Raw genomic sequence first — 57,255 nt, 5'->3', positions numbered from 1 at the left:
CTCCCCGCTCCCCCAGCCCCGACCGCGACAACCCATTGTTCAACCAGTCGCTGGAAAAAGGCCTTGAAGTCCTGCGCGCCTTCAGCGGCGTCCATCGCACCCTGACGCTGGCCGAACTGGCCGCGCTGACCGGCATGAACAAGAGTTCGGCGCAGCGCACGGTCCATACGCTGGAGGCGCTGGGCTATGTCGACAAGCACCCGCAGACGCGCCGCTTCCGGCTGACGCCGCGCGTGATGGAGATCGGCTACAACTACCTGGCCGCCGACGCGCTGATCCCGGTGGCTAGCCCATACCTGTCGCAGCTCGCCGCCGCCAGCGGCGAGACCGCGAACCTGACCGAGCCGGTCGGGTTCGACATGGTCTATGTGGCGCAACTGATGACCGCCAAGCACATGCCGGTGCTGACGCCGGTGGGCATGCGCATCCCGATGTATTGCACGAGTTCGGGCCGCGCGTACCTGAGCACGCTGCCAGACGAACAGGTGATGGCGATGCTGGAGCAATCCGCGCGCGTGGCACGAACGCCGGCGACGCTCACCGATGTCGAAGCCATCTTCGAGCGCGTGGTGGCCTGCCGCCGGTTGGGTTACGCGAGCAATGAGGAAGAGCTGTTTATCGGCGACATGGGCCTGGGCGCGCCCATCGTCAACAGCCGGGGCGTGGCTGTCGGCGCGGTGCATGTGTCGCCGCCGGCGAGTCGCTGGAGCATGGCCGAGGCGCAGAAAAAACTGGCGCCGCTGGTGGTTGAATGCGCGTGGGCGATCTCGCGTTCGATCGCGCATTGAGCTACGCCGCCCGCTGCGAAAATCAAGCTCCGCGCACGTGGTAGAACACCTGAGTGTCAGCGGCTTTCGCGGACCCTTCGGGGCATCTATGCTGAATGTGCCGGGACGTCAGTGCTCGCATGGCACACCGTCCCGGTTCTCACCTCAGCCCCGATTGGAGGGCATATGAAAGCTTCTGCCTTGCTCTTTGCAGCGTCGATGGCCGCTGGCTGGTCATCGTTCGCACAGGCCGCCGGATGCCAGTACGACATGCAATGCAAAGGAGAGCGGATCTGCCAGCAAGGGCAGTGCGTTTTCCCTGACGCGGAAGAGACGCCCGAAGCGGGCGGGCCGACGCACGTTGCGCCGACCATCAAGCGCACGCCGGCTCCCCCGCCGCCACGCGGATGCTGCACGGTGGCAGGAAAGCTGAAGCTCTCGCCATCTTCGGCTTCCGACACCAGCCTGGCCGCGGGCGATGCGTGCCAGGGGCTGACCAACTCCGGCAAGCCGGTACCGGGCACGATCTGCAACTAGGCGCAGTAGCGCGTGCACGTTGCGTGCGTGTTGGGTGCGGGTGCGCACGTGCAGCCGGGCCATCCGTGGCCGGTAGCTGGCGTGCGCGCGCGAGCATGGCATGCAGCAGCACCGCGCGCTGCCCACGCACTCTGCGGCGAACGCGCACCGCTCTAGCGGACACGCTGCGGTAGCCGATTGGCTCCGCGCGTCACCGACACTGGCACCGTCCAGATCGGTCCGCGCGAACGCCGCATCGAACTCTCCCCCCGAACACCCCGGCTTGATCCGGGTGCCCTCCACTGCGCGCAGTGGCACATGACTTGCTTTGCAGACATCGGCGGCCTTCATCCCCAGCCGTTCCGACTTCCACCGTCTCAGGAGCAAGCCTGTGCATCACGACCCGTCCCCTCTCGCGAAAGGCATCAAGTCCGCGTCCGTCCTCAGCGCCATCGCGCTGTCGCTGCTCGCGCTGCCAGGCGCGGCGCACGCCGACAAGGTGCTGCGCATCGGCATGACCGCGGCCGACATCCCGCGCACGCTGGGCCAGCCCGACCAGGGCTTCGAAGGCAACCGCTTCTCCGGCATCCCGATGTACGACGGCCTGACACAGTGGGACCTGTCCAAGGGCAACGGACCCAGCCTGCTGATCCCGGGGCTGGCCACCGAATGGAAGGTCGACGCCGCCGACAAGACCAAGTGGGTGTTCAGGCTGCGCCCCGGCGTCAAGTTCCACGACGGCACCCCGTTCAACGCCGATGCCGTGGTGTGGAACGTCGGCAAGGTGCTGGACAAGACCGCGAAGCAGTTCGATCCCAGCCAGGTCGGCGTGACCGCCTCGCGCATGCCGACGCTGCGCACGGCGAAGAAGATCGATGACCTCACCGTCGAGCTGGTGACGTCCGAACCGGACTCGTTCCTGCCCTACAACCTGACCAACCTGTTCATGGCGTCGCCCACGCAGTGGGAGAAGAAGTTCGCCGCGGTGCCGGCCTCGGTCACCGACCCGGTCGAGCGCTCCAAGCAGGCGTGGGTGGCCTTTGCCGCCGACGCCGCCGGCACCGGGCCATTCAGGATGAGCCGCTTCGTGCCGCGCGAGCGCCTGGAAGTGGTGCGCAATGCGCAATACTGGGACGCGAAGCGCGTGCCGAAGATCGACAAGGTGGTGATGGTGCCAATGCCCGAGGCCAACGCCCGCACCGCCGCGCTGCTGTCAGGCCAGGTGGACTGGATCGAGGCCCCGGCGCCTGACGCGATCGCGCAGATCAAGAGCCGTGGCTTCGAGGTCTACGCCAACGCGCAGCCGCATATGTGGCCGTGGCAGCTTTCATTCACGCCGGGGTCGCCGTGGCTGGACAAGCGCGTGCGCCAGGCCGCCAACCTGTGCGTCAACCGCGCCGGCCTGAAGACCCTGCTGGGCGGCTATATGGCCGAGGCCAAGGGCATCGTCGAGGCCGGCAATCCGTGGTGGGGCAATCCGAAGTTCGATATCAAGTACGACCCCGCCGCCGCGAAGAAACTGATGCAGGAGGCCGGCTACTCCGCCGCCAAACCGGTCAAGGTCAAGGTGCAGGTCTCGGCGTCCGGCTCCGGCCAGATGCAACCGCTGCCGATGAACGAGTACGTGCAGCAGAACCTGAAGGAGTGCTTTATCGACGTCGACTTCGACGTGGTCGAATGGAACACGCTCTTCACCAACTGGCGCGTCGGCGCCAAGGATCCGAGCGCGCACGGCGCCAACGCCATCAACGTCAGCTTCGCGGCGATGGACCCGTTCTTTGCGATGGTGCGCTTTGTCAGCACCAAGACGCAGCCGCCGGTCTCGAACAACTGGGGCTACTTCGGCAACGCCGAGTTCGACAAGCTGATCGAAAACGCACGCACGGCCTTCGACGAGAAGTCGCGCGACGCGGCGCTGGCCAAACTGCATGCCCGCATCGTCGAAGAGGCGCCGTTCGTGCTGATCGCCCATGACGTCGGCCCGCGCGCGATCTCGAAGAAGGTCAAGGGCGTGGTGCAGCCGCAGAGCTGGTTTATCGATATCGCGACGATGTCGATGGATTGAGGACACGACGCTTACCGGCGCCAACCTGGTTGTTCGCACCGTCGTCCCCGCGCACGCGGGGACCCGGCGGCTTTTTAAGACGCTGGATGCCCGCCCACGTGCCCCGGAGGGGTATGCGCGGGCATGACGGTGGTCACGCATCGCCTCTCCTGGATACCGCCAGTCATGCAATACCTCTTCCGCCGCATCCTCTACGCCCTGCCGATCCTGCTCGGGGTGGCGCTGCTGTGCTTCTCGCTGGTCCATATCGCGCCGGGCGATCCGCTGGTATCGGTGCTGCCGCCCGATGCCTCCGAAGCGTTGCGCCGCCAGCTCACCGCGCTGTACGGCTTCGACAAGCCCTTCCTGGAGCAATTCGTGCACTGGCTCGGGCGCGCGCTGCAGGGCGACCTGGGCACCTCCATCGCCACCAGCCGCCCGGTGATGGCCGAGGTCGGCGCCGCCGTGGTCAATTCGCTGCGGCTGGCCACCGTGGCCACGCTGATCGGCTTCAGCTTGGGCTGCCTGTTCGGCTTTGTCGCGGGCTATCTGCGCGATTCGGTGGCGGACCGCACCGCGTCGCTGCTGTCGGTACTGGGCGTCAGCATCCCGCATTACTGGCTCGGCATGGTGCTGGTGATCGCGTTCTCGGTGCTGCTGGGCTGGCTGCCGGCCACCGGCGCCGGTCCGGGCGGATCCGGCGACTGGGCGTGGGACTGGGAGCATATCCAGTACATGCTGCTGCCGGCCGTAACCATGTCGGTGATCCCGATGGGCATCGTCGCGCGCACGGTGCGCGCGCTGGTGGCGGAGATCCTCGCCAATGAGTTCATCGTCGGCCTGCGCGCACGCGGGCTGTCCGACCTTTCCGTGTTTCGGCACGTGGTCAAGAACGTAGCGCCGACGGCGCTGTCGGTAATGGGCCTGCAGCTCGGCTACCTGCTGGGCGGCTCGATCCTGATCGAGACCGTGTTCTCGTGGCCGGGCACCGGCTTCCTGCTCAATTCCGCCATCTTCCAGCGCGACTTCCCGCTGCTGCAGGGGACCATCCTGGTGCTGGCGGTGTTCTTCGTGCTGCTCAACCTGCTGGTCGACACGCTGCAGACGCTGTTCGACCCGCGCATCCAGCGCAGCTAGCGCAAAGGAGCCGCCATGGAAATGACGCTCGACAACTCTGCCGCCAAGGTCGCGGTGCAGCGCTCGCCCGGCTACTGGACCACGGTGGGCCGGCGCCTGCTGCGCAACAAGCTGGCCATGCTGGCCGCGCTGGTGCTGCTGGCGCTGGTGCTGATGGCGCTGTTCGCGCCGGTGCTGATGCCGGCCGACCCGTATGCCTCGTCGATCCTCAAGCGACTGAAGCCGATTGGCACCGGGCACTTCCCGCTTGGCACCGACGAACTGGGACGCGACATGCTGTCGCGGCTGATGCTGGGCGCGCGGCTGTCGCTGTTCATGGGGATCACGCCGGTGCTGCTGGCCTTCGTGATCGGCAGCGCGCTGGGCATCGTCGCCGGCTACGCCGGCGGCTGGACCAACACCGTGATCATGCGCATCACCGACATCCTGTACGCGTTCCCGTCGGTGCTGCTGGCGATCGCGCTGTCCGGCACGCTGGGCGCGGGCGTGGGCAATGCGCTGCTGTCGCTGACCATCGTCTTTATCCCGCAGATCGTGCGCGTGGCGGAAAGCGTCACCACCCAGGTGCGCAACCGCGAGTTCGTCGACGCGGCGCGCGCCTCGGGCGCGTCGTCGCTGACCATCGTGCGCGTCCATGTGCTGAACAATGTGCTGGGTCCCATCTTCGTCTACGCCACCAGCCTGATCTCGGTGTCGATGATCCTGGCCTCGGGCCTGTCCTTTCTTGGCCTCGGCGTCAAGCCGCCCGAGCCAGAGTGGGGCCTGATGCTCAACACGCTGCGCACGGCGATCTACACCCAGCCGTGGGTCGCGGCGCTGCCCGGCGCGATGATCTTCCTGACTTCGGTCTCGTTCAACCTGCTGGCCGACGGCATCCGCTCGGCCATGGAAATCAAGGACTGAACCATGCCAGCCGTGATGCAAGCCCCCTCTCCCGGCCGCGATGTCGGCGGTCCAGCGCAGCCGCTGGTGATCGCGCACGAGCTGGTCAAGCACTTCCCGATCAAGTCCGGCTTGCCATGGCGGGGCGCGCGCGCGGCCGCCGTGCGCGCCGTCGACGGCGTCAGCTTCGACGTGCGCAAGGGCGAGACCCTTGGCGTGGTCGGCGAGTCCGGCTGCGGCAAGTCCACCACCGCGCGGCTGCTGATGCAACTGACCGAACAGGACAGCGGCGAGCTGATCTTCGACGCGCAGGGCGTGGGTTCCGCCCAGTTGCCGCTGAAGCAGTTCCGCAGCCAGGTGCAGATGGTGTTCCAGGACAGCTATTCGTCGCTGAACCCGCGCCTGACCATCGAGGAATCGATCGCCTTCACCCCGCGCGTGCATGGCATTCCGGCGCGCGAGGCGACCGAGCGCGCGCGCTACCTGCTGCAGCGCGTCGGGCTGGAGCCGGCGCGCTTTGCCGGGCGCTACCCGCACGAGCTGTCGGGCGGCCAGCGCCAGCGCGTCAATATCGCCCGCGCGCTCGCGCTGCGCCCGCGGCTGGTGATCCTGGACGAGGCAGTGTCGGCGCTGGACAAGTCGGTGGAGGCGCAGGTGCTGAACCTGCTGCTCGACCTGAAGGCGGAGTTCGACCTGACCTACGTCTTTATCAGCCACGACCTCAACGTGATCCGCTACCTGTGCGACCGCGTGATGGTGATGTACCTGGGCAAGGTGGTGGAGATCGGCGATACCGAGACGATCTACCGCCACCCCGCGCATCCGTACACGCGCGCGCTGCTGGATTCCATGCCGTCGATGGACCCGGATCACCGCACCGAGGTCGCGCCGCTGGCGGGCGACCCGCCCAATCCGATCAACCCGCCATCCGGCTGCAGCTTCCATCCGCGCTGCGCCATGGCGCAGGACGTGTGCGCGCGGCGCGAGCCGCAGCTGACCGACCTGGTGGCCGGTCATCCGGTTGCCTGCCTGCTGGCCACCGCGCCCTGAGGAGTCCTCATGTCCGCAACCCCGCAAAACACCGTGCCCGGCGCGCCGATGATCTCCGTGCGCGACCTGCGCGTCACCTTCTCCGGCGGCGGCAAGACCATCCGTGCCGTCAACGGCGTCTCGCTCGAGGTCGGCGCCGGCGAGGCGGTGGCGTTGATCGGCGAATCCGGCTCGGGCAAGAGCGTCACGCTGCGCGCGCTGATGCGGCTGCACCCGTCGCGCCGCACCCGCATGGAAGGCCAGATCCGCGTCGACGGCGCCGACGTGATGGCGCTGGACAAGCACGCGCTGGCGCGGCTGCGCGGCGGCACCATGGCAATGGTGTTCCAGGAGCCGCTGCTGGCGCTGGACCCGGTCTACACCGTGGGCCAGCAGATCGTTGAATGCATCCGCACCCATGACAAGGTGTCGGCGGCAGAAGCGCGTGAACGCGCGCTGAAGGCGCTGGAGGCGGTGCGCATCCCCAGCCCCGAACGGCGCCTGGCCGCCTACCCGCACGAGATGTCGGGCGGCATGCGCCAGCGCGCGATGATCGCGCTGGCGCTGTCCGCGCGGCCGAAAATCCTGCTGGCCGACGAGCCCACCACCGCGCTGGACGCCACGGTGCAGATCCAGGTGCTGATCCTGCTGCGCGAACTGCAGCGCGAGCTGGGCCTGTCCATCGTCTTCGTCACCCACGATATCGGCGCCGCGGTGGAGATCGCCGACCGCGTCGCGGTGATGTATGGCGGGCGCATCGTCGAGGAAGGCCCGATCCGCACGCTGCTGCGCGAGGCGCGCCATCCGTACACCATCGCGCTGCTGCAGAGCCGCCAGCATGGCATGGACCGCGGCCAGCGGCTGAGGACCATCGGCGGCGCCCCACCCGACCTGGCCGCGCTGCCCCCGGGCTGCAGCTTCGCGCCGCGCTGCGCGCATGCGCGGCCCGAATGCCTGGCCGCGGTGCCGCAGGCTATCACCGTCGGCACCGGCCACCGCGTCAGTTGCGTGCTGGCCGCCGAGCCGGCGGTCGCCACGGCGGCATAGCGCCCTGTCCCCTGCCTTCCCCACCAGACACCGATATTTCCAGGATCTCTCCATGACGCTTGCCACCCATCCCGCCCGCGCCTTCATGCCCTATCCCGGGGTCGCCGTGCCGCACGCGGCCAGCGGCCCGCTGCAGGGCCTGACCTTTGCCGTCAAGGACCTGTTCGATGTCGCCGGCTATCCGACCGGCGGCGGCAACCCGCATGTGCTGGCGCGCTCAGGCATTAAGGCCGCCACCGCGCCGGCGGTGCAGCGCATGCTGGACGCCGGCGCCGCCTTTGTCGGCAAGACCCATACCGACGAACTGGCCTTCTCGATGAACGGCAGCAACGCCCACTATGGCCGCCCGGTCAACGGCGCCGCGCCGGACCGCATCACGGGCGGCTCGTCGTCGGGCTCCGCCGCGGCCGTATCTAACGGGCTGTGCGATGTCGCGCTGGGCTCCGACACTGGCGGCTCGGTGCGCGCGCCCGCCAGCCACTGTGGCCTGTTCGGCATCCGGCCCACGCACGGGCGCATTACGCTGGAGCGTTGCCTGCCGCTGGCGGAGAGCCTCGATACCTGCGGTTTCTTCGCCCGCGACATCGCCACCTTCGCGCGCGTCGCCGACGTGATGTTGGGCGCCGATCGGGCACCGCTGCCGGACGCGCCGCGCTTGCTGTTTGCGACCGACCTGTTCAGCCAGCCGACGCCGCCCGCCCGAGCTGCGCTCGCGCCGGCCGTCGCGAAAATCGAAGCGGCCCTCGGCAAGGCAACGCCGGTGACGGTGGCAGACCGCGCGCTATCCGAGCTGTGGTGGGCTTTCCGCCATGTGCAGGGTTGGGAAGCCTGGCAGAGCGCAGGCGCGCTGATCGAGCAATACGGGCTGGAGCTTGGTGCCGATGTCGCGGCGCGCTTCGCCTTCTCGAAAGCCGTCACGCCGGCGCAATTCGAAGAAGCCAGCGCGGTGCGCCGCGATTTCACCGCGCACCTGGCCCGGCTACTGGGCCCGGACGGCGTGCTGGTGCTGCCGACGATGCCCGATATCGCCCCGCTGCGCGCCGAGCCGATGGAGTCATTGGAGACATACCGCAATCTTGCCGCCCATACGCTGTGCCTGACGCCGCTGACCGGCTTCCCGCAACTGAGCCTGCCGCTGGCGGGCCGCGACGGCGCACCGCTCGGCATTTCGCTGCTCGGGCCGGCAGGCAGCGACCGCAGCCTGGTCGCGCTGGCCGAGGCCATCCTGGCAAAACAGGCGTGAGGCGGGGAGAAGCCGATATGACCCGCATCCGCATCACCGCCGGCGGCTACAGCTTTGTCGCCGAGACCAACCCCGACGCGCCCAAGACGGTCGAGGCATTCCTGAAGCTGCTGCCCTACCGCGAAAAGCTGATCCACGTGCGCTGGAGCGGCGAAGGCTGCTGGATCCCGCTGGGCGAATTCCGGCTCGGCGTGGATTTCGAGAACCCCACCAGCCACCCTTCGGTCGGCGACATCCTGTTCTATCCCGGCGGCTACAGCGAGACCGAGATCATCCTGGCCTACGGCAGCTGCTGCTTCGCCAGCAAGATGGGGCAGCTTGCGGGCAACCATTTCCTGACCGTGGTCGAGGGCAAGGAACACCTGCGGGCGCTGGGGACCAGGGTGTTGTGGGAAGGAGCGCAGGATATCCTGTTCGAGCTGGCCGGCTAGCCCGCGCCCACACCGTCACATCGCCAGCGCGCGCGGTCCGTCCTCCGGCCGCCTCACCCGGAACCACGCCGCATACAGCGCCGGCAGAAACAGCAGCGTCAGCACCGTCGCAATGATCAGCCCGCCCATGATCGCCACCGCCATCGGCCCCCAGAACATCGAGCGCGACAGCGGGATCATCGCCAGCACCGCAGCCGCGGCGGTCAGGATGATGGGGCGGAAACGGCGTACCGCGGCCTCGACGATGGCGGTCCAGGCGGGCACGCCGGCGCGGATGTCCTGCTCGATCTGGTCGACCAGGATCACCGAGTTGCGGATGATCATGCCCAGCAGCGCGGTGATGCCGAGCTGCGCCACAAACCCCATCGGCGCGCGCAGCAGCAACAGCGTGGCGGCGGCGCCGATCAGCCCGAGCGGTCCGGTCAGGAACACCATGGTCGCGCGCGAGAAGCTGTGGAGCTGCAGCATCAGCAGCGTGAAGATGATGAAGATGCACAGCGGCAACTGCGCGGCGATCGAGGCGCCGGCCTTGCCGCTTTCTTCTTCGGCGCCGGCCACGGTGATGCGGTAGCCCGGCGGCAGCTCCTCGCGCAGCTTGTCGAGCTTCGGGTTGATCTGCGCGGTCACGGTCGGGCCCTGGATGCCGTCGACCACATCGGCCTGCACGGTCACGCCGAAATCGCGGTTCTCGCGCCACACCACGCCCGGCTCCGAGCGCAGCGCCACGCGCGCCACCTGCATCAGCGGCACCGTGCGGCCGCTATTGGTCGGCACCAGCATATTGTTCAGGTCCGAGATCGCATCGCGCTCGTTGCGCGGCGTGCGCATCATGATGTCGATCAGCTTGTCGCCGTCGCGGTACTGGCCCACCGGCACGCCGGTCAGCACCGTCTGCGTGACGCGCGCAATGGCGTTAGTGGTCACGCCGAGCGCGCGTGCCTTGTCCTGGTCGATCTCCAGGCGCAGCATCTTGACGTTCTCGTTCCAGTTGTCGTTGACGCCGACGGTATTGGGATTGGCGCGCATCTCGGCCTTGACCTGGTCGGCGAGCTGGCGCACGCCGGCGGCGTCGGGTCCGATCACGCGGAACTGCACCGGATAGGCCACCGGGGGCCCGTTGGGCAGCAGCTTGACACGGCCGCGCAGGTACGGGAATTCGCTGTCGAGCAGCGCGATGACACGGCGGCGCAAGGCGTCGCGCACTTCGGTGCTGACCGGCATCACGATCACCTGCGCCACGTTGCTCTGCGGGAAGATCTGGTCCAGCGGCAGGTAGAAGCGCGGCGCGCCAGTGCCGACGAAGGTGGTCAGGCTCTCGACCTCGCGGTCCTTGCGCACCAGGTTCTCGAAGCGCCTGGCCTCGGCCTCCATCTGGGCGAAGCCGGTGCCTTCGGGCATCCACATCTCCACCATCAGCTCAGGCCGGCTGGAATCCGGGAAGAACTGCTTCTCGACGAAATTGAAGGCGTAGATGCCCAGCGCAAAGGCCACCAGCGTGATCGCGATCACCAGCTTGCGCCAGGTCACGCACCAGTCCACCAGCCGGCGGAAGCGCGCGTAGAACGGCGTGTCGAACACCTCATGCGGCTCGCCCGCGCCCGCGCTGCGCGTCTTGAGCAGCAGGTAACCCAGGTAAGGCGTGAAATAGACCGCCGCCAGCCACGACAGCACCAGCGCCAGCGCGGTCACGGCAAAGATCGCGAAGGTGTATTCGCCCACGGTCGAGCGCGCCAGCCCCACCGGCAGGAAGCCGGCCGCGGTGATCAGCGTGCCGGTCAGCATCGGCATCGCGGTCGAAGTGTAGGCGAAGGTGGCGGCCTCCATCTTGGAGAAGCCCTCTTCCAGCTTGCGCACCATCATCTCGACCGCGATGATGGCGTCGTCCACCAGCAGGCCCAGCGCGACGATCAGCGCACCCAGCGAGATCTTGTGCAGGCCGATGCCGAAGATGTTCATGAACAGGAAGGTCACCGCCAGCACCAGCGGGATCGTCAGCGCCACCACCAGCCCCGGGCGCGCGTCCAGCCGCAGCGGTTTGGTGTGCAGGCCCAGCGCGACAAAACTGACCGCGAGCACGATCACCACCGCCTCGATCAGCACGTGCACGAACTCGCCCACCGAACGCTGGACCGCCTTCGGCTGGTCCTGCACCTGGTCCATCTCGATGCCCACCGGCAACTGGCCGCGCATCCGCTCGAAAGCGGCGCGCAGGTCCTTGCCGAGCTGGATGATGTCGCCGCCCTTCTGCATCGAGATGCCCAGCCCGATCACATCCTTGCCGTTGAAGCGCATGCGCGTCTGGGTCGGGTCGACATAGCCGCGGTACACATGCGCGATGTCGCCCAGGCGGATATTGGCGATGCCGTTGGGGCCGCGCAGCACCAGGTCCTCCAGGTCCTGCACGCTGGCGAACTGACCGGACAGGCGCACCTGCAGGTTGTCGCTGGGGGTGACCAGCACGCCGCTGCCGGTCAGGTTGTTCTGCTGCGAGATCTGCTCGGCGATGGCGTTGATGTCCAGTCCGAGCTGGGCGAAGCGCGCCTGGTTGAACTCGATGTAGACCTTTTCGTCCTGCAGGCCGATCAGCGATACCTTGGCCACCGCCGGCACGCGCAGCAGCTCCTGGCGCACCAGGTCGGCGTACTCGCGCAGTTCCTTGTAGTTGAAGCCGTCGGCCGACAGCGCATAGATGGTGCCGTAGACGTCGCCGAACTCGTCGTTGAAGAACGGCCCGCGCACGCCGCTGGGCAGCGTCTGCTGGATATCGCCGATCTTCTTGCGCACCGTGTACCAGATCTGCGCCGTTTCTTTCGCCGGCGAGGTGTCCTTGAGCTGGAAGATGACCGTGGTCTCGCCCGGCTTGGAGAAGCTGCGGATCTTGTCCGCATACGGCACTTCCTGCAGCTGGCGCTCGATCTTGTCGGTGACCTGCACCGCGATCTGCTCGGCGGTGGCGCCGGGCCAGAACGCCTGCACCACCATCACGCGGAAGGTAAAGGGCGGATCCTCGTCCTGCCCGAGCTGGAAGAACGCCAGCATGCCGCCGAGCAACAGCACCACCAGCAGGTAACGGGTCAGCGGCTGGTGCTCGAGTGCCCAGCGCGACAAATTGAAGCGCGAATGATCCATGCGGCCTCAACCCTGCTGCGGGGTGGCGGCCGGCGCCGACGGGGCCGACGCCGGCGCCACTGTCTGCAGCGGCCGCACCTTCTGGCCGGGGCGCAGCAGGTGGACCCCGGCGGTGACGATGGTCTGGCCCGGCGCCAGCCCCTGGCGCACCTCCACCTCGTTGCCGATGGCCTCGCCCAGCGTCACCGGCACCGGCTGCACCGTGCCGGCGGCGGTGTCGTAGACCCACACCTGGTTGCGGCCCTGGTCCTGCAGCAGCGCGGTCAGCGGCACGCGGATGGCCGGAGTGGCCCCGTTGCGCACGAAGGTCACCACCGCCGTCATGCCGAGCTTGAGGTCGGCGGGCGGGTTCGGAATGGTCACGCGGGTGGCGTAGGTGCGGGTAACGGGGTCGGCGGCGGCGGCGATCTCGCGCACGCGGCCGGGCAGCGAGCGCTGCGGCTCGGCCCAGGTATGGATGCTGACGTCGGTGATGCCGCGCAGCTGGTCGACCTGGTCTTCGGGGAGCCCGATGGCGACTTCCTTTTCGGCGGTCTGCGCCACGCGCACCACCGGCTGGCCGGGGGTGACGACCTGCCCGACCTCGGCATCGATTGCCGTGACCACACCGTCGGCGTCGGCGTTCAGCACCGCATACGCGGTCTGGTTGGACTGGCTGCGCAGGCCGGCTTCGGCCTGGCGCAGCCGCGATTCGGCGGCCTCATAAGTGGCCTTGCGCCGGTTCTGCTCGGCGGCGCTGATAAAACCCTTGGCAAACAAGTCGTTGTAGCGCTTCAAGTCGGCGGCGGCGAGATCGCGGTCTGTCCTGGCGGCCTCGTACTGGGCGCGCGAGCCGGCCTCGGCCAGCGACAGATCGGTCGGGTCCAGCCGTGCCAGCGGCTGTCCCTTGCGCACCGTCGCGCCCACGTCGACCAGCCGCGCGGCGATCTTGCCGCCGACGCGGAAGCCCAGCCGCGATTCCACGCGCGGGCGCACGTCGCCGGAAAACTCGAAAGCCGTCTTGCCGCCATGCTGGCTGAGCTGCATCAGGCGCACCGGGCGCACTTCCGGCACGGGCTCGGTCTTCTTGCCGCAGCCGGCCAGCGCCAGCACCGACACGGTGGCGAGCATGGCAAGCGCCCTGCCGGTCCGGCGCAAGATAGGAGAAACAGCAGGAGTATCTGCGGCCGCAACTTCCGGCACCTGGCAAAGCACTGGCATCGTAGGCAACAAGTCGGATGGAACTGCAGGCGAGACTGGCCATGGCCGCGAGGGCCGGCGGGCAATAAATAACTGGCCGGTCAGTAATATAGCGATCCCCCGGGGGGTGCGTCAAACGGCAGGCGACGAAACGACTGGAATGAAGCCTCAGGTGTCCGTCCGCCCGGGCGAGCTGTGGTTAAATGCGCATGCGCCGCCAGCCGGCCGCGTAGCATCCCCTGCTTTTCCCACATCTTCAGACCGAGACCGGCGTGACGCCCGATCAGTATTGCCAAGAGAAAGTCGCCCAGAGCGGCTCAAGCTTCTATTACAGTTTCCTGTTCCTGCCGGCCGAACGCCGCCGCGCCATCACCGCGCTGTACGCCTGGTGCCGCGAGGTCGATGACGTGGTCGACGACAGCCATGATCCGGGCCTGGCCCACCAGCAGCTCGACTGGTGGCGCGGCGAACTGCGCCGCCTGTTCGAAGGCGAACCGACCCACCCGGTGACCAAGGCCCTGCAGCCGCATGTGCAAAGCGCCGGCCTGCCCCACGCCGAGATGTCCGAAGTGCTGGACGGCATGGAGATGGACCTGACCCAGACCCGCTACCTCGACGAACATGGCCTGAATCGCTATTGCCATTGCGTGGCGGGCGTGGTTGGCACGCTCAGCGCGAGGCTGTTCGGCTACAGCCAGCCGCAGACGCTGCAGTTTGCCGAGAAGCTCGGGCTGTCGCTGCAGCTCGTCAATATCCTGCGCGACGTGGGCGAGGACGCCCGCCGCGGCCGCATCTACCTGCCGGTCAACACCCTGCAGCAATTCCAGGTGCCGGCCTCGGAAATCCTGAAGGGCGAGCATTCCGACCGCTTTGTCGCGCTGATGCAGTACCACGCCGGCCGCGCCCGCGCGCTGTACCGCGAGGCGCTGGCGCTGCTGCCCAAGCAGGACCGCCGCGCCCAGCGCGCCGGCCTGCTGATGGGCGCGATCTACCACGCGCTGCTCGACGAGCTCGAGGCAAGCCAGTTCCAGGTGCTGAACCAGCGCATCGCGCTGACGCCGATGCGCAAGTTGTGGATTGCGTGGAAGACGTGGGTGCGCAATAGTTAGAGCCGGCACTAGCGGCCGCAGATGGCGACACAGTCTGCATACCGCCGGCTGATGACACTATGTCCTGTCCCCGATTTCCTGATTCCTCCCAAGCCGTACCGCCATGACGCAGACCTCCGCTTCCCTCGGCGAGACCATCCTCGCCAATGCCGACCAGCTCGCCCGCTTCTCCGACATGGAGGGCGGCCTCACCTGCGCCTACCTGACCCCCGCCCACCGCGCGGCGCAGGCGCAGCTCGTGGCGTGGATGGAAGCGGCCGGCATGCAGGTGCGCATCGACGCCATCGGCAACGTGATCGGCCGCTATGCCGCGGATCCGGCCGCAAGCGACGCGCGCGTGCTGATGACCGGCTCGCACTTCGATACGGTGCGCAACGGCGGGCGCTATGACGGGCGGCTGGGCATCCTGCTGCCGATCGCGGTGGTCGCCGCGCTGAATCAGGCCGGCATCCGCCTGCCCTATCACTTCGAGGTGGTGGGTGTTGCCGAGGAGGAAGGGCTGCGCTTCAAGACCAGCTTCCTCGCCAGCAGCGTGCTGGCGGGCCGCTTCGATCCCGCGCTGCTCGAGCGCCAGGACGCGGACGGCATCACGCTGCGCGAGGCGCTGGCGGCATCCGGCCTGCCCGGGGGCGGCGAGCTGGAGGCGTTGCGCGCGGCGGCGGTCGATCCGGCTTCCCTGCTGGGCTTTGTCGAGGTGCATATCGAACAGGGCCCGGTGCTGCTGCACCACGGCCTGCCGCTGGGCGTGGTCACGCAGATCGCCGGCAGCAGCCGGTTCCAGGTCAGGGTGGAAGGGCTGGCCAGCCATGCCGGCACCACGCCGATGGGCATGCGCAAGGACGCGGCCGCAGGTGCGGCGGAGATGATCCTGCTGGTCGAGCAGCGCTGCGCGGCGGCGCCTACGCTGGTGGGCACGGTCGGCCAGTTGCAGGTGCCGGACGGGTCCAGCAACGTGATCCCGGCCGCCTGCACCTTCTCGATGGATATCCGCGCGGGCGAGGATGGCATCCGCGAGGTGGCGATCGCCGACATCGTCGCCGGCATCCACGAGATCGCCGGGCGGCGCGGCCTGAGCGTGCAGGTGGAACGCGTGCCGCCGGTCAACAACGCGCCGTGCGCGCGCTGGCTGATGGACCAGTTCGGCGCCGTGCTGAAGAAGCGCGGCCTGCAGGCTTTCGAGCTGCCGTCCGGCGCCGGCCATGACGCGATGATGATGCAGCGCATCACGGACGTGGCGATGCTGTTCGTGCGCTGCGGCAACGGCGGCATCAGCCATAACCCGCTGGAGACCCTTACGGCGGAGGATGCGCAGCTGGCGGCGGAGGTATTCGTCGATTTCCTGCGGCACTTCCAGCCGCGCGGCTGACAAGCCGGGCGGCGCTCAGCCGCCCCGGTAGATATCGCGACCGAAGTCGTACAGGTTCTTGCGCAGCTTGCGGCGCTCGTCCGGCGACAGCCGTGAGCCGCCCCGTTCTTCCCGCCGGCGTTCGGCGTCGCGCTGCTCGGCGCGATGGCGCTCGGCGCGGGCGCGGGCTTCGCGCTGGTTGTTGCCCGGGTCGCTGGCCTGGGTCGACGGAGGGCGCTTGAGCAGGTTGGCCATGCCGGCCGATTGGGCCTGCACCGACCCGCTGGACATGAGCGCCAGCACGGCGATCGCCAGCGCAAGGCATGCGCCGGCGATACCATGCTGCGGATGCCCGGGCCGGGTTCGGTTCGCTTTCATTGATAATGGCGGTCTTGGCTTCGGGAAAGGCAGTCGTCAAGGAGCATTCTGGACGACTGCCTGAAGCCGGGAACTCAGTACCCGTCCGGCGCTGGCGCCAACTGCAAGCATCGCGCCAGCGCCTGCGCAGCAGGCTGGCTGATGCGGTGGAGCATCCGGTGCAAATGCGCGGAAATCCGCGCCACCCGGTGCGCAAAAAGACGGATTGCGCAGTGTAATCGCACGATTGGTGCACACTGCCATACGCCGGGGTAAAGTATGTAACGTTTTGTTAAGCCATTTTGAGCGAAAGCGATAGTCGCTAAGATACCGCCATGGAAAATACCAGCCACAAGATTCTTGTCGTCGACGATGACCCGCGTCTGCGCGATTTGCTGCGCCGCTATCTGGGCGAACAGGGTTTCACCGTGCTGGTGGCGGAGAACGCCACCGCGATGAACAAGCTCTGGCTGCGCGAGCGTTTCGACCTGCTGGTGCTGGACCTGATGATGCCGGGCGAAGACGGCCTGTCGATCTGCCGCCGGCTGCGCGGCGCCAACGACCAGACCCCGATCATCATGCTCACCGCCAAGGGCGAGGACGTGGACCGCATCGTCGGCCTGGAGATGGGCGCCGACGACTACCTCCCGAAGCCGTTCAACCCGCGCGAGCTGATCGCGCGCATCCACGCGGTGCTGCGTCGCAAGGGCCCGGCCGAAGTGCCCGGCGCCCCGTCGGAAACGCCCGAGACCTTCGCCTTCGGCGACTTCGTGCTGAACCTGGCCACACGCACGCTGACCAAGAACGACGAGGAAATCACGCTGACCACCGGCGAATTCTCGGTGCTCAAGGTGTTTGCCCGCCATCCGCGCCAGCCGCTGTCGCGCGAGAAGCTGATGGAAATGGCGCGCGGCCGTGAATACGAAGTGTTCGACCGCAGCCTGGACGTGCAGATCTCCCGGCTGCGCAAGCTGATCGAGCCGGACCCGAGCAACCCGCGCTTCATCCAGACGGTATGGGGCCTGGGCTACGTCTTCATCCCCGATGGCGTGAAATAACCGATAACGGCCGCTGTTCCTATCGTGGCTACCGTTATCGGTAGAACCGCTACGCGGTTCTTTGGTTCGCTGTTCTGGCGAACCTTCATGCTTATCGCCCTGCTATTGGCGATTTCGCTGGGCATCTGGTTCCAGAGCTACCGGCTGTTCGAACGCGCCCCGCGCGCGCAGCAGATCGCCATGCAGGTCGTCAGCGTGGTCAAGCTCACGCGCGCCGCGCTGCTCTACTCCGACCCCGCGCGGCGCCGCTTCCTGCTGCTCGACCTGGTGCAGAACGAAGGCATCAAGGTCTATCCGCGCGAAAAAGACGACGACTTCGCCGCGCCCACCGCCAATCCCTTCCTGACCGCGCTGGTGCAGCAGGAGATCCGCAGCCGGCTCGGCGAGGACACGGTGCTGGCCACCACCGTCAATGACATCCCCGGCGTCTGGGTCAGCTTCGAGATCGAGGGCGACGACTACTGGGTGGCGATCAGCCCCGAGCGTTTCGAGCGTGTGCCCGGCATCCAGTGGCTGTGGTGGAGTATCGCCGCGCTGCTGCTGTCGATCATCGGCGCGGCCTTTATCACCGCGCGCGTCAACTACCCGCTCAAGCGGCTGGCCAACGCCGCACGCGCGATCGGCGCCGGCGGCGACCCGCCGCCGCTGCCCGAGCACGGCGCCAGCGAAGTGGCGCTGGCCAACCACAGCTTCAACCAGATGGTGCGCGACCTGCGCCAGCTCGACGACGACCGCGTAGTGATGCTGGCCGGCATCTCGCACGACCTGCGCACGCCGCTGACGCGGCTGCGGCTGGAGACCGAGATGTCGCCGATGGACACCACCACGCGCGACGCGATGATCGCCGATATCGAGCAGATGGACGCCATCATCGGCCAGTTCCTCAACTACGCGCGCCCGCCGCTGGAAACGGTGGAACCGGTCGACCTGTCCGCACTGGTCCACGATGCCGTGGGCGTCTACGCCGCGCACGACGACGTGCGCGTGCGCGTGCGCGCCAACGAGCCGGTGATGGCCGTGGCCAACCGCATGGAAGTGCAGCGCATTCTCGACAATCTGGTGGAAAACGCCCGCCGCTACGCGAAGGACGAGCAAAGTGGCATGGCCGTGGTGGAAATTTCCACGCGCGTCGACGACAAGGAAGCGGTACTGACCGTGGCCGACCATGGCAACGGCGTGCCCGACGGCCAGCTCTCGCTGCTGACGCGTCCCTTCTACCGCCTCGACAGCGCGCGCAGCGAGGCCAAGGGCGCGGGCCTGGGCATGTCCATCGTCAACCGCATCATGCAGCGCAACGGTGGCCGGCTGGTGCTGGCCAACCGCCCTGCCCCCGAGACGGGCCTGGTGGTCAGCGCCTGCTTCCGGCGCGCCTGAGCCGTTTCTATTCTGGCGTGAATGTGGCGGGTTGAATCCACGGCAATCGTCACCAACTTGCCATGAGCGGGCGCCTTACGCATGGCATACTTGCCCTTCCGCATCCGCCGCTGGCCTGGGCCGATGCCACGCAGCCCCGCTTCCGTGTGCACATCCTGCAGCATGCTTTGCCTATCGGACTCTTTGAGAATATCAATTAGCCCGGTACCGGATGATCACGCATAATCACGTTTTGTCGCGGTGCACTGCAGCAAATGCAGTACCGGTCCCACGCCGGCAATGCAGCAGCGCCGCTCTCATCGCAACCGTATCAGGAGAAGTCTATGAAGACCGTTGGTGACAAGCTCGAAGCCTTCCACGTCGTCGGTGTCAAGCCGGGTTTCAACAATCACGAAGAGAACGGCCAGTCGGCTTTCGAAGACATCACCGAAAAGTCGTTCGAAGGCAAGTGGAAGATCATCTACTTCTACCCGAAGGACTTCACCTTCGTCTGCCCGACTGAAATCGTTGCCTTCGCCAAGCTGAACGGCGACTTCGCCGACCGCGACGCGATCGTGCTGGGCGGCTCGACCGACAACGAGTTCGTCAAGCTGGCATGGCGCCGCGAACACAAGGACCTGAACAAGCTGAACCAGTGGCAATTCGCCGACGTGACCGGTTCGCTGATCGACCAGCTGGGCGTGCGTGACCACGCTGCCGGCGTTGCCCTGCGCGCGACCTTCGTCGTCGACCCGGACAATGTGATCCAGCACGTTTCGGTGAACAACCTGAACGTCGGCCGCAACCCGGACGAAGTCCTGCGTATCCTGGACGGTCTGCAAACGGACGAGCTGTGCCCGTGCAACCGTGCCGTTGGTGGCGCCACGCTGTAATTTGCAGTCGGTCGCCAGACGCCGTGGCGATCCGCGGAGGGCCCTGCGCCCTCCGCTCCAAAACCCGCTCGCGCGGGTTTTTTGAGCCCCGATCGATAGGAGAAATAAATGGAATTCCTCAGCACGATTAAGAATTGCATCCCCGATTACGCCAAGGACATCCGCCTGAACGTGGACGGCACCATCGCGCGCTCTTCGCTGGAAGGCAACGATGCGGTGGGTGTGGCGCTGGCGGCGGCGTTCGCTGCGCAGAGCAAGGTGCTGGTGGACGCCATCCGTAACGCCGAGGTGCTGTCGCCCGAGGAAACCAACGGCGCGCTGACCGCGGCGGCGCTGATGGGCATGAACAACACCTGGTACCCGTACATCGAGATGGCCGACGATCCGGACCTGGCCACCCAGCCGGCCGGCCTGCGCATGAATGCCTACGCCACGCACGGCGGCGTGGACAAGCGCCGTTTCGAGATGTACGCGCTGGCCGCCTCGATCGTGGGCAAGTGCCACTTCTGCGTGAAGTCGCACTACCAGCTGCTGAAGAACGAACAGGGCATGACCGCGCAGCAGCTGCGCGACGTGGGCCGCATCGCCGCGGTGATCGTGGCTGCCGCCAACGTGATCGCTGCGCAGTAAGCCAGCCTCCAGCGCGCCCCCGCGCCCCCCGGGGCCCATCCGCGGCCCTGTAGCACAGCAGCCGGCAGCTTCCCATCAGGAATTGCCGGCTGTTCCCATCCCGCAACCGTTGCGGCGCCGGCGCTGCACTTGCGCGGCGATCGGCCTACAATCCAAGCAGGATTCGCACTTCACGCCTGCCATGACCCTGCCTTCGCCGACTTCCCCCCGCTTCCACTACCGTCTCGCCGCGGTGCACGACTGGGGCGACATCGCCGCCGTCACGCAGCAAGCCTATGGTCAGTATGAGCTGGAGATCATGGAAGACTGCCGAGCCTCGTTCCAGCGCGGCATGCAGGCGGTGCTCGCGGCGAGCAACCCGGATATGGAATGGTGGGTGGCAGAAACCGATCACGGCATCATGGGCGCCGTGCTGTTCTGCCACCCCGGCGCCACGCTGCCGGCGCTGGACGGCAGCACTATCACGCTGACCCAGCCGGAAGCGCGGCTGCTGTCCGTCAGCCCGCAGGCGCGCGGCATGGGGCTGGGCCGCACGCTGATGCAGATCTGCATCCAGCGTGCGCGCGACATCGGCTCGTCCGCGCTGCTGGTGCGCACCATGCCGGAAATGGCGTCGGCCAACCGGCTGTGCCAGCAGATGGGCTTCACCAAGCGCACTGAAGCCGGCGCGCGCAGCGGCGCGATGGCGCGCCTGATCGACTACACGTATGCCATCACGCCGGAGAATGATCCGGCGGCTGACGCTGCGAAGTAAGTAGGCGATGTTGTGCGCTGACTCGCCCAGAGAAGGCCATCAACCGTGGTGATCGCTCCCCTCTCCCGCGCGCGGGAGAGGGGAGCCCCCCAACAGCAACTTTTCAGTCCTGCACGCCCGTCACCGACGCGCGCCACACCAGCACCGCGGCCTGCGCGACGATCCCTTCCTGGCGCCCTTCGAAGCCCAGCTTCTCGTTGGTCTTGGCCTTGACGTTGCAGCGCCCCGGCGGCAGCCCCAGGTCTTCGGCCAGGTTCGCCACCATCGCGCCGATATGCGGCGCCAGCTTGGGTGCCTGCGCGATCACGGTGGCATCGACATTGCCGATTTCAAAGCCCGCCTCGCGCACGCGGCGCGCCGCCTCGCGCAACAGCACGCGGCTGTCGGCGCCGGCGAACTGCGTGTCGGTGTCGGGGAAATGGCGGCCGATATCGCCCAGCGCGGCCGCGCCGAACAGCGCGTCGGTGACCGCGTGCAGCAGCGCATCGGCATCGGAATGGCCCAGCAGGCCGCGGTCGTGGGGAATCTCCACGCCGCCCAGGATCAGCTTGCGGCCGGGCACCAGCGCGTGGACGTCATAGCCCTGTCCTACGCGGATATCGAACGGCATCATGGGGTCATGCTCCTTTGCGCGGGCCGGGCGTCGCGCCCTTGCCATCGCTTTTAACATCATCCCCCAGCAGCACTTCGGCCAGCGCGAAGTCTTCCGGGTAAGTCACCTTGAAATTGCGCAGCGAGCCGTTGACCAGCCGCGGATGCAGCCCCAGCCGCTCGATCGCGCTGGCCTCGTCGGTCACCACCGCACCGGCCGCCATGGCGTCCTGCAGCGCCTGGCGCAGCACGCCCAGGCGGAACATCTGCGGCGTCTGCGCCTGCCACAGCCCTTCGCGCGGCACCGTGGTGCCGATGCGGGCATCGCCCTGCGCCCGTTTCAGCGTATCCGGCACCGGCACCGCCAGGATGCCGCCGATGGCCGCATCGGGATCGTCGTCACCGTCGCTTTCCACCGCGCGCACCAGTGCGTGGATCATTGCCGGGGTCAGGCCCGGGCGCGCGGCGTCGTGCACCAGCACCCAGTCGCTGTCGGTCGCGCCGAGCTGCGCCAGGTGGTGCAGCCCCGCCAGCACCGAGGCATGGCGCGTATCGCCGCCGATAAAGGCGGTATCGAAGCGCAGCCCGGCAAAGGCGGCCGCGCCGAAGCGCGATTCCAGCGGCATGTCGTCGGGCGCCAGCACCAGCGCGGTGGCGTTGATGGCGTCGCACGCGGAGAACGCCGCCAGCGCGTACCAGATCATCGGCCGGCCGGCCACGGTCTGGTACTGCTTGGGCACGGTGCCGCCGGCGCGGCTGCCGGTACCGGCACAGGGAATCAGGGCAAAGCGGCGAGCGGACACGGCATCGGCAGGAAATTGAGGAGAGCAGGATCGCAGCGGGTGCCAGCGGGGCAACCGGTGCGCATTCTATAATACGGCCCTTGTCCGTCGCCATGCCGTGCCAAGTTGCGCGGCAGATGCCTCGGGCGGCGCCCCCGCGCCTGCTGTACCAATGCCTTGCTGTACTTGCCGTACCCGGTCCGACCCCCGCCCGCAACGCCGGCGGGGTGTCGTCGTTTCGAACGCACGTAGCCGACATGCCTGACGCCACACCCGCCTTCCCCTTCGTCAACCTGCCGCTGCTCAAGCCGGGGCTGCGCCACAGCGTCGCCGGCCTGCGCGGCTCGGCCGATGCGCTGGCCCTGGCCGCCTACGCGCGGCAGCACCGCGAACGCGTGCCGATGCTGGCGGTGGTGTGCGCCAATGCCGTCGACGCCCAGCGCCTGGCCGAGGAAATCCCGTGGTTCGCGCCGGAGCTGCGCGTGCGCCTGCTGCCCGACTGGGAAACCCTGCCGTACGACAGCTTCTCGCCGCACCAGGACCTGGTGTCCGAGCGCCTGGCCACGCTGCACGACATCCAGGGCGGCCAGTGCGACGTGATGCTGGTGCCGGCCACCACCGCGCTGTACCGGCTGGGGCCGCCGTCGTTCCTCGCGGCCTACACCTTTTTCTTCAAGCAGGGCGAGCGGCTCGACGAAGCGGCGCTGAAGTCCCAGTTCACGCTGGCCGGCTACGAGCACGTCAGCGCGGTGATGCGGCCCGGCGAATACAGCGTGCGCGGCGGCCTGATCGACCTGTACCCGATGGGCTCGGCGCTGCCATACCGGATCGACCTGTTCGGCGACGAGATCGAGACCATCCGCGCGTTCGACCCGGACACGCAGCGCAGCCTGTATCCGGTCAAGGAAGTGCGGCTGCTGCCGGGGCGCGAATTCCCGCTCGACGAAGCCGCGCGTACCGCCTTTCGCGGCCGCTGGCGCGAGGTGTTCGAGGGCGACCCGACCAAGTCGCCGATCTACAAGGACATCGGCAACGGCGTGCCGTCGGCCGGCATCGAGTACTACCTGCCGCTGTTCTTCGAGCAGAGCGCGACCGTGTTCGACTACCTGCCCGCCGATACGCAGCTCGCGTTCGCCGGCAATGTCGACGAAGCCATCCGCCGCTTCTGGGCCGACACCACGCAGCGCTACAACTTCATGCGGCACGACCGCGAGCGCCCGCTGTTGCCGCCGTCGGCGCTGTTCCTGTCCGAAGAGCAGTTCTTCGTCGCGGCCAAGCCGATGGCGCGGCTGGTGCTGCAGGCCGAGGCCAACGGCGACCAGCCGCCCTTCTCCGCGATGCTGCCCGACGTCTCGGTCAACCGCCGCGCCGAAGACCCGCTGGTCAACCTGGAGTCCCTGCTGCTCGACAAGCAGAGCCGCGTGCTGATGTGTGCCGACTCCGCCGGCCGCCGCGAGACGCTGCTGCAACTCTTTGCCGAAAGCGGCCTGCGTCCGCAGCCGGTGGACGACTTTGCCGCCTTCCTGGCGGGCGAAGCGCATTTCTCGATTGCGGTGGCGCCGCTGCAGAGCGGCTTCGCGCTGCCGCAGGGGCAACTGGCATTCGTCACCGAGGCCGAGCTCTACGCCGGCACCGCGCGCCGCACCGGGCGCCGCAAGCAGGAGCAGGCCTCCGCCGTCGACTCGATGGTGCGCGACCTGGCCGAGCTGAAGATCGGCGACCCGGTTGTACACAGCGAGCACGGCATCGGCCGCTACCAGGGCCTGGTCACGCTCGACATGGGCCAGGGCGACGAAGAATTCCTGCACCTGGACTACGACAAGGGTAGCAAGCTGTACGTGCCGGTGCACCAGCTTCACGTGATCTCGCGCTACTCCGGGGCCGACCCGGACACCGCGCCGCTGCACCACCTGGGCTCGGGCCAGTGGGACAAGGCCAAGCGCAAGGCCGCGCAGCAGATCCGCGACACCGCGGCCGAACTGCTCAACCTGTACGCGCGCCGCGCCGCGCGCGAAGGCTTTGCCTTCCCGCTGTCGCCGAAGGACTACGAGACCTTTGCCGAGAGCTTCGGCTTCGAGGAAACGCCGGACCAGGCGGCCGCAATTGCCGCGGTGATCGCCGACATGACCTCGGGCAAGCCGATGGACCGGCTGGTGTGCGGCGACGTCGGCTTCGGCAAGACCGAGGTGGCGCTGCGCGCCGCCTTTGTCGCGGTGCTGGGCGGCAAGCAGGTGGCGATGCTGGCGCCGACCACGCTGCTGGCCGAGCAGCATTTCCAGACGCTGTCGGACCGCTTTGCCGAATGGCCGGTGCGCATCGTCGAGCTGTCGCGCTTCAAGACCAGGAAGGAAATCGACGCGGCCATCAAGCAGATCAACGAAGGCACCGTCGATATCGTCATCGGCACCCACAAGATCCTGTCCGACCAGGTGAAGTTCCAGCGCCTGGGGCTGGTCATCATCGACGAGGAGCACCGCTTCGGCGTGCGCCAGAAGGAAGCGCTGAAGACGCTGCGCGCCGAGGTCGACGTGCTGACGCTGACCGCCACGCCGATTCCACGCACGCTGGGCATGGCGCTGGAGGGGCTGCGCGACTTCTCGGTGATTGCCACCGCGCCGCAGAAGCGGCTGGCCATCAAGACTTTCGTGCGGCGCGAAGAAGACGGCGTGATCCGCGAGGCCATCCTGCGCGAGCTCAAGCGCGGCGGCCAGGTCTACTTCCTGCACAACGAGGTCGAGACCATCGAGAACAAGCGCGCCAGGCTGGCCGAGCTGGTGCCCGAGGCACGCATCGCGGTTGCGCACGGCCAGATGCACGAGCGCGAGCTGGAACGCGTGATGCGCGATTTCGTCTCGCGCCGCGACAACATCCTGCTGTGCACGACGATCATCGAGACCGGCATCGACGTGCCGACCGCCAACACCATCCTGATCCACCGCTCCGACAAGTTCGGCCTGGCGCAGCTGCATCAGTTACGCGGCCGCGTCGGGCGCTCGCACCACCAGGCCTATGCCTACCTGCTGGTGCATGACGTCGACGGGCTGACCAGGCAGGCGCAGCGCCGGCTGGAAGCGATCCAGCAGATGGAAGAGCTGGGCTCGGGCTTCTACCTGGCCATGCACGACCTGGAGATCCGCGGCGCGGGCGAAGTGCTGGGCGACAAGCAGTCGGGCGAGATCCACGAAATCGGCTTCCAGCTCTATACCGATATGCTCAACGCCGCGGTCAAGGCGCTGAAGGCCGGCCAGGAGCCGGACCTGATGGCGCCGCTGGCCGCCACCACCGAAATCAACCTCGGCACGCCGGCGCTGCTGCCCAACGACTACTGCGCCGACGTGCATGAACGGTTGTCGCTGTACAAGCGGCTGGCCAACTGCGAGACCGCGGAGCGCGTCGACGATATCCAGGAAGAACTGATCGACCGCTTCGGCCGCCTGCCCGCGCAAGCACAGGCGCTGGTGGAAACGCACCGGCTGCGCATTGCCGCGGCACCGCTGGGCGTGCGCAAGATCGATGCGGGCGAGGCCACCATCAGCGTGCAGTTCGTGCCCAATCCGCCGGTGGATGCAATGCGCATCATCGACCTGGTGCAGAAGAACCGCCATATCAAGCTGGCCGGCCAGGACAAGCTGCGCATCGAGGCCAAGATGCCGGACGTGGCGGTGCGCGCGCAGACAATCAAGCATACGTTGCGGCAACTGGCCTGATGGCGCCGGCCTGAGGCGGCGGGCGCATGGACTGAGCGCCCGCCCGGGTGTAGCATCAAACCCTTAACAAGTCAGCGATAGCGCCCCCATGCACGCTCAAGCCGCCGCTTCCCGCCAGCCCGCCACCGAATCCGCAGCGCGCGGCAGCGCGCTCGAATGGACCCAGCGGCTAGTCGCGTACGACACCACCAGCCGCCATTCCAACCTGGGCCTGATCGAGACCGTACGCGATCATTTCCTGGCCAGGGGATTGAAACCGCATCTGAGCTATAACACCCAGCAGGACAAGGCCAACCTGTTCGTCACCGTGCCCGCCGCCAATGGCGACACCAATGGCGGCATCGTGCTGTCGGGCCATACCGACGTGGTGCCGGTCGACGGCCAGGACTGGACCACCGACCCGTTCAAGCCGGTGATCCGCGACGGCAGGCTCTATGGCCGCGGCACCTGCGACATGAAAGGGTTTATCGGCACCAGCCTGGCGCTGCTGCCGACGATCCTGGAGGCGAAGCTGCGCGAGCCGGTGCACTATGCGCTGTCGTTCGACGAAGAGATCGGCTGCATGGGTGCGCCCTATCTGCTGGCCGAGTTGCGCAAGCGCGGCGTGACGCCCGGCGGCTGCATCGTCGGCGAGCCCACCAGCATGCGCGTGATCGTCGCGCACAAGGGCATCAATGCCTACCGCTGCTGCGTCAAGGGCCAGGCCGCGCACTCGTCGCTGACGCCGCGCGGCGTCAATGCGATCGAATACGCGGCGCGCCTGATCTGCTTCATCCGCGATATCGCCGACGAGTTCAGGGCCAACGGTCCCTACGACCAGGCCTTCGACGTGCCCTACACCACCGCGCAGACCGGCACCATCCAGGGCGGCATCGCGCTCAACACCATCCCCGCGCTGTGCGAGTTCGTGTTCGAGTTCCGCAACCTGCCGGGGGTCGATCCGGAAGCGATCTACGCGCGCATCCATGCGTACGCCAACGACGTGCTGCTGCCGAAGATGCGTGCCGAACATGCCGATGCCGACCTGACGCTGAGCAAGGTGGCTGCGGCGCCGTCGCTGGACGTGGCCGAGCAGGCTGCGATTACGCAGCTGGTGCGGGCGCTGACGGCTGATCGCGATACCAACAAGGTGGCCTATGGCACCGAGGCGGGGCTGTTCCAGCGTGCGGGAATCCCCGCCGTGGTGTGCGGGCCCGGCGATATCCAGCAGGCGCACAAGCCGGATGAGTTTGTCGCGCTGGAGCAGCTCGCGGCGTGCGAGGCGTTCCTGCATAAGGTGGTCGACAGTCTGCGCGTGGCGGCCTGCCAGGCTTGACTTTGCTTTGCTGCGTCGGCATTTCGTCGATACCAGCATCCGGAACTCGGCAACTACGAGACCCGCACCGCCAGACTGGTGGCCGACCACCTGCGCAAGCTCGGCATGGAAGTGAAGACGGGCGTGGCCAAGACCGGCGTGGTGGGGGTGCTCAAGGGCGGCAAGGCCGGCCCGGTGGTGGCGCTGCGTGCCGACATGGATGCGCTGCCGGTGAAGGAACGCGTGGACGTGCCGTTCGCGTCGAAGGCCAAGGGCCAGTACCTGGGCAAGGAAGTGGACGTGATGCACGCCTGCGGCCACGACACCCACGTGGCGATCTTGATGGCGACCGCCGAAGTGCTGGCCGGCATGAAGGACCAGCTTCCCGGCACGGTGAAGTTCATCTTCCAGCCCGCCGAAGAAAGCCCGGCCGACTTCGAGCCCAACGGCTCCAACACGTGGGGCGCCAAGCAGATGGTGTCCGAGGGTGTGCTGGACAACCCGAAGGTCGATGCCATCTTCGGCCTGCACGTGACCAGCGGCATCGAATCCGGCAAGCTCGGCTGGCGCAGCGGCGCGTCGATGGCCGCGGCCGACCAGTTCTGGATCGACGTCAAGGGCCGCCAGACGCATGGCGCGCGGCCGTGGGGCGGGATCGACCCGATCGTGGTCGCGTCGCAGATCGTGATGGGCCTGCAGACCATCCAGAGCCGCCAGGTCAATGCCATGCTGGAACCGTCGGTGATCACCGTCGGCACCATCCACGGCGGCAACCGCATGAACATCGTGCCGGAGAAGGTCGAGATGATGGGCACGGTGCGCACCTATGACGAAGGCATGAAGAAGGACATCCATGCCCGCATGAAGCGCACCACCGAGGCCATCGCCAGCAGCGCCGGCGCCGAGGCCAGCTTCCGCGTGGTCGAGCTGTACAACGCCACCATCAACCAGCCGGCGCTGACCGAGAAGATGGCGCCCACGCTGCAGCGCGTGGCCGGCGACGGCAACTGGATGATCACGCCCAAGGCGACTGCGTCGGAGGACTTCTCGTTCTACCAGGAGAAGGTGCCGGGGTTGTTCTTCAACCTCGGCGTGACGCCGAAGGGCCAGGATGTGAACAAGGCGCCTTCCAACCACTCGCCCGAGTTCTATGTGGACGAGCCGGCGCTGATCAACGGCGTGCGTGCGCTGTCCAACCTGACGGTGGACTACATGGTGATGGCGCAGCGCTGAGCGGCCCCCGGGCTGAACGGACTGACGCGGCGCGGGCGGGCGCGGCTACAATATCGGTTTTGCCGCGTTGCAGCCCCCGCCTTTCCGTCCCCCGGGAAGCGCGCCCGCCCGCGCCCAGCCCCGATCTTCTTCTGTCATGCCCCTGATTCTCCAGAGCACCGCCCCGCTTGCCGCCGCCGACCTCGACACCGCCCGCACGCTGGCCCGCGCCTCCGAACTCGTGCCGCGCAGCGACACCGTGGCCGCGGCCGGGGACTGCGCGCCGCTGACGCCGGCGCTGCGCGATACGCTGGACGACTTCTGCGGCCCGCGCGCGATCGACTGGGCGGTGGTGCCGGCCGGACGCAAGCTGTCTGACTTCCGCCTGGTGGCGATGGACATGGACTCGACGCTGATTACCATCGAGTGCATCGACGAGATCGCCGACTTCTGCGGGCTCAAGGCCGAGGTCTCGGCCATCACCGAAGCCGCCATGCGTGGCGAGATCACCGATTTCAACGAGAGCCTGCGCCGCCGCGTGGCGCTGCTCAAGGGCCTGGACGCGAGCGTGCTGGACCGCGTCTACGAAGAGCGCCTGCGCCTGTCCCCGGGCGCCGAGCGCATGCTGCAGACCGTGCAGGCGCTTGGCCTGCGCACGCTGCTGGTGTCCGGCGGCTTCGTGCATTTCACCGAACAGCTCAAGTCGAGGCTCAGGCTCGACTTCACACGTGCCAACACGCTGGAGATCGTCGACGGCAAGCTGACCGGCAATGTGGTCGGCGAGATCGTCAATGCGGACGTCAAGGCGCGCACCGTGCAGGAAGTGTGCGCGCAGATCGGCGCCACGCCGGACCAGGCCATCGTGATGGGCGACGGCTCCAACGACCTGAAGATGATGGCGGTGGCCGGGCTGTCGGTCGCGTTCCGCGCCAAGCCGGTGGTGCGGACGCAGGCCAGCGTCGCGTTTAACCATGTCGGGCTGGACGGGCTGCTGGCGCTGTTCCCGCACTGAGCCTCCCGCCCCAGGGGTCGCCTTGGAGCGACCCGGGGCGAAGCACACCAATAAGTGACAGCAGCCGCGGCTGCCGTCCGATGTGAAGAAATCCCCTGCTACCGCAACGCCGCCACCACATTCCGCTTGCACGCACAAATGCGAATCATTACCATTAATGTTTCGATTCGCTGACATTCCCCCCATGCAAGTTCTGGCCGTCTTCCTCGGCCTGGCTGCGGCGGCATGCCTGTACCTGGCTGCCCCCAACCAGGTCCTGTTGCCGCGCGGCGCCGGTGCACCGTCGGGTGTGCTGGGCTGGCTCGGCCTGGCGCTGGTGATCCTGAGCACCTGGCTGTGGAGCACCACTGACGGCTGGCCGGTGGCAATCGCCGCCACGCTGGCGACGGTGCCGTGCGCGCTGTCGCTGTGGCCGTTTGTCGGCACCTATGTCGACCGCGGGCGCCAGTCCTCGCGGAGGCAACAGGCATGAGCGCCGACCCCTCCTCGATGGGCACCAAATGGCTGGCCGGCGCGCTGCTGGGCCTGCCGCTGGCGGTGGCGCTGTGCACGCTGGCCATCCTGTGGCTGCCGGGCGGCTGGGAAACCGGCCTGGTCGCGGCCGTGGTGGCCTGCCTGCCGGTGTGGGTGGCCATCATCAGCTGCAGCCTGCTGTTCCGCTCCAGCAAGTCCGCCTGGCTGTGGCTGGGCGGCGCCAACCTGCTCTGCTTCGGCGCACTGTGGGCATTGCGCCTGACCGGCGCCGCGCCGGCCGCACTGGCGGCGCTGCACGGCCTGTCCGCCTCCTGAGAATGCCCATCATGAAAACCGCTACCCTGCGCCTGTACCAGACGCTGCACACCTGGGTCGGCCTGATGGCCGGCTGGGCCCTCTTTATCGCCTTCTTTGCCGGCGCCGTGACCGTGTTCCATCACGAGCTGCACGTATGGCAATCGCCGTCCCGGCTCAAGGGCAATGCGCCGGTCGAGGCCAAGGCCAACCCGGCCGCGGTCGACCGCTTCATGCAGAAACTGGTGACGATCCACCCGGAAGCCGCCGCCAGCGCCTACGTGATCATGCCGTCGGAGGGCGAGCCCAATATCTCGGCCTACTGGCAGGACAAGGCCGGCGAATGGCAGATGACCACCGACGCGCGCCTGGCCGGCGACGCCGCGATGCAGCGCGACACCTCGCGCGACCAGGTGATCGGCGAGCTGTCGGCGTTCCTGAACAGCCTGCACTACTCGCTCGGCATCCCGGTCGGCGGCATCTATTTCATGGGCGCGATCTCGGTGCTGTACGGGCTGGCGCTGGTATCGGGCGTGCTGCTGCACCTGCCGCGGCTGAAGAAGGACCTGTTCGCGGTGCGCCCGGGGCGCAACCTGAAGCGCTTCTGGATGGACACGCACAATGTGCTGGGCCTGTTCAGCCTGCCCTTCCACCTGGTCTTTGCCTTCACCGGCGCGCTGTTCTGCCTGTCGCTGGTGCTGATGATGGTGTTCAACACGCTGACCTTCGACGGCCGCCTGTTCGAAGCGGTGCCACGCGCCACCACCGCGGTGCCCGAGGTTGCCGCGGCCGGCCGCGCGGTGCCGACCATGCCGACCGAAACGCTGCTCAGCATCGCCCGCGCGCACGGCGGCGAGCGCTTTACGCCCGAGTCGTTCCGCTTCCAGCGCTACGGTGATGCCAACGCCGTGGTCGAAGTGCGCGGCAGCAGCACGCGGGCGCTCGGCAATATGGGCTCGGTCGGCATCCACGCCGCCAGCGGCGAGCCCAATGCGGGCCAGCTGACCGCCAACCAGACCGCCGGCGCGCGCGACGGCAACCACGGGCTCTACAGCGCGCTGTACGCGCTGCATTTCGGCACCTTCGGCGAACTGCCGGTGCGGCTGGTCTACCTGCTGGCGGGACTGGCCGGCGCGTTCCTGCTCTATTCGGGCAACCTGCTGTGGATCGAATCGCGGCGCAAGCTGCGCCAGGCCGAGCAGCCGCGCGTGCACCGCCTGCTGGCGCAGGCCACCGTCGGCGTCTGCATCGGCTGCTGCATCGGCGTGGCGCTGTGCTTCCCGGCGGCGCTGCTGTGGCCGGAGCGCGCGGTCAGCTATACGTACTTCACGGTCTTCGCGCTGGCCTGCGCCTGGGCGCTGCTGCGGGCGCCGGTGCGCGCGGCGGTCGAGCTGCTGTACGTGGCGGCGCTGGCGTCGCTGACGGTGCCGCTGTCGAATGCGATCCTGACGGGCGACCACCTGCTGCATGCGATCCCGAGCGGGCACTGGATCATTGCCGGCTTCGATATCGGCGCGATCGCGCTGGCCGTGGGCTTTGCCGCGCTGGCACGGGCTACGCAGCGCAGGGCGCGCAGCGGGCCGGCAGAGTCGGTGTGGGCGCTGCCGCGGGCGCGTGCGGTGCAGGCGAGCGCTGGGGCCAAGGGGATGCCGAGCGCGGATATGTCGTGAGCAGCGGGTTTTGAAGTACTCCCTCTCCCGCAGGCGGAAGAGGGGAGAAAACCAGCGGTGCGCGAAGCCTTTTCAGCAAACGCGGCGGTGTCCGTCTTGCGTTGCAGCCGCCACCAGTCACCCTCTGCCCTACACTACCTGAGCCCCACCACAACGAGCCCAAGCCATGGAATCCACCTTCCACCAGTTTTCCGAACTGTTCGCCCAACTCGGCCTGCCGTCCGACGAAGCCAGCATCCGCACCTTTATCGGCACGCATGCGCCGCTGCCAGACGATGTCGAGTTGGCCGAAGCGCCGTTCTGGACGCCCGCGCAGGCCACGCTGTTGCGCGATGAGCTGCTCGACGACGCCGACTGGGCCGAAGTGGTCGACCAGCTCAATCTTGCGCTGCGCCAGCCTACCTGAGCATTCCTAGGCGGCGAGCTGCGCCTCCATCGCCTGGCGCAGGTCGGCGATCAGGTCGCGCGTGTCTTCCAGGCCGATATAGAGCCGCACCAGTTCGCCGGTGTCCTGCCACCCTGCCGGCGGCCATGTGCCCGCGGGGCGCATGGTCGGGACGTGGTACGGTACCGCCAGGCTGTGCGCGCCGCCCCAGGACCAGCCGATCGCAAACAACTGCAGCGCCTCGACAAAGGCATCGACCTGCTTGCGCGAGTAGCGTGCGCGCAGGATGATCGCGAACAGCCCGCTGGCGCCGGTGAAGTCGCGCCGCCAGTTGGCATGCCCCGGGCAGTCCGGCAGCGCGGGATGCAGCACGCGCGCCACCTCCGGCCGCTGGCACAGCCACTCGGCCACCTCGCGCGCGGCACGGTCATGGGCGGCCAGGCGCACCGGCAGGCTTGGCAGCCCGCGCAGCACCAGGTGGCAGTCGTCGGCGGAGACACCCCACCCCATCAGCATGCGGGTGCGCCTCAGGCGGTCATGCAGTGCGTCGTCGTGCGTCAGCACCGCGCCCATCAGCACGTCGCTGCCGCCGGACTGGTACTTGGTGAGTGCCTGCACCGAGATATCGATGCCCTTGTCGAACGGACGGAAGTAGACGCCGCCGGACCAGGTATTGTCGATCGCGGTCAGCACCCCGCGCGCGCGCGCGGCGGCAACGATGGCTTCGCTGTCAGGCACTTCCATCGTCACCGACCCCGGCGCTTCCATCCAGATCAGGCGCGTATTGGGGCGGATCATCGCTTCCAGGCCGGCGGCGTCCATCGGGTCGTAATAGCGCACGTTGACGCCGAAATCCCGGGCCAGCCATTCGCCGTGGTCGCGATTGGGGCCGTAGACGTTGTGCGGCACCAGTACGTCGTCGCCGCTCTTGAGCAGCGCGAAGTACACCAGTGAGATCGCCGCCAGCCCCGACGGCTGCAGCAGCGTATGGCGCGCGCCTTCGATCAGCGCCAGGTGCTGGCACAGCGCCTCGCTGGTCGGCGTGGCGTGCAGGCCGTAGCGCCAGTACGTGGTGGCGCCGTCGCCCTGCGCGCGCAATTCGGCGAGGTTGCGGAACACCACGGTCGAGCCGCGATGCGTGGCAGGCGAGAACGAGGCAAAGCCGGGCGCGATATCCAGCTCGGGCTGGACCGCGACGGTTTGCAGGAAATGGGAGGATGCGGGCTTGTCGGATGGCGAATCGGACACGGCGGATTCCTTGCTGGCTGCTGCCCGGCCGCGGCGCGATGCCGTTGGACATTGCGCGGGCCGGCCAGGAATGAGGCTCGGTGAGCCTTCGAGCTTACCAGCAAATGCCGGCCGCATCACCGGCAACGATCACCGCCTGCGCCGCAGGCAGGGATTACCAGCCGGAAATTGACGACTTGGGCGGCGGCGGCGCGTAGGTGACGCCGCTGTTGGGCGTCATGTCGAACGGGGGAATCACCAGCACGCCCAGCGGGCGGATAGAGAACGGCAGCACAACGGCGGGGTTGAAGGCATCGGTCCAGGTGCCGCGCACCGCACCGCTGGCATCGATGGTGCCCTCCCAGTTGCCCGACACGCGCGTGCCGTCGTCGGACTCTTCCATCAGGAAGGCGCCATCCTCCCATTCGCCGGCCAGCAGCCGGACGCCGGCGCCGCGGCCGGTGTATTCGCCGCGCACGCTGTCGCGCTCGTCGGGCTTGGGACCCAGGCGCAGCCGTACCGGCTCGTCGCCGACCTTGCCGACATAGACCGGCAGCGCTGCATACTCAGGACGGGGCACCAACGGCTTGGGCGCGCCGGTGGACAATGCGGCGCTGCGCCGCGCTTCGCCATCGCGGATGGCCTGGTTGATGCCCAGGCCTTCCCCGCCACCGGACGCAGCCCCCACTGGGACGGTCGACAGCGCGGTGGCGGGCGCCGCCTGCGCCGCACCCGCGAGGACGAGCGCGGCGGCCAGTCCCAGGGCCGGAATCGACCCCAGGGTCTTTGTCAGCAAAGCCAGGCGCAAGGCAAACCCTCAGATCCGTTCGAAGATGGCGGCAATGCCCTGCCCGCCGCCGATGCACATCGTCACCAGTGCGTAGCGGCCCTGCACCCGTTGCAGCTCATACAGCGCTTTCACCGTGATCAGCGCGCCGGTGGCGCCGATCGGGTGACCCAGCGAGATGCCCGAGCCGTTCGGGTTGACCTTGGCCGGATCCAGCCCGAGCGCCTTGGTCACCGCGCAGGCCTGCGCGGCAAAGGCCTCGTTGGCTTCGATCACGTCCAGGTCCGACACCTGCAGGCCGGCGCGCTCCAGCGCGATCTTCGTCGCCGGCACCGGGCCGATGCCCATCGTCTTGGGATCGACGCCGGCGTGGCCGTACGACACCAGCCGAGCCATCGGCTTCAGCCCGCGGCGCTCGGCTTCGGCGCGCTCCATCATCACCACGGCGGCGGCCGCGTCGTTCAGGCCCGAGGCATTGCCAGCGGTGACGGTGCCGTTCTCCTTGACGAAGACCGGCCGGAGCTTGGTCATGTCGTCCATGGTGGCGTCATGGCGCACATGCTCGTCGGTGTCGAACGTGACGTCGCCCTTGCGGCCCTTGGTCACCACCGGGACGATCTGGTCCTTGAAGTAGCCGGCCTTGATCGCGGCGGAGGCGCGGCGGTGCGATTCCAGCGCGGCCTCGTCCTGCTGCGCGCGCGAGATGTCGTATTCCTTGGCGACATTCTCGGCGGTCACGCCCATGTGGATGCGGTGGAAGGGATCGTGCAGCGCGCCCAGCATCATGTCGACCAGGCCGGCATCGCCCATGCGGGCGCCCCAGCGCGCCGCCGGCGCCAGGTACGGCGCGCGGCTCATGCTCTCGGCGCCGCCGCCGATGGCCACGTCGGTATCGCCCAGCAGGATGGTCTGCGCGGCGCTGATGATGGCCTGCAGGCCGGAGCCGCACAGGCGGTTGACGGTCAGCGCGGGCGCATTGGTCGACACCCCGCCATTGACGGCCGCGACGCGGCCCAGGTACATGTCGCGCGGCTCGGTCTGGATCACATTGCCGAACACCACATGGCCAACGTCATCGCCCGATACCTGCGCGCGCGCCAGCGCCTCGCGCACGACCAGCGCGCCCATCTCCGTCGGTGCCACCTCCTTCAGGCTGCCGCCAAAGGTCCCGATCGCGGTACGGGCACCGCTCACCACTACGACTTCACGCGTCATGACTTGTCTCCTTGGGGGGTTATGTTGCACTGCACAGTATAGCGGGACGCTGGCAGAATCGAACGACCGTACTTTTACCTACTCACGCGCCGGTCTCAGACTTCACCCCAGAGGTCGTGGCCGTCGGCGCCGGTGATCTTCACGTCGACGAATTCGCCGGCGCGGTAGCGCTGCGAGTGGCGTTGCGCCGGCGCAATATAGACCAGGCCGTCGATCTCGGGCGCGTCCGCCGACGAACGCCCGATGCCGCCTTCCTGATTGACCTCATCCACCAGCACGCGCAGGGTCTGGCCGACCTTGCGCTGCAGCCGGCGCGCCGACACTTCCTCCGCCACTTCCATAAAGCGCGCGCGGCGCTCCTCGCGCACCTCGTCGGGCAGCGCGCCCGGCAGGTCATTGGCGGTGGCGCCCTCGACCGGCGAATAGGCGAAGCAGCCGACGCGATCCAGCTCGGCCTCGGCGATAAAGTCCAGCAGGGTCTGGAACTCGGCCTCGGTCTCCCCCGGGAAGCCCGCGATAAAGGTGCTGCGGATGGTCAGTTCCGGGCAGATCTCGCGCCAGGCGCGGATCCGGTCCATGGTCTTCTCGGCATTGGCCGGGCGCTTCATGCGCTTGAGCACGTCCGGGTGCGCGTGCTGCAGCGGCACATCAAGGTACGGCAGCACATGGCCCTGCGACATCAGCGGGATGATCTCGTCGACGTGCGGATACGGGTAGACGTAGTGCAGGCGCACCCAGGCGCCGTACTGCGCGGCCAGCTCGCCCAGCGCCGCCACCAGCTCCGTCATGCGGGTCTTGAGCGGGCGGCCGTTCCAGAAACCGGTACGGTACTTGACGTCGACACCGTAGGCGCTGGTGTCCTGCGAGATCACCAGCAGTTCCTTGACCCCGGCCTTGAACAGGTTCTCGGCTTCCAGCATGACTTCCGCCACCGGGCGCGACACCAGGTCCCCGCGCATCGACGGAATGATGCAGAACGAGCAGCGGTGGTTGCAGCCCTCGGAGATCTTCAGGTAGGCGTAATGCTTTGGCGTCAGCTTGATGCCGGCGGCGGGCACCAGGTCGGTAAAGGGATCGTGCGGCTTGGGCAGGTGCGTGTGCACCGCCTGCATCACCTCGCCCAGTGCATGGGGGCCGGTCACGGCCAGCACCTTGGGGTGCACCGACGACACGATGTCCTGCCCCGCCGCATCCTTCTTGGCGCCCAGGCAGCCGGTCACGATGACCTTGCCGTTCTCGGTCAGCGCCTCGCCGATGGCGTCCAGGCTCTCCTGCACGGCCTCGTCGATAAAGCCGCAGGTATTGACCACGACCAGGTCGGCGCCGTCATAAGTGCCGCTGATGGCGTAGCCCTCGGCGCGCAGCCGGGTGATGATCTGCTCGGAGTCGACCAGCGCCTTGGGGCAGCCAAGCGAAACGAATCCCACACGCGGACTATGGTCTTTCTGGGTCGTTGATTCTGAAGGGTTTTTCACAGTGCAATCCGAATGTGGGGCAAGCGTGCCGGGACATGGCCGCCAGATTTGAGCCAATCGCGCATTTTAACCGCTCGCCGGGATTTCCCGGCGCCTGACTACACACATGAGGACGCAGGCCGAGGCGATGCCGGGTCAGTCCCGCGCGGGGGCTGCGCCGGGCAGGCTTTCCAGCAATCGCTGGATTTCCAGCGAATCCTGCATGCGCCGGATTGCCGCATGCAGCTCGCCGGCCTGCGGCCATGTCCGTTTGAGGTAGCTGAGCCACAATTTGACGCGCCCGTGCTCATGGCAGGAGGCGATACGGGCATGCAGCTTCTTCAGGTACGCGGAAATCTGGCGCAGCACGAGCGGCCACTCCTCTGCGGACGGCGCGCTGTCCATCAGCCCGCGTATCCGCAGGGCCAGGAAGGGATCGGACACGGCGCCCCGACCTATCATCACGTCGGCACAACCGCTGACGGCCCGGCAGCGCTTCCAGTCGGCCACGGTCCAGACTTCCCCGTTGGCAATGACAGGTATGTCCACCGTAGCCGCAATGCGCGCGATCCATTCCCAGTGAGCCGGCGGCCGGTAGCCATGATCGCGCGTCCGGGCATGCACCACGAGGGACGCCGCGCCGCCTTCCGCCAGCGCGGTGGCGCAGTCGAGCGCCAGCGAGGTATCGGAGACGCCCAGCCGCATTTTTGCCGTCACCGCGATATGGGCCGGCACTGCCGCGCGCACGGCGGTAACGATCCGGTTCAGCACTTCAGGGTTCGCCAGCAGCATGGCGCCGCCGCCGTGGCGGTTGACGACTTTTGCGGGGCAGCCGAAGTTCAGGTCGATGCCATGCGGCGACAGGATTGCGGCATAGGCCGCATTGCGCGCCAGCCATTCCGGATCGCTGCCAAGCAACTGGATCACCATCGGCGTACCGCTACGCGTATAGCCGCCGTCGAGAATTTCCGGGGTATCCCGCTCGTAGACCCGCGCGGGAAGCAGCGAGCCTGTCACGCGGACAAACTCGGACACGCATCCGTCGTATCCCCCCGTGCCGGTCAGCACGTCGCGCAGGACATAGTCGGCAAGCCCCTCCATCGGGGCGAGAAGCAGCCGGCTCATATGAAAGCCTTCGCCGCAACAAGGGCCTTGGCTTCAACCTCGAGTGCCTGACGCATACGTTGGATTTTGGAGGACATTGGGATTCGCGCTGTACCGGCGAGTCCGCGCTATGAGCCGCCAATTAGAGAGCGGGTAACGCCAGATAATGGTCCACGTCACCCGTGCTTGCGTGATTCTTGCGGCACCAGCTGCCGAAAAAGCGCCATTTTACCTGCATCGGGCGTGGCCCTGCATGAGGGAAGGCAATCCGGAATTCGGCACGATCTGGAAGGTAATGCGGGCGCTGGGCATCCGACTGCATGCGAGCGCGGGCTGAACGCGCCCAGGCGGGTACAGCTTGAATTGCCGCAGGAGGCGCGGCGGGCGCGGCGGACCGGGCGGCCCGCCGCCGAAGTCCCTTACTTCTTTTCCTGCTGATTGAACGGGAACGTCCCGAACATATTCTTGGCCTGGCTCTGCATCTGCTCCTGCATCTGCACGAACAGGTTCTTGCTCTGCTCGATGTAGTTGCTCATCATGCCCTGCATCATCGGGCCCTGCATGTTCATGAACTGCGACCACATATCCGGGCTGAAGGCCTCGCCGGAGTACAGGCCCTTGGAGTTCTCGGCCAGCTTGTTCTGGATATCGATAAAGGCCTGGATGTTCTTCTCCAGATAGGTGCCCATCATGCCCTGCATGGCATGGCCGTAGAAGCGGATGATCTGCGACAGCATCGCGCTGGAGAACATCGGCACGCCGCCGGTCTCTTCTTCCAGGATGATCTGCAGCAATATGCTGCGGGTCAGTTCATCCCCGGACTTGGCGTCCACGACCTTGAACTCCTCTGAGTCCATGACGAGCTGTTTGACGTCGGCCAGGGTGATGTAGGTGCTGGTCTGGGTGTCGTAGAGCCTGCGGTTGGGATACTTCTTGATCAGTCGCTCTGCGCCTTTTTTGGTCGTGGCCATCGGTGCTCTGTCCTTGTGTCGTCTGATTGCGCGCTGCTGCACCGCATGGGGTGCAGTGCGCAAATCGGTACCGCCCGCGCCATCTGCTTATTGTCGTGCCGGCCTGATTGCGGACAGTTTGCGGCCTGTTGCGCATTTCGTGCGCTGCGGCCTGCCACCTCGCCCCCGCGAGTGCCGCATTGCACGACTATGGTGCTGGCTGCGCCGCTGCCCTGATTCTATGCCCAACAAAGCACTAAGAAAAGCGACCCGGCTTAAGGAAAACCCGGTAAATCGCCGCTATTGGCGGCGAATGTCGCGCAGGCATAAATGATTCGCGGGCCATGGCGGCCCGCGAAACAGGCGGCGGGATAAAGCGTCCGCCGCCTTGTGCGCCGCGCTGGCTGCACCGCAAAAGGCGGTGCCCGCGCGGCTGCCGACATGGCCGGCAGGTCAGCCCATGTGCAGGCCGCCGTTCAGCGAGAAGTCGGCGCCGGTCGCGAAACCGGACTCCTCCGACGACAGCCAGGCGCAGATCGAGGCGATCTCCTCCGGCTCGCCCAGGCGCTTGACCGGGATGGTGCCGACGATCTTGTCGAGCACGTCCTGGCGGATCGCCTTGACCATGTCAGTGGCGATATAGCCGGGCGACACCGTGTTGACGGTCACGCCCTTGGTCGCCACTTCCTGCGCCAGCGCCATGGTGAAGCCGTGCAGGCCGGCCTTGGCGGTGGAGTAGTTGGTCTGGCCGAACTGCCCCTTCTGCCCGTTCACCGACGAGATGTTGACGATGCGGCCCCAGCCGCGGTCTGCCATGCCATCGATCACCTGCTTGGTGACGTTGAACAGCGAGGTCAGATTGGTGTCGATCACCGCGTCCCAGTCGGCGCGGGTCATCTTGCGGAACACCACGTCGCGCGTGATGCCGGCGTTGTTGATCAGCACATCGATCTCGCCGACCTCGGCCTTGACCTTGTCGAACGCGGTCTTGGTCGAATCCCAGTCAGCGACGTTGCCTTCGGAGGCAACGAAGTCGAAGCCGAGTGCCTTCTGCTGCTCCAGCCACTTTTCGCGGCGCGGCGAGTTGGGGCCGCAGCCGGCCACCACACGAAAGCCATCCTTGGCCAGCCGCTGGCAGATGGCGGTCCCGATGCCGCCCATGCCGCCGGTCACATACGCAATGCGCTGAGTCATGTCCACTCCTTGATTGGCTCTTCGTTATCGTCGCCGGGTCCGCGCCAACCGCGCGCGGGCCCGGACAAACACCTTTAGCTGCGCTCGACTGCCAGCGCCACGCCCATGCCGCCGCCGATGCACAGCGAGGCCAGGCCCTTCTTGGCGTCGCGGCGCTTCATCTCGTGCAGCAGCGTCACCAGGATGCGGCAGCCCGACGCGCCGATCGGGTGGCCGATGGCAATCGCACCGCCGTTCACGTTGACCTTGGAGGTGTCCCAGCCCATCTGCTGGTGCACCGCCAGCGCCTGCGCGGCGAAGGCCTCGTTGATTTCCATCAGGTCCAGGTCCTGCGGCGTCCAGCCAGCACGCGACAGGGCGCGCTTGGAAGCCGGCACCGGGCCCATGCCCATCACCTTGGGATCGACGCCGGCGTTGGCGTAGCTCTTGATCGTCGCCAGCGGCGTCAGGCCCAGTTCCTTGGCCTTGGCCGCCGACATCACCACTACCGCGGCGGCGCCGTCGTTCAGGCCCGAGGCGTTGGCGGCGGTCACCGAGCCGGCCTTGTCGAAGGCGGGCTTCAGGCCGGACATGCTGTCCAGCGTGGCGCCCTGGCGCACGAACTCGTCGGTCTTGAAGGCCACCGGGTCACCCTTGCGCTGCGGGATCAGCACCGGCACGATCTCTTCGTCGAACTTGCCGGCCTTCTGCGCGGCTTCGGCCTTGTTCTGCGAGCCCACCGCGAACTCATCCTGCGCTTCGCGCGTGATGCCGTATTCCTTGGCCACGTTCTCGGCGGTGATGCCCATGTGGTACTGGTTGTACACATCCCACAGGCCGTCGACGATCATGGTGTCGACCAGCTTGGTGTCGCCCATGCGGAACCCGTCGCGCGAGCCCGGCAGCACGTGCGGCGCGGCGCTCATGTTCTCCTGGCCGCCGGCGACCACGATCTCGGCGTCGCCAGACATGATGGCGTTGGCGGCCAGCATCACGGCCTTCAGGCCTGAGCCGCACACCTTGTTGATGGTCATGGCCGGCACCATCGCCGGCAGGCCGGCCTTGATCGAAGCCTGGCGCGCCGGGTTCTGGCCCGAGCCCGCGGTCAGCACTTGCCCCATGATGACTTCGCTGACCTGCTCCGGCTGGATGCCGGCGCGCTCCAGCGCGGCCTTGATGACGATGGCGCCCAGTTCGGGGGCCGGGATCTTGGCCAGCGAGCCGCCAAATTTGCCTACCGCGGTGCGGGCCGCGGAAACGATGACTACGTCGGTCATGTCAATTCCTCTCAATGGAAAAGGGGGGGAACCTGCGCGCCGCCGGCGGCGCCATGGCGCACGCCGGCAATCACGCAGGCATCAAGCCTTGGCCTTGACGTAACGCCCAGGCGCGGGTTCGATGGCGGGATAACGCTTATTGCCGTACTCGGCGGGAGCCGCGCGTTTCGCGCCGGCATGGCCGGCCAGCCATGCGGTCCAGTCCGGCCACCAGCTGCCGTGGTGCTCGGTGGCGCCCGCCAGCCACTGCTGCGGCGACTCCGGCAACGCATCGTTGGTCCAGTGGCTGCGCTTTTTCTTGGCCGGCGGGTTGATCACGCCGGCGATATGCCCGGACGCGCCCAACACGAAGCGCAGCTTGTTGTCCAGCAGCGCGGTCGAGGCATAGGCCGCGGTCCACGGCACGATATGGTCTTCGCGCGAGCCGTAGATATAGGTCGGCACGTCGATGCTGCCCAGGTCGACGGGTGCGTCGCACACGGTCAGCTTGCCCGGCACCTTCAGTTCGTTCTGCAGGTAGGTGTGGCGCAGGTACCAGCAGTACCACGGACCCGGCAGGTTGGTGGCATCGCCGTTCCAGAACAGCAGGTCGAACGGTACCGGCGTGTTGCCCTTCAGGTAGTTGTCGACCACGTAGTTCCACACCAGGTCGTTCGGGCGCAGGAACGAGAACGTGTTGGCCAGCTCGATGCCGCGCAGCAGCGCTGCCGGTGCACCGGCAGCGCCGCCCAGCGTGGCTTCGCGCAGCTGCACATGGGGCTCGTCGACGAACACGTCGAGGATGCCGGTATCGGCAAAGTCGAGCAGAGTCGTCAGCAGCGTCAGGCTGGCCGCGGGCTTCTCGCCACGCGCGGCCAGCACGGCCAGCGCGGTGGAGATGATGGTGCCGCCGACGCAGAAGCCGAGCACGTTGATCTTGTCCTGGCCGCTGATATCACGCGCCACTTCGATGGCGCGGATGGCGGCGTGCTCGATGTAGTCGTCCCAGGTGCGCGACGCCATGCCGGCATCGGGATTGCGCCACGACACCAGGAATACCGTATGGCCCTGCTCCACCACGTGCCGCACCAGCGAGCTTTCAGGCTGCAGGTCGAGGATGTAGTACTTGTTGATGCACGGCGGCACCATCAGCAGTGGGCGCGCGTGCACCTTGTCGGTCAGCGGCTTGTACTGCAGCAGCTGGAAGTACTCGTTCTCATAGACCACCGCGCCTTCGGTCACCGCGACATTGCGGCCGACCTCGAAGGCGGTCTCGTCGGTCTGCGAGATCTTGCCGCGCGTCAGGTCTTCCAGCATGTTGCGCACGCCGGCGCGCAGCGATTCGCCGCCCGACTCGATCAGCAGCCGCTGCGCCTCGGGATTGGTGACGAGGAAGTTGGCCGGCGACATCGCATCGACCCACTGCGAGATCGCAAAGCGGATGCGCTGGCGCGTCTTGGCGTCGGCCTCGACGGCGTCGGCCAGTTCGGTCATGGCCCGCGCGTTGAGCAGGTAGAACGCCGCCGCGAAGCGGAACGGCAGGTTGTTGCGCCACGCATCGCCGGCGAAGCGCCGGTCGTGCAGCGGACCGGCGGCGTCGGGCTTGCCCTCGGCCATGGCCTGCCACAGCGCCGTGAAGTCCTTCATGTAGCGCTTCTGGATATCCGCGAGCTGCGCTGGCTCGATCTTCACGCCGGCCAGCGAATCGAGGCCGGGGATACCAAGTGCGCCAACTGCGCCTGCTGCGCCAAACGGGCCGATTGCCGCGTGGCCGTTACCTTCAGTGCCCTGCCACTGGCGGGACCATTCCAGCCATGTGGCTGGATCGAATGGCCCCGGCGTGAACTTGAACGGTTGGGACTTGCCTTCCTGGGCGGAAGCTGCCGCACCTTTGCCGGTCGCCATGATGTGATTGTCTCTCTGCCGTCACTGTATGAACCGGCTCCGGGACTTAGCCCTGGCCGGCACTTTTGCATAGGGTGATGCTATCCGGATGGACCCGGCTGTGGCCTCCCCCGAATGGGGCGGCTGCCGGCACATCGGCCCTGGAACCAGCGGAGAACGGCCACCGCACACTACGCGGCCTCGCTCTCCGCCCATCCCGATAGCGGCTCCCTTTCCTGCCGTTGCACGCATGCCCGGCATGGCAGCGCCATGCGGTATGCTTGCCGACAAGAAGCTGGGAATCGTCAGCGATTCCGAGACATTTGAAGGCATTGTTGCCTTGCAACGTACGCAATGTCAATGCGTGAATCCGCCGCGCACTTAATACGCTCGCCGACCTACCGGACGGTATGCCGCGCGCACATTTGCCAGGGCCGGAGAGCTTACGCGAGAAGGATGAAATTCTGATGTACATCGTGGCCATTGGCTGGCTCTACGTCGCGCTGATGATGGCGATCACCGAGCACAACGTGGTGGCGGGAGTTGCCACCTTCCTGATGTATGGCATGGCACCGGTGGCGCTGGTGCTTTACATCATGGGCACGCCCGGCCGGCGCCGGCGCAAGGCCGCGGTCGAGCGCGCGCAGGCGGCTGCCGAAGCAGCCGCCCGAAAAACCGTGGTTGGCACGGCCAGGGACAAGGAAGAATAAGACCGCGCGCGGATCAGTCCGCCAGCCAGACCAGGCTGGCCATGCGGCCGGTCACGCCGTCGCGGCGATAGGAATAGAAGCGTTCGGCGTCGGCCACGGTACACGCGTCGCCGCCATAGACGTCGGTGCAGCCGGCACGCGCGAGGCGCGTGCGCGCCAGCGCGTAGATATCGGCCAGATACTTGCCCGGCGCGCCGGCGCGGAACGCGGCAGCGACCGCCGCCTGTTCGTCGGGACGCGCCTGCTGCAGAAAGGCCTCGCGCACCTCGGCACCGACCTCGAACGCATCCGGGCCGATGGCCGGGCCGAGCCATGCCAGCCAGCGCATGGCGCTGCCACCGGCGGCGGCCTGCATGCGCGCCAGCGTAGCTTCGATCACGCCGTTGCACAGGCCGCGCCATCCCGCATGGGCGGCACCCACCACCGTTCCGTGCGCATCGCACAGCAGCACCGGCAGGCAGTCCGCTGTCATCACCGCGCAGACGTGTCCGGGCGCGATGGCCATGCTCGCATCGGCCCGCGGCACCGGATCGCCCGGGGCCGCGACAGGATCGGCCGTTACCACCGCACAGCCATGCACCTGTTCGAGCCAGCGCGGCATCGACGGCAGACTCGTGGCCAGCCGTTCGCGGTTGCGCGCCACGTCGGCGGGATCGTCGCCGACATGCGTGCCCAGGTTCAGCCCGCCAGGCGCGCCACCGGCAAGGCCATACGGGCCCTTGCTGACGCCGCCCCGGCGCGTGGTCGACAACGCCTGGACGCGCGCCGGCGCGGGCCAGTCGGGGACCAGCCAGGCGGGATCAGCGTTCGTCGTCATCGTCGTCACCGTCTTCTGCATCGCCGCTGTATTCCCAGTGCGCCTCGCCGCCCTCCCAGACTTCGTCCCAGGCCTCCTCTTCATCCTCGGCCTGCGCGCTTTCGAAATCGAGCGCGTCGATCAGCGCCTGCAGGTCCTCGGGCGGCTGCGCGGTCCACGACATGTGGCGCCCGGTAGCGGGATGCACCAGCCCGAGCTTGTAGGCATGCAGCGCCTGGCGCTCGTACGGCACCGGCAGCGGCACCCGGATCGCCGGGCGCTGGCCGCGCTGGGTGGCGCGGAAGTAGACCGGGTCGCCCACCAGCGGATGGCCGATGGATTCGAAATGCACGCGGATCTGGTGGGTGCGCCCGGTCTCGAGCTTGCACATCACCATCGACACGAAGCCGCGCCCGAGCGGCACCGTCGCCAGCGTGCGGAAATGCGTGCGCGAAGGCTTGCCGCTGGCCGTGTGCACGATCGCCATGCGCGTGCGCTCGCGCGGGTCGCGCCCGATCGGCGCGTCGATGGTGCCCTCGTCGTAGGTGCGGCCCCATACCAGCGCGATATAGGTACGCTTGACCGTGCGCGCCTGCAGCTGGCGCACCAGGTCGGTCTGCGCGGTCAGCGTGCGCGCCACCACCATCAGGCCGGAGGTTTCCTTGTCGAGCCGGTGCACGATGCCCGCGCGCGGCAGCGCCGCGGCGGCAGGATCGCGATGCAGCAGCCCGTTGAGCACGGTACCGCTCCAGTTGCCGGCGGCGGGATGCACCACCAGCCCGGCGGGCTTGTTGATCACCAGCAGCGTGTCGTCTTCATAGACCACGTCGAGCGGCACGTCCTCGGGCGCGAACGCGTTCGATTCCGGCGCGGCCTGCGGCTGCACCTCGATGCGGTTGCCCATCTGCACCGCGTCGCGCGGGCGGCGCACCTGCCCGTCGACGCGCACGGCGCCGCTTTCGATCCACTGCTGCAGGCGGCTGCGTGAAAACTCGCTGAAGTGACGCGCCAGCAATTTGTCGAGGCGCTCGCCATGCGAGGCGCTGTCCACCTCGAGCGACAGGATTACGGCAGGTTCGGCACCGGCCGCGGCGCTGGCAGGCGCGGCATCGGCAAGATCTTCAAAGTCCTCAGGATCGGCCATGGATGCGGCGGCGCGCACCCTTTCCGGGGGCAGTCCTCCCACGCCGTCGTCCACTGGGGCTTGGGGCTGGGGGGTTGGGCTATAATGCTTGACGCTATTTTTCTTCATCCGGGATACGATCGCCCATGCAATTGCTGAGCATGAAACGCGCTGACTGGCGCGCGACTTTAGGAGCGGTTCTGCTCGCAGGCGGCTGCGTCATGCTGTCGGCATGCGGCCTGCTTGCCGATCAGCCCGACGAGACCGCCGGCTGGTCGGCCAACAAATTATATTCGGAAGCCAAGGACGCACTGGATGGCGGCGACTACACGCGCGCCGTCAAGCTGTATGAAAAGCTCGAGGGTCGCTATCCGTTCGGCCGCTACGCGCAGCAGGCACAGATCGATACCGCCTACGCCAACTACAAGGATGGCGAAACCGCCGCCGCGCTGGCCGCCGTGGATCGCTTTATCCAGCTTCACCCGAACCATCCCAATATCGATTACGCCTACTACCTGAAGGGCCTGATCAACTTCAACGACAACCTCGGCTGGCTCGGCCGCTTCTCCGGCCAGGACCTGAGCGAGCGCGACCCCAAGGCCGCGCGCGCCGCGTACGATGCGTTCCATACGCTGATCACGCGCTACCCGGACAGCAAGTACACCCCTGACGCGACGCTGCGCATGCAGTACATCGTCAACTCGCTGGCCCAGCACGAAGTCCACGCCGCACGCTACTACTACCGGCGCGGTGCCTACCTGGCCGCGGTCAACCGGGCCCAGCAGGCGCTGAAGGACTACGACGGCGCACCGGCCAACGAGGAAGCGCTGTACATCATGATCCGTTCGTACGATGCGATGGGCATGAAGGACCTGCGCGACGACACCGCCCGCGTGATGGAGAAGAATTTCCCCAACAGCGACTTCATCAAGTACGGCGAGCGCCGCAAGGACAAGTCATGGTGGGAAGTGTTCTGAAGCCCGCCGCCTGGCGGCCATAGAAAAACGGGACGTGTCGGAAGACCGTCCCGTTTTTGTTTGCGCCGCGAATCGGCGGCAGCGAGGGGCGTCAGTCCTCCGACGCCTCTTCAGCGCCGGCCCCGGCCTCCGCGACGGCCTCATCCTTGCCCGCGCCGCGCAGCGACTCCAGGAACCGCACCACCGTCGCCGCCTCGCGCGTGCGCGTGAACGGCGGCAGGCTCTGCCAGATCTGGCGGCCGTAGGGCTTCTCCACCAGCCGCGTATCGAAAATCGCCAGTACGCCGCGATCCGATTCCGAGCGGATCAGCCGCCCCGCCCCCTGCTTCAGCGTGATCACCGCATGCGGCAACTGGTGCACGGCGAACGGGCTCAGGCCCTTCTTCTGCAGCACTTCCATGCGCGCGGCCAGCACCGGGTCATCGGGCGGCGCGAATGGCAGCTTGTCGATGATCACCAGCGACAGCGCCTCGCCGCGCACATCCACGCCCTCCCAGAAGCTCTGGCTGCCTACCAGCACCGCATTGCCCAGCTCGCGGAAGCGGTCCAGCAGTTCGGTGCGGCTGGCCTGCCCCTGCACCAGCAGCGGCAGGTTCAGGCCGCGCTCGGCAAAGGCATCGTAGAGCAGGTCCGACGCGCGCTGCACCGCGCGCAGCGTGGTGCACAGCAGGAACGTGCGCCCGCCGGCGGCCTCGATCAGCGGCAGCGCGGCCTGCACCACCGCATCGGTGAACTGCGGAGACTGCGGCGCCGGCATGTCGCGCGGCACGTACAGCAGCCCTTGCTTCGCGTAGTCGAACGGGCTGGGCAGCGTCAGCGAGCGGTCTTTGTCGAGCCCGAGCTGCGCGGCGTAGTGGGTGAAATTGCCCTTTACCGACAGCGTGGCCGACGTGAAGATCCACGCGCGCGGCTGGCCGTCGCGCTGGCGCGTGAAGATCGGCGCGATCGACAGCGGCGTGCGGTGCAGTTGCACGGTCTGGGAGAACACCTCGACCCAGCGCACCGTCTCCGGACCTGCCGGTACCGCGGGCGCCTCCTGGGCCTCGCCTTCCGCTGCTGAGGCCGCGGGTGCGGCAGCCGCTTCGCTGCGCCACGCCGCCAGCTTGTTGGCCAGCTCCAGCGCGCGGCGATGGCATTGCTGCAGCGACTCGGCGCGCTCGGCCTGGCTTTCCAGCATCTCCACGAAACCGGACAGCGCCTCGTCCAGCGCATCCAGCGTTTCGTTGAAGGGCTCGGCGATACGGCGGTCGGCCTCGATCTGGCCCAGCGCCAGGCGCGCGTTGTCCTTGCCGAAGGCCAGGCGCAGGTCGCGCGCGGCGCGTTCCAGCGGCGCGCCCAGCGCCACCCAGTCGACCGCATCGCGCGCATGCGACAGGCCCTCGGCCACGGTGTCGCGGGCGATTTCCAGCAGCTGGCTGGTCGACAGCGTCTCGCCGAAGAACAGCGTGGCGGTCTCGGGGAGCTGGTGCGCCTCGTCGAAGATCACCGTATTGGCTGCCGGCAGCAGCTCCGCCATGCCGGTGTCGCGCAGCACCACGTCGGCAAAGAACAGGTGGTGGTTGACCACCACCACGTCGGCCTGCTGCGCTTCCTTGCGCGCGCGCATCACGAAGCAGTCCTTGTAGTACGGGCATTCCGAGCCCAGGCAGTTGTCGCGCGTGGACGTGACCATCTGCCAGACCGGCGCGTTCTCCGGCACCGAGGCCAGCTCGGCCTTGTCGCCGGTCGACGTCTCCTTGATAAAGCGGCCGATATCGCGCAGCCAGGCCGCGTCCTGGCGCGACGCCAGGCGTCCGCCGGCCTGCGCGCGCTCCAGGTGGTAGTGGCAGACGTAGTTGGCGCGGCCCTTGAGCAGCGACACCGACACCGGCACGTTGAGCGCATGGCGCACCGTGGGGATATCGCGCAGGAACAACTGGTCCTGCAGGTTCTTGGTGCCGGTGGACAGGATCACCTTGCCGCCCCACAGCATCGCCGGCACCAGGTAGGCGTAGGTCTTGCCGGTGCCGGTGCCGGCCTCGACGATCACGGTGTCGCTGTCGGCGATGGCCCCGGCGACGGCCTCGGCCATCTTGTGCTGCGACGCGCGCGGGCGGTAGCCGGGAATGGCCTGCGCCAGCGTGCCGGTATCGGCAAAGATGGTGGCCAGTTCGGCGCTGCGGCTGGCGCCGGCATCCGCCGGGGCGGCGTGCGCTGGTGCGTCGGCGTTGGCGCCGTTGGCGTCGCTCAGGCTGACGTCATCTGACGGCTCAATGGAATCGGAAAGGTCGGACAAGGCTTGGGGAGTCTTTGGTGAGCCACCGGACCATGCCGGGGGCGGACGATGCCGGCAGCGCTCTGCGCTCAGGCCGGCACGTCGGGTTCTAGCTGCAGTTGCAGCAGCGTGATGGCGTCCTTCAGCTTCAGCCGGCGCTTTTTCAGCCGGCGCAGCTGCAGCTCGTCGTGGACGGCATCGTTGGCCAGCCGGTCGATCAGGAAGTCCAGGTCACGGTGCTCGATCTGCAACTCCATGATGCGCCGCTCCAGGGTGTTCAGGTTGCTGTCCATATGCGCCTCCGCTGCGTAGTCACGTGCCGGCGGCTCAGAAGCCGAACGGGCGCGGCGCCGATGCCTGGCCCTGTTGCTCCCTCGCCTTGGCGCGCCGCTCTTCCAGCTCCTTCTGGCGCTGTTCCAGCTCGCGCTGCTTGGCGTCGTAGGCCTTGACGTTTTCCTCCCGCTGGCGGGCCTGCTCGGCGCCCTTCTGTTGCGCCTCCTTCATGCGCGCGTCGAAGTCCGATTGCTTCTTCTCGTAGGCCTGCGCATTGGCGGCGCGCTGCGGCGCTTCGCCCTGGCGTTGCGCTTCGCGCAGCTGCTGCTCCTGCTGCTTCTTCTCGAACGCGTCGCGGCTGGACTGCTCGCTGGCGGCGCGCTGCGGCTGGCTGGCCTCGTACTCGGCGCGGCGCAGCGCCTGTTCGCGGTCTCGCTCGGCGGCGCGGTGCGCGCGTTCGGCCTCGCCCACTTCCAGCTCGCGCTTGCGCAGCACCTGCAGCTCCTCGCGCTGGGTTTCCTTGGCCTTGTCGATGCAGCGATTGACGAAGAACTTGCTGTAGCACTCGCGCTCGGCGGCGGCAAAGCGGTAGTTGGTCCAGGCGCGCGAATCGCCGATGGCCTTGCGTTCGGCACCGAAGTCGCGGGTGGCGCCGGCGGGCGCCGCGGCGGCCGGCGCGGCGGCGGCAGGCGCCGGGGCCTGCGCGCGCACCTCGCGTGCCGGCATCAGCGCGGCGCATGCGGCCACGGCCAGCACGGCCAGCACGGCGACGGGGCAGGCGCTGGAGAGGTAGGATTGGGGCACGTTGGCGAGTGGTGGCATGGCCGGGATGGCCGCCTCGGGGGCGGCCGGCGATGTGGCCTTGGCGGCGGCCGGACGGGGCTTGACGATCATGACCGGATTCTAGCATCCGGGCCGCCCGGCGGCCTGCCTGCAAAGGCACAGAGCGGCGCCCGCCGCACGCCCTTGCGGAACCCTCGCGCGCTTGTGGCAAAATGCCCCGCTTTCGACTGACTGCGTTTCACGCTGCGTTCTCCGATGTCCAACCTGCCCGCATCCGTCTCGCAAAAGATTGTGTCGCTCATCGCGGCCGAGCTGTCCGTCCAGCCTCGCCAGGTCGCGGCGGCCGTGGCGCTGCTCGACGAGGGTGCCACCGTCCCCTTTATCGCCCGCTACCGCAAGGAAGTGACCGGCAACCTGGACGACACGCAGCTTCGCAACCTGGAAGAGCGCCTGCTCTACCTGCGCGACATGGAAGACCGCCGCGCGGCCATCCTGGCGTCGATCCAGGAGCAAGGCAAGCTCACGCCCGAGCTGCAGGCCGCGATCGAGGCCGCCGAAACCAAGCAGGCGCTGGAAGACCTCTACCTGCCCTACAAGCCCAAGCGCCGCACCCGCGCCCAGATCGCGCGCGAATGCGGGCTGGAGCCGCTGGCGCTGGCACTGCTGGCCGATCCCACGCTCGACCCGCAAACCGAGGGCGCGAAGTACGTCAACGGCAATCCCACTGCCGAAGGCGGCGTGCCCGACGTCAAGGCCGCGCTGGACGGCGCCCGCGACATCCTGTCCGAGCAGTTTGGCGAGACCGCCGAGCTGCTGGGCAAGCTGCGCGAGCACCTGTGGACCAACGGCGTGGTGTCTTCCACCGTGATGGAAGGCAAGGAAACCGCCGAGGAAGAGAAGTTCCGCGACTACTACGCCTACAGCGAAACCATCCGCACCGTGCCCTCGCACCGCGCGCTGGCGCTGTTCCGCGGCCGCAATGCGGGCGTACTGATGGTCAAGCTGGGCCTGGGCGAGGAACAGGACGCAATGGTGCCGCATCCGTGCGAAGGCATGATCGCGCGCCATGTCGGCATCCAGCAGCTGGGCCGCCCGGCCGACAAGTGGCTGGGCGACGTGTGCCGCTGGTGCTGGCGCGTCAAGGTGCAGCCGCACCTGGAAACCGAACTGCTGACCCAGCTGCGCGAAACCGCCGAAGGCGAAGCCATCAAAGTGTTCGGCCGCAACCTGCACGAACTGCTGCTGGCCGCGCCCGCCGGTCCCAAGTCAGTGATGGGCGTCGACCCCGGCATCCGCACCGGCTGCAAGATCGCCGTGGTCGACAGCACCGGCAAGCTGCTGGACACCGCCACCATCTACCCGCACGAGCCCCGCCGCGACTGGAACGGCTCGCTCGCCACGCTGGCACGCCTGGCAAAACAGCACAACGTCGCGCTGGTATCGATCGGCAACGGCACCGCCAGCCGCGAGACCGACAAGCTGGTGCAGGACCTGATGAAGCAGATGCCCGAGCTGAAGCTGACCAAGATCGTGGTCAGCGAGGCCGGCGCCTCGGTCTACTCCGCCTCGGAGCTGGCCGCCAAGGAATTCCCGGACCTGGACGTGTCGCTGCGCGGCGCGGTGTCGATCGCGCGCCGGCTGCAGGATCCGCTGGCCGAGCTGGTCAAGATCGATCCCAAGTCGATCGGCGTGGGCCAGTACCAGCATGACGTCAACCAGCGCGAGCTGGCGCGCGCGCTCGACGCCGTGGTCGAGGATTGCGTGAACGCGGTGGGCGTGGACGTCAACACCGCCTCGGCGCCGCTGCTGGCGCGCGTGTCGGGCCTGAACTCGGTGCTGGCGCGCAATATCGTCGAGTTCCGCGATGCCAACGGCGCCTTCCCCAACCGCGCTGCGCTGAAGAAGGTGCCGCGCCTGGGCGACAAGACCTTCGAGCAGGCCGCCGGCTTCCTGCGCATCAATGACGGCGACAACCCGCTGGACCGCTCCTCGGTGCACCCGGAAGCGTATCCGGTGGTGCAGCGCATCCTGGACCACATCAAGAAGGGCCTGCGCGATGTGATGGGCAACCGCGACGCGCTGCGCGGGCTGTCGCCGGAGAAATTCACCGACGAGTCGTTCGGCCTGCCGACGGTGCGCGACATCCTGTCCGAACTGGAAAAGCCGGGCCGCGACCCGCGCCCCGAGTTCAAGACCGCGACCTTCCAGGAAGGCGTGGAAGATGTGAAGGACCTGCAGCCCGGCATGGTGCTGGAAGGCGTCGTCACCAACGTGGCGGCCTTTGGCGCCTTTGTCGATATCGGCGTGCACCAGGACGGGCTGGTTCATATCTCGGCGCTGTCGAACAAGTTCGTCAAGGACGCGCATGAGGTGGTCAAGGCCGGCCAGATCGTCAAGGTCAAGGTGATGGAGGTCGACGTCAAGCGCAACCGCATTGGCCTGTCGATGCGGCTGGACGACGAGCCGGGCCAGGCCGCGGCGCGCGCCGGCGGCGACCGTGGTGACCGCGGTGGCCAGCGCAACGGCGGTGGCAAGGGCTTCAACGGCGGCCGCCGCGAGCAGGAGCCGGCGGGCGCAATGGCCGCGGCCTTCGCCAAGCTCAAGCGCTAAGCCGCACGCAAAGGCCAGCACGCCCCGCACGGGAAACCGTGCGGGGCGTTTTCTTTGTCAGCCGCCGTGCGCGATCCGTACCGCCAATCCCTTGCCGGCGCCGTCGATGCGGTTGGCAAACGCAATCTCCAGCCCATGCAGCCGCGCCACGCGCTGCGCGATGGAAATGCCGAGCCCATGCCCCTGCTCGCGCTGCCCGCCTCCGCCACGGAAAAAGCGGTCGCCCAGCCGCGCCAGCACATCCGGCGCGACGCCGGGCCCCTGGTCGCGCACGGTGATGCCATCGGGCTGGAAATCGACCGTCACCAGCGCGCCCGGCGGGCTGTAGCGGATGGCGTTGTCGAGCAGGTTGCGCAACATCAGCGACAGCAGGCTGGCATCGCCCGCCACCGGCAGCGGCGCCTGCCCCTGCGCCGGCCATTCCAGTTCCACATCGACCTGCTTCTGCCGGGCCAGCCCCAGGCAATCTGACAGCGCCTGCTGCGCCACCGGCAGCCAGCCCACCGGCTGGCGCGACGGCAGCGTGGAAGCGTCCTCCAGCCGGCTCAGCGTCAGCAACTGCGACACCAGCCGGCTGATGCGGTCGATGCCGGACGCCACGTTGGCGCGCGCCTGCGCGCGTTCCGCGGCATCGGGCGAACGCTCGGCGATCTCCCATTGCGCCTTCAGCGCGGCCAGCGGCGTGCGCATCTCGTGCGCCGCGTCGGCGGTCAGGCGCCGCTCGTGTTCGATCGAATCCGATACGCGCGCCAGCAGCCGGTTCATCGCATGGACCAGCGGCACCAGTTCGCCGGGCACGGCCTCGAGGCTGAGGGGACGGCGGTCGTCGGGCGTGCGGCCTTCGATATCCGCCGACAGCTCCCGCACCGGCGCCAGCGCGCGCCGCATAAACCAGATCATCAAGCCGATCAGCACCGGCAGTCCCGCGGCCCACGGCACCACCTGCGCGGCGATATAGGACACGATCAGCTCGTTGCGCTCGCCGAGCTGCTGGCCGACGCAGACGCGCCAGCCGGTATCGGGATCGTCGAGGTAGTACAGCCGCCACGGCTGGCGCTCGATGGTGACGTCGGTAAAGCCCTTGACGCCTTCGGCGCGCGGCAGCTTGTCGCCGTCGGGATCGATATGCAGCGGCTTGCCGTCCGGCAGCCACGCGGCGATGGCGAGGTCGCCCAGCCCGGCATCGCCCTGGTCGCCGTCCTGTAGCGGCGGCACCCGCGTGCGCGACGGCGCCGCGCGTACATCCACCAGCGGCACCACTGAATGCATCTGCAGCGCCATGCGCACCATGTCGGTGTCATAGAGTTCGTTGATCTCGTGCCGGGCGCGCACATAGGTCATGCCGATGGTCAGCAGCCACACCACCGGCGCGGCGATCAGCACCGCCAGGATCAGCCGGCGCTGCAGCGTCATGTGCAGTCCTCCGCCGCGCCCAGCGTGTAGCCCGCGCCGCGAAAGGTGCGCACGATCTTCGGATGGATCTTGCGCCGCAGGTGGTGGATATGGACTTCCAGCGCATTGCTTTCGATGCCGCCCTGCCAGTCGTAGAGCTTGTCGCGCAGCAGGTCGCGCGTCAGCAGACGGTTCGGGTGCGCCAGCAGCAGTTCCAGCAGCATGGCTTCGCGGCTGGTCAGCTCCACCGGCTGGCCCTGCCAGTAAGCCTGGCGCGCGGCCGGGTGGAACTCCAGCGCGCCGTGCTTCCACACCGGCGACGACAGCCCCGCGGCGCGGCGCGTCACGGCGCGCAGGCGCGCGGCCAGTTCATCGAGCGCGACCGGCTTGACCAGGTAGTCGTCGGCGCCCGCGTCGAGCCCGCCGATACGGCTTTCGATCGCATCGCGCGCCGTCAGCACGATCACCGGGAAGCGGCAGCCGCGTGTGCGCCACCGCGCCAGCAGCGCCATGCCGTCCTCGCCGGGCAGGCCGAGGTCCAGCACCACGGCGTCGTAGCCGACCACGCCGAGTGCGTGGTCGGCTTCAGCGCCGGTGGCGAACCAGTCGACCGCGTAGTCGAGCAGTTGCAGGCCGCGGCGCAGGCCGTCGCCGAGCATGGGGTCGTCTTCGACGATAAGGATTCGCATGGTGTGGTAGTGCGTGCTGCCGATTGCCGGGAGGGCGGCGCCGTGCTTGCCGCGTATCACGGCATTCTGCACGTGCCGGCTTAATGTGCCATTAAGGTTGCGCGCGTATTCTCGCGCTCACTCGCCCAGGCTCGTGTTCCAGTCAACGCCGCACCTGCCCATAGCGTGGACAAAACCTCCCCACTGCCAGCCAGCACCCGCCTTTGCCGTCACACCCGCCTACCGGCCGCGCCATTCCCGCCATGCTGCGACGTCCCCATCGCCTTGCCGCCGAACCGGCGCTGGTCACGGCGCGGCCCGCCGTACCGTGGCATGCCGCGCGCCTCGGCGGCCTGCCCGCATTGACGGTGGCGCTGGTAGCGCTGACATTCGCGCTGCTGTGGTTCGGCACGCTGGGGGTGCGCCATCTGCTCGGCCCCGACGAAGGCCGCTATGCCGAGATCGCGCGCGAGATGCTGACCACCGGCGACTGGGTCACGATCCGCTACAACGGCCTGAAGTACTTCGAGAAGCCGCCCTTCCACCTGTGGATGACGGCGCTGTCGTACACGCTGTTCGGCGTCGGCGCATGGCAGGCGCGGCTGTGCGTGGCGCTCGCGGGCGCCCTCGGGCTGGGCGCGTCGATGCTGGCCGCGGCGCGCTGGTTCGGCGCGCGCGCCGGGCTGATGACCGGGCTGGTGCTGGCCTCGGCGCCGATGTGGAATGTCGCCGCGCACTTCAATACGCTCGACATGACGCTGTCCGGCATCCTGGCCTGCGTGCTGGCGAGCATGCTGCTGGCCCAGCACCCGGCCGCGACGCCGGCGGCAAGCCGCAACTGGATGCTGGCGTGCTGGGCGGCGATGGGCGTCGCGGTGCTGACCAAGGGGCTGGTGGGGCTGGTACTGCCGGGGCTGGTGCTGGTGGTCTACACCTGCGTGACGCGCGACCTCGCGCTGTGGCGCCGCCTGCATGCCCCCGCCGGCATCGCGCTGATGCTAGTGGTGGCGTTGCCGTGGTACTGGCTGGTGGCGCGGCGCAACCCGGAATTCCTGCGCTTTTTCTTTATCCATGAGCACTGGCAGCGCTACACGTCGACCGTGCATGCGCGCAAGGGCGCGCTGTGGTACTTCGTGCCGCTGGTGGTGGGCGGTTTCCTGCCTTGGCTGGGGTTGCTGCCCGGCATGGTGCGCGCGGTCAGGCAACGTGTCGGCGTCGCTGGCGCAGGTGCTTCACGGCCGTTCGAGCCGGCATTGATGGCGGCGCTGTGGGCGGTATCGATCTTCGTCTTCTTCAGCCTGTCGGGGTCGAAATTGCCCGGCTATATCCTGCCCGTGTTCCCGGCACTGGGAATCCTGGCCGGCGTGGCGCTGGCGCGGACCGATGAGCGCGCCTGGGTCCGGCAATTGCGCGCGACGCTGGTCGTGGGCGCGCTCGGGCTGCTGGCGAGTCCCTACGTGGCCACGCTTGATTCCAACAACACCCCCAATGCGCTGTACCGCGCCTATGCCGTGTGGGCGGCGCTGGCATTCGCGCTGGTGCTGGCCAGCGCCGGGGCGGGCCTGTGGCTGCTGCGCCGGCGCGGCCGCATGGCCAGTATCGCGGCCTATGCGCTCGGCATGCTGCTGGCCTTCTGCACCGCCCTGCTCGGCCATGAAGCCATCGGCCGCTCGGCGTCGGGCATCGACATGGTCGCGCCGATCGAGCGCGTGCTGCGCCCCGGCATGCCGCTTTATGGCGTCGACCTGCTCGACCATACGCTGCCGTTCTACCTGCATCATCCGCTGACCATGGTGGCGCAGGCCGACGAACTGTCGTTCGGCACCGAGCAAGAGCCGCAAAAGTGGCTGCCGACTGTCGATGCCTTTGTCGAGGCCTGGCAGCACGGTCCGCGCGCGATCGCGCTGCTGTCGCCGCAGACCTATGCCGAACTCAGCGCGCGCGTGCCGATGCATGTGGTCGCGCGCGACTGGCGCCGCGTGGCCGTTTCCAACTTCCCTGTCGCCGGCGGGCGCTGACCACGCCGGCACGATTCAATCCCCATGCCATCGTCAAACTTAATGCAAGGCAAGAAAGTACTGATCCTCGGCGTCAACGGCTTTATCGGCCACCACCTGACGCGCCGCATCTTGGAAACCACGCCGTGGGAAGTCTACGGCATGGACATGTCCACGGACCGTCTGGGCGACCTCGTCGACCACCCGCGCATGCACTTCTTCGAAGGTGACATCACCATCAACAAGGAGTGGATCGAGTACAACATCCGCAAGTGCGACGTGGTGCTGCCGCTGGTGG

General features: G+C 67.8%; 49 protein-coding genes and 1 pseudogene. 29 read left to right on the top strand and 21 right to left on the bottom strand.

Features of this window, described 5'->3' with window-relative positions:
* The 9 genes from AB1I47_RS22160 to AB1I47_RS22120 all read left to right on the top strand — a co-directional run.
* Positions 1 to 788, top strand: a 788-nt coding sequence (locus AB1I47_RS22160) for an IclR family transcriptional regulator (protein WP_354685865.1), incomplete at its 5' end; no start/stop codon positions are given.
* Between the two features lie 165 nt (positions 789 to 953).
* Entirely contained in the window at positions 954 to 1,304 is a 351-nt protein-coding gene (locus AB1I47_RS22155) for a hypothetical protein (RefSeq protein WP_354685864.1), read from the top strand.
* 370 nt (positions 1,305 to 1,674) lie between these two features.
* Positions 1,675 to 3,348, top strand: coding sequence for an ABC transporter substrate-binding protein (locus tag AB1I47_RS22150; protein WP_354685863.1), 1,674 nt, complete (start codon positions 1,675 to 1,677; stop codon positions 3,346 to 3,348).
* A 165-nt stretch (positions 3,349 to 3,513) separates the two neighbouring features.
* The gene (locus tag AB1I47_RS22145) at positions 3,514 to 4,464 is read left to right on the top strand and encodes an ABC transporter permease (protein WP_354685862.1); all 951 of its coding nucleotides are present in this window, start codon (positions 3,514 to 3,516) and stop codon (positions 4,462 to 4,464) included.
* A gap of 15 nt (positions 4,465 to 4,479) precedes the next feature.
* Positions 4,480 to 5,367: an ABC transporter permease gene (locus tag AB1I47_RS22140; RefSeq protein WP_354685861.1), complete on the top strand. Its 888-nt coding sequence runs from the start codon at positions 4,480 to 4,482 to the stop codon at positions 5,365 to 5,367.
* Positions 5,368 to 5,370: 3 nt separating this feature from the next.
* Positions 5,371 to 6,396 (top strand): ABC transporter ATP-binding protein, encoded by a 1,026-nt coding sequence (locus tag AB1I47_RS22135; RefSeq protein ID WP_354685860.1) that lies wholly within the window; start codon positions 5,371 to 5,373, stop codon positions 6,394 to 6,396.
* A gap of 9 nt (positions 6,397 to 6,405) precedes the next feature.
* Positions 6,406 to 7,422, top strand: coding sequence for an ABC transporter ATP-binding protein (locus tag AB1I47_RS22130; RefSeq protein ID WP_354685859.1), 1,017 nt, complete (start codon positions 6,406 to 6,408; stop codon positions 7,420 to 7,422).
* 52 nt (positions 7,423 to 7,474) lie between these two features.
* Positions 7,475 to 8,665 (top strand): amidase, encoded by a 1,191-nt coding sequence (locus AB1I47_RS22125; protein ID WP_354685858.1) that lies wholly within the window; start codon positions 7,475 to 7,477, stop codon positions 8,663 to 8,665.
* 17 nt (positions 8,666 to 8,682) lie between these two features.
* Positions 8,683 to 9,096, top strand: a complete 414-nt coding sequence (locus AB1I47_RS22120) for a DUF3830 family protein (protein ID WP_354685857.1) — start codon at positions 8,683 to 8,685, stop codon at positions 9,094 to 9,096.
* 15 nt (positions 9,097 to 9,111) lie between these two features.
* On the opposite strand, the gene AB1I47_RS22115 is transcribed toward AB1I47_RS22120, so the two are convergent.
* Positions 9,112 to 12,225 (bottom strand): efflux RND transporter permease subunit, encoded by a 3,114-nt coding sequence (locus AB1I47_RS22115; RefSeq protein WP_354685856.1) that lies wholly within the window; start codon positions 12,223 to 12,225, stop codon positions 9,112 to 9,114.
* A gap of 6 nt (positions 12,226 to 12,231) precedes the next feature.
* Positions 12,232 to 13,425 carry an efflux RND transporter periplasmic adaptor subunit gene (locus tag AB1I47_RS22110; protein WP_407935882.1) on the bottom strand — a complete coding sequence of 398 codons (1,194 nt, stop codon included), beginning with the start codon at positions 13,423 to 13,425 and terminating at the stop codon, positions 12,232 to 12,234.
* A gap of 251 nt (positions 13,426 to 13,676) precedes the next feature.
* On the opposite strand from AB1I47_RS22110, the gene hpnD reads away from it, so the two are divergent.
* Together hpnD and AB1I47_RS22100 are read left to right on the top strand one after the other, a co-directional pair.
* Entirely contained in the window at positions 13,677 to 14,513 is an 837-nt protein-coding gene (hpnD, locus tag AB1I47_RS22105; protein WP_354685854.1) for a presqualene diphosphate synthase HpnD, read from the top strand.
* A 103-nt stretch (positions 14,514 to 14,616) separates the two neighbouring features.
* A complete protein-coding gene (locus AB1I47_RS22100) occupies positions 14,617 to 15,879 on the top strand; it encodes a Zn-dependent hydrolase (RefSeq protein ID WP_354685853.1) in 1,263 nt (420 codons plus the stop codon).
* Between the two features lie 15 nt (positions 15,880 to 15,894).
* Here the strand turns inward: AB1I47_RS22100 and AB1I47_RS22095 are convergent, their stop codons facing one another.
* Positions 15,895 to 16,236: a hypothetical protein gene (locus AB1I47_RS22095; RefSeq protein ID WP_354685852.1), complete on the bottom strand. Its 342-nt coding sequence runs from the start codon at positions 16,234 to 16,236 to the stop codon at positions 15,895 to 15,897.
* A 314-nt stretch (positions 16,237 to 16,550) separates the two neighbouring features.
* On the opposite strand from AB1I47_RS22095, the gene ompR reads away from it, so the two are divergent.
* The 5 genes from ompR to AB1I47_RS22070 all read left to right on the top strand — a co-directional run bounded on the left by ompR (position 16,551) and on the right by AB1I47_RS22070 (position 20,903).
* Positions 16,551 to 17,273, top strand: a complete 723-nt coding sequence (ompR, locus tag AB1I47_RS22090) for an osmolarity response regulator transcription factor OmpR (protein ID WP_010810107.1) — start codon at positions 16,551 to 16,553, stop codon at positions 17,271 to 17,273.
* 24 nt (positions 17,274 to 17,297) lie between these two features.
* Entirely contained in the window at positions 17,298 to 18,647 is a 1,350-nt protein-coding gene (locus AB1I47_RS22085) for an ATP-binding protein (RefSeq protein WP_354685851.1), read from the top strand.
* A gap of 323 nt (positions 18,648 to 18,970) precedes the next feature.
* Positions 18,971 to 19,519, top strand: coding sequence for a peroxiredoxin (locus tag AB1I47_RS22080; protein WP_022534521.1), 549 nt, complete (start codon positions 18,971 to 18,973; stop codon positions 19,517 to 19,519).
* Positions 19,520 to 19,627: 108 nt separating this feature from the next.
* Entirely contained in the window at positions 19,628 to 20,149 is a 522-nt protein-coding gene (locus tag AB1I47_RS22075; RefSeq protein ID WP_354685850.1) for a carboxymuconolactone decarboxylase family protein, read from the top strand.
* Positions 20,150 to 20,330: 181 nt separating this feature from the next.
* Positions 20,331 to 20,903, top strand: coding sequence for a GNAT family N-acetyltransferase (locus AB1I47_RS22070; RefSeq protein WP_354685849.1), 573 nt, complete (start codon positions 20,331 to 20,333; stop codon positions 20,901 to 20,903).
* Positions 20,904 to 21,006: 103 nt separating this feature from the next.
* On the opposite strand, the gene ispF is transcribed toward AB1I47_RS22070, so the two are convergent.
* Positions 21,007 to 21,516, bottom strand: a complete 510-nt coding sequence (gene ispF, locus AB1I47_RS22065; RefSeq protein ID WP_354685848.1) for a 2-C-methyl-D-erythritol 2,4-cyclodiphosphate synthase — start codon at positions 21,514 to 21,516, stop codon at positions 21,007 to 21,009.
* Between the two features lie 4 nt (positions 21,517 to 21,520).
* Positions 21,521 to 22,297 (bottom strand): 2-C-methyl-D-erythritol 4-phosphate cytidylyltransferase, encoded by a 777-nt coding sequence (ispD, locus tag AB1I47_RS22060; RefSeq protein WP_354685847.1) that lies wholly within the window; start codon positions 22,295 to 22,297, stop codon positions 21,521 to 21,523.
* A 236-nt stretch (positions 22,298 to 22,533) separates the two neighbouring features.
* Between ispD and mfd the strand changes: the two genes are divergently transcribed.
* The 8 genes and pseudogenes from mfd to AB1I47_RS22020 all read left to right on the top strand — a co-directional run bounded on the left by mfd (position 22,534) and on the right by AB1I47_RS22020 (position 32,345).
* Entirely contained in the window at positions 22,534 to 25,983 is a 3,450-nt protein-coding gene (mfd, locus tag AB1I47_RS22055; protein WP_354685846.1) for a transcription-repair coupling factor, read from the top strand.
* Between the two features lie 88 nt (positions 25,984 to 26,071).
* Complete coding sequence (argE, locus tag AB1I47_RS22050; protein WP_354685845.1) at positions 26,072 to 27,298, top strand: acetylornithine deacetylase; 1,227 nt, start codon at positions 26,072 to 26,074, stop codon at positions 27,296 to 27,298.
* An 18-nt stretch (positions 27,299 to 27,316) separates the two neighbouring features.
* A pseudogene (locus tag AB1I47_RS22045) lies at positions 27,317 to 28,510 on the top strand (amidohydrolase); the annotation flags it as partial.
* Positions 28,511 to 28,646: 136 nt separating this feature from the next.
* A complete protein-coding gene (serB, locus tag AB1I47_RS22040) occupies positions 28,647 to 29,501 on the top strand; it encodes a phosphoserine phosphatase SerB (RefSeq protein ID WP_354685844.1) in 855 nt (284 codons plus the stop codon).
* A gap of 184 nt (positions 29,502 to 29,685) precedes the next feature.
* The gene (locus tag AB1I47_RS22035) at positions 29,686 to 29,973 is read left to right on the top strand and encodes a hypothetical protein (RefSeq protein WP_354685843.1); all 288 of its coding nucleotides are present in this window, start codon (positions 29,686 to 29,688) and stop codon (positions 29,971 to 29,973) included.
* Positions 29,970 to 30,290, top strand: a complete 321-nt coding sequence (locus AB1I47_RS22030) for a hypothetical protein (protein ID WP_354685842.1) — start codon at positions 29,970 to 29,972, stop codon at positions 30,288 to 30,290. The genes AB1I47_RS22035 and AB1I47_RS22030 overlap by 4 nt, the downstream gene beginning before the upstream one ends.
* Before the next feature lie 11 nt (positions 30,291 to 30,301).
* The gene (locus AB1I47_RS22025; protein WP_354685841.1) at positions 30,302 to 31,939 is read left to right on the top strand and encodes a PepSY-associated TM helix domain-containing protein; all 1,638 of its coding nucleotides are present in this window, start codon (positions 30,302 to 30,304) and stop codon (positions 31,937 to 31,939) included.
* 166 nt (positions 31,940 to 32,105) lie between these two features.
* Positions 32,106 to 32,345 carry a DUF2789 domain-containing protein gene (locus tag AB1I47_RS22020; protein WP_354685840.1) on the top strand — a complete coding sequence of 80 codons (240 nt, stop codon included), beginning with the start codon at positions 32,106 to 32,108 and terminating at the stop codon, positions 32,343 to 32,345.
* A 6-nt stretch (positions 32,346 to 32,351) separates the two neighbouring features.
* On the opposite strand, the gene AB1I47_RS22015 is transcribed toward AB1I47_RS22020, so the two are convergent.
* From AB1I47_RS22015 to phaC, 9 genes are all read right to left on the bottom strand, one after another.
* Entirely contained in the window at positions 32,352 to 33,572 is a 1,221-nt protein-coding gene (locus tag AB1I47_RS22015) for a cystathionine beta-lyase (RefSeq protein WP_354685839.1), read from the bottom strand.
* Positions 33,573 to 33,726: 154 nt separating this feature from the next.
* Positions 33,727 to 34,359: a hypothetical protein gene (locus tag AB1I47_RS22010; protein ID WP_354685838.1), complete on the bottom strand. Its 633-nt coding sequence runs from the start codon at positions 34,357 to 34,359 to the stop codon at positions 33,727 to 33,729.
* Positions 34,360 to 34,368: 9 nt separating this feature from the next.
* Positions 34,369 to 35,553, bottom strand: coding sequence for a beta-ketothiolase BktB (gene bktB, locus AB1I47_RS22005; protein ID WP_354685837.1), 1,185 nt, complete (start codon positions 35,551 to 35,553; stop codon positions 34,369 to 34,371).
* Positions 35,554 to 35,648: 95 nt separating this feature from the next.
* Positions 35,649 to 37,028 (bottom strand): 30S ribosomal protein S12 methylthiotransferase RimO, encoded by a 1,380-nt coding sequence (gene rimO / locus AB1I47_RS22000; RefSeq protein WP_354685836.1) that lies wholly within the window; start codon positions 37,026 to 37,028, stop codon positions 35,649 to 35,651.
* A gap of 135 nt (positions 37,029 to 37,163) precedes the next feature.
* Positions 37,164 to 38,132 (bottom strand): tRNA dihydrouridine synthase, encoded by a 969-nt coding sequence (locus AB1I47_RS21995; RefSeq protein WP_354685835.1) that lies wholly within the window; start codon positions 38,130 to 38,132, stop codon positions 37,164 to 37,166.
* 398 nt (positions 38,133 to 38,530) lie between these two features.
* A complete protein-coding gene (phaR, locus tag AB1I47_RS21990; protein ID WP_354685834.1) occupies positions 38,531 to 39,082 on the bottom strand; it encodes a polyhydroxyalkanoate synthesis repressor PhaR in 552 nt (183 codons plus the stop codon).
* A gap of 432 nt (positions 39,083 to 39,514) precedes the next feature.
* A complete protein-coding gene (locus AB1I47_RS21985) occupies positions 39,515 to 40,255 on the bottom strand; it encodes a 3-ketoacyl-ACP reductase (RefSeq protein WP_354685833.1) in 741 nt (246 codons plus the stop codon).
* Positions 40,256 to 40,329: 74 nt separating this feature from the next.
* A complete protein-coding gene (locus tag AB1I47_RS21980; protein ID WP_354685832.1) occupies positions 40,330 to 41,511 on the bottom strand; it encodes an acetyl-CoA C-acetyltransferase in 1,182 nt (393 codons plus the stop codon).
* An 81-nt stretch (positions 41,512 to 41,592) separates the two neighbouring features.
* Positions 41,593 to 43,395: a class I poly(R)-hydroxyalkanoic acid synthase gene (gene phaC, locus AB1I47_RS21975; RefSeq protein WP_354685831.1), complete on the bottom strand. Its 1,803-nt coding sequence runs from the start codon at positions 43,393 to 43,395 to the stop codon at positions 41,593 to 41,595.
* Between the two features lie 446 nt (positions 43,396 to 43,841).
* Between phaC and AB1I47_RS21970 the strand changes: the two genes are divergently transcribed.
* A complete protein-coding gene (locus tag AB1I47_RS21970) occupies positions 43,842 to 44,084 on the top strand; it encodes a hypothetical protein (protein ID WP_354685830.1) in 243 nt (80 codons plus the stop codon).
* Between the two features lie 13 nt (positions 44,085 to 44,097).
* Here the strand turns inward: AB1I47_RS21970 and pgeF are convergent, their stop codons facing one another.
* Complete coding sequence (pgeF, locus tag AB1I47_RS21965; RefSeq protein WP_354685829.1) at positions 44,098 to 44,901, bottom strand: peptidoglycan editing factor PgeF; 804 nt, start codon at positions 44,899 to 44,901, stop codon at positions 44,098 to 44,100.
* Positions 44,885 to 46,132, bottom strand: a complete 1,248-nt coding sequence (locus tag AB1I47_RS21960) for an RluA family pseudouridine synthase (protein WP_407935881.1) — start codon at positions 46,130 to 46,132, stop codon at positions 44,885 to 44,887. The genes pgeF and AB1I47_RS21960 overlap by 17 nt, the downstream gene beginning before the upstream one ends.
* 17 nt (positions 46,133 to 46,149) lie before the next feature.
* Here AB1I47_RS21960 and AB1I47_RS21955 point away from each other — a divergent pair, with 17 nt between their 5' ends.
* A complete protein-coding gene (locus AB1I47_RS21955; protein WP_354685827.1) occupies positions 46,150 to 46,980 on the top strand; it encodes an outer membrane protein assembly factor BamD in 831 nt (276 codons plus the stop codon).
* Positions 46,981 to 47,071: 91 nt separating this feature from the next.
* Here the strand turns inward: AB1I47_RS21955 and AB1I47_RS21950 are convergent, their stop codons facing one another.
* The 3 genes from AB1I47_RS21950 to AB1I47_RS21940 form a co-directional block, all read right to left on the bottom strand.
* Positions 47,072 to 49,255 (bottom strand): DNA repair helicase YoaA, encoded by a 2,184-nt coding sequence (locus AB1I47_RS21950; protein WP_354685826.1) that lies wholly within the window; start codon positions 49,253 to 49,255, stop codon positions 47,072 to 47,074.
* Positions 49,256 to 49,323: 68 nt separating this feature from the next.
* A complete protein-coding gene (locus AB1I47_RS21945; protein WP_010810139.1) occupies positions 49,324 to 49,527 on the bottom strand; it encodes a DUF465 domain-containing protein in 204 nt (67 codons plus the stop codon).
* 34 nt (positions 49,528 to 49,561) lie between these two features.
* Complete coding sequence (locus tag AB1I47_RS21940) at positions 49,562 to 50,401, bottom strand: hypothetical protein (RefSeq protein ID WP_354685825.1); 840 nt, start codon at positions 50,399 to 50,401, stop codon at positions 49,562 to 49,564.
* A gap of 144 nt (positions 50,402 to 50,545) precedes the next feature.
* Here AB1I47_RS21940 and AB1I47_RS21935 point away from each other — a divergent pair, with 144 nt between their 5' ends.
* Positions 50,546 to 52,900, top strand: a complete 2,355-nt coding sequence (locus AB1I47_RS21935) for a Tex family protein (RefSeq protein ID WP_354685824.1) — start codon at positions 50,546 to 50,548, stop codon at positions 52,898 to 52,900.
* 57 nt (positions 52,901 to 52,957) lie between these two features.
* Here AB1I47_RS21935 and AB1I47_RS21930 read toward each other — a convergent pair whose 3' ends face one another.
* Together AB1I47_RS21930 and AB1I47_RS21925 are read right to left on the bottom strand one after the other, a co-directional pair.
* Entirely contained in the window at positions 52,958 to 54,313 is a 1,356-nt protein-coding gene (locus AB1I47_RS21930) for an ATP-binding protein (RefSeq protein ID WP_354685823.1), read from the bottom strand.
* Positions 54,310 to 54,981, bottom strand: coding sequence for a response regulator (locus AB1I47_RS21925; protein WP_354685822.1), 672 nt, complete (start codon positions 54,979 to 54,981; stop codon positions 54,310 to 54,312). The genes AB1I47_RS21930 and AB1I47_RS21925 overlap by 4 nt, the downstream gene beginning before the upstream one ends.
* A 242-nt stretch (positions 54,982 to 55,223) precedes the next feature.
* Here AB1I47_RS21925 and AB1I47_RS21920 point away from each other — a divergent pair, with 242 nt between their 5' ends.
* Together AB1I47_RS21920 and AB1I47_RS21915 are read left to right on the top strand one after the other, a co-directional pair.
* On the top strand, positions 55,224 to 56,978 hold the full coding sequence (locus AB1I47_RS21920; protein WP_354685821.1) for a glycosyltransferase family 39 protein: 1,755 nt from the start codon (positions 55,224 to 55,226) through the stop codon (positions 56,976 to 56,978).
* Positions 56,979 to 57,020: 42 nt separating this feature from the next.
* On the top strand, positions 57,021 to 57,255 hold a 235-nt coding region (locus tag AB1I47_RS21915; protein WP_354685866.1), incomplete at its 3' end, for an NAD-dependent epimerase/dehydratase family protein.

Origin of the sequence: Cupriavidus necator, assembly GCF_040578825.1 — a bacterium.
Taxonomy (GTDB): Bacteria; Pseudomonadota; Gammaproteobacteria; order Burkholderiales; family Burkholderiaceae; genus Cupriavidus; species Cupriavidus necator_E.
Note: the sequence above shows the minus strand (reverse complement) of the source record. Positions and strands in the feature narration are given on the sequence as shown.

Excerpts from the sequence above, each read along its gene's own strand:
- AB1I47_RS21980 (WP_354685832.1), bottom strand. The coding sequence starts at position 41,511 with ATGACCGACGTAGTCATCGTTTCCGCGGCCCGCACCGCGGTAGGCAAA.
- AB1I47_RS22095 (WP_354685852.1), bottom strand. The coding sequence starts at position 16,236 with ATGAAAGCGAACCGAACCCGGCCCGGGCATCCGCAGCATGGTATCGCC.
- argE (WP_354685845.1), top strand. The coding sequence starts at position 26,072 with ATGCACGCTCAAGCCGCCGCTTCCCGCCAGCCCGCCACCGAATCCGCA.
- AB1I47_RS22070 (WP_354685849.1), top strand. The coding sequence starts at position 20,331 with ATGACCCTGCCTTCGCCGACTTCCCCCCGCTTCCACTACCGTCTCGCC.
- AB1I47_RS22135 (WP_354685860.1), top strand. The coding sequence starts at position 5,371 with ATGCCAGCCGTGATGCAAGCCCCCTCTCCCGGCCGCGATGTCGGCGGT.
- AB1I47_RS22020 (WP_354685840.1), top strand. The coding sequence starts at position 32,106 with ATGGAATCCACCTTCCACCAGTTTTCCGAACTGTTCGCCCAACTCGGC.
- serB (WP_354685844.1), top strand. The coding sequence starts at position 28,647 with ATGCCCCTGATTCTCCAGAGCACCGCCCCGCTTGCCGCCGCCGACCTC.
- phaC (WP_354685831.1), bottom strand. The coding sequence starts at position 43,395 with ATGGCGACCGGCAAAGGTGCGGCAGCTTCCGCCCAGGAAGGCAAGTCC.
- AB1I47_RS22100 (WP_354685853.1), top strand. The coding sequence starts at position 14,617 with ATGACGCAGACCTCCGCTTCCCTCGGCGAGACCATCCTCGCCAATGCC.
- AB1I47_RS22140 (WP_354685861.1), top strand. The coding sequence starts at position 4,480 with ATGGAAATGACGCTCGACAACTCTGCCGCCAAGGTCGCGGTGCAGCGC.
- AB1I47_RS21960 (WP_407935881.1), bottom strand. The coding sequence starts at position 46,132 with ATGAAGAAAAATAGCGTCAAGCATTATAGCCCAACCCCCCAGCCCCAA.
- ispF (WP_354685848.1), bottom strand. The coding sequence starts at position 21,516 with ATGATGCCGTTCGATATCCGCGTAGGACAGGGCTATGACGTCCACGCG.
- AB1I47_RS22125 (WP_354685858.1), top strand. The coding sequence starts at position 7,475 with ATGACGCTTGCCACCCATCCCGCCCGCGCCTTCATGCCCTATCCCGGG.
- AB1I47_RS21930 (WP_354685823.1), bottom strand. The coding sequence starts at position 54,313 with ATGACGCTGCAGCGCCGGCTGATCCTGGCGGTGCTGATCGCCGCGCCG.
- AB1I47_RS21935 (WP_354685824.1), top strand. The coding sequence starts at position 50,546 with ATGTCCAACCTGCCCGCATCCGTCTCGCAAAAGATTGTGTCGCTCATC.
- AB1I47_RS21995 (WP_354685835.1), bottom strand. The coding sequence starts at position 38,132 with ATGAGCCGGCTGCTTCTCGCCCCGATGGAGGGGCTTGCCGACTATGTC.
- AB1I47_RS22120 (WP_354685857.1), top strand. The coding sequence starts at position 8,683 with ATGACCCGCATCCGCATCACCGCCGGCGGCTACAGCTTTGTCGCCGAG.
- AB1I47_RS22155 (WP_354685864.1), top strand. The coding sequence starts at position 954 with ATGAAAGCTTCTGCCTTGCTCTTTGCAGCGTCGATGGCCGCTGGCTGG.
- AB1I47_RS22115 (WP_354685856.1), bottom strand. The coding sequence starts at position 12,225 with ATGGATCATTCGCGCTTCAATTTGTCGCGCTGGGCACTCGAGCACCAG.
- ompR (WP_010810107.1), top strand. The coding sequence starts at position 16,551 with ATGGAAAATACCAGCCACAAGATTCTTGTCGTCGACGATGACCCGCGT.
- AB1I47_RS22110 (WP_407935882.1), bottom strand. The coding sequence starts at position 13,425 with ATGCCAGTGCTTTGCCAGGTGCCGGAAGTTGCGGCCGCAGATACTCCT.
- AB1I47_RS21985 (WP_354685833.1), bottom strand. The coding sequence starts at position 40,255 with ATGACTCAGCGCATTGCGTATGTGACCGGCGGCATGGGCGGCATCGGG.
- mfd (WP_354685846.1), top strand. The coding sequence starts at position 22,534 with ATGCCTGACGCCACACCCGCCTTCCCCTTCGTCAACCTGCCGCTGCTC.
- AB1I47_RS21920 (WP_354685821.1), top strand. The coding sequence starts at position 55,224 with ATGCTGCGACGTCCCCATCGCCTTGCCGCCGAACCGGCGCTGGTCACG.
- pgeF (WP_354685829.1), bottom strand. The coding sequence starts at position 44,901 with ATGACGACGAACGCTGATCCCGCCTGGCTGGTCCCCGACTGGCCCGCG.
- AB1I47_RS22145 (WP_354685862.1), top strand. The coding sequence starts at position 3,514 with ATGCAATACCTCTTCCGCCGCATCCTCTACGCCCTGCCGATCCTGCTC.
- AB1I47_RS21970 (WP_354685830.1), top strand. The coding sequence starts at position 43,842 with ATGTACATCGTGGCCATTGGCTGGCTCTACGTCGCGCTGATGATGGCG.
- AB1I47_RS21945 (WP_010810139.1), bottom strand. The coding sequence starts at position 49,527 with ATGGACAGCAACCTGAACACCCTGGAGCGGCGCATCATGGAGTTGCAG.
- AB1I47_RS22130 (WP_354685859.1), top strand. The coding sequence starts at position 6,406 with ATGTCCGCAACCCCGCAAAACACCGTGCCCGGCGCGCCGATGATCTCC.
- AB1I47_RS21955 (WP_354685827.1), top strand. The coding sequence starts at position 46,150 with ATGCAATTGCTGAGCATGAAACGCGCTGACTGGCGCGCGACTTTAGGA.
- AB1I47_RS22075 (WP_354685850.1), top strand. The coding sequence starts at position 19,628 with ATGGAATTCCTCAGCACGATTAAGAATTGCATCCCCGATTACGCCAAG.
- AB1I47_RS21925 (WP_354685822.1), bottom strand. The coding sequence starts at position 54,981 with ATGCGAATCCTTATCGTCGAAGACGACCCCATGCTCGGCGACGGCCTG.
- phaR (WP_354685834.1), bottom strand. The coding sequence starts at position 39,082 with ATGGCCACGACCAAAAAAGGCGCAGAGCGACTGATCAAGAAGTATCCC.
- AB1I47_RS22080 (WP_022534521.1), top strand. The coding sequence starts at position 18,971 with ATGAAGACCGTTGGTGACAAGCTCGAAGCCTTCCACGTCGTCGGTGTC.
- bktB (WP_354685837.1), bottom strand. The coding sequence starts at position 35,553 with ATGACGCGTGAAGTCGTAGTGGTGAGCGGTGCCCGTACCGCGATCGGG.
- AB1I47_RS22025 (WP_354685841.1), top strand. The coding sequence starts at position 30,302 with ATGAAAACCGCTACCCTGCGCCTGTACCAGACGCTGCACACCTGGGTC.
- AB1I47_RS22030 (WP_354685842.1), top strand. The coding sequence starts at position 29,970 with ATGAGCGCCGACCCCTCCTCGATGGGCACCAAATGGCTGGCCGGCGCG.
- AB1I47_RS21940 (WP_354685825.1), bottom strand. The coding sequence starts at position 50,401 with ATGATCGTCAAGCCCCGTCCGGCCGCCGCCAAGGCCACATCGCCGGCC.
- AB1I47_RS22035 (WP_354685843.1), top strand. The coding sequence starts at position 29,686 with ATGCAAGTTCTGGCCGTCTTCCTCGGCCTGGCTGCGGCGGCATGCCTG.